Below are 45,264 nucleotides of genomic sequence, written 5' to 3' on the forward strand. Positions count from 1 at the left end.
GACTGCTTCGCTTTACGTCCCACACACCGGCCCCTCCGGCCCGTCCCCTCCCGTGAGTGGAGAAAGTAAAAGCGAGTGGGGGCGGGCCACCGACGTGCGCGTTTCCATGTGATCCACAAGGCGCACCGGACCGCCTACGTGCACCCCCACCGGCCTTCCCCCATCCCTCAACGGGAGGGGACGCGCCGCAGGACGAAGTCCGGAGGAGCGGCACCGCACCCGACAGCCCCGCGCAGCGACCCCGCCCGCCGCAGGCGCAACGGCGAACAACCAACCACGGCGGGACAGCCAAAAACGTGGGCCGCACGCAAAGCGCAGCGGACGGGCAACGGCGAACAACCACCACGGCGGGACAGCCAAAAACGTAGGAAGAAGACCGTTACGCGGCCGAACCGCTGAGTTGTGAGTCGATGATCTTCGACCATTGTTCGACGACCCGGTCGCGGCGGGCCGAGTCATCGGTCAGCAGGTTGGCGAGCCCCAAGCCCCGGGCCATGTCCAGCAGTCCCTGGACCGTCTCCCGGACGCCGGGCACCGCCTCGTCGGCGTCCAGCAAGGTCACGGCCGTGCGGTGGGCCTCCCGGCCGACGCGGGCCTCCAGGGCGGTGACCCGGTCACGCAGCTGGTCCTCGTCGGAGGCGGCCACCCACAGATGCAGCGCGGCGCGGAACAGCGGCCCCGTATAGAGGCCGACCAGCTCCTCGACGATGATCCAGGTGCGGGCGACGGAACCGGCCGGCGGCAGGTTGTGGGCGACGGCCTTGACCGCGCCCTGGCGCTTCTCCGCGACATGTTCGACGGCCGCCGTGAAGAGGTCCTCGCGGGTGCGGAAGTGGTGCTGGGCGGCGCCCCGGGAGACCCCTGCCCGCTCGGCGACCACGGAGACCGTGCTGCCGCTCCAGCCGCGTTCCGCCAGACAGGAGACGGCGGCCTCCAGCAGTTTGAGGCGGGTGGCGCGGCTGCGTTCCTGCTGGGGCTGTTTGGGGCCGCGGGCGGGGGTCAGCGCGCCCATGCCGGGGCCCGCCGTTCCAGGAAAGCGGTCATGCCCTCGCGGGCCTCTGCGGAGCCGAACAGCCGGGCGGACTGTTCGGCGAGCGCCTCGGTGTCGCGGTCGAAGGCGGCCAGCACCTCGGCGGTGACCAGCTTCTTCGACTCGGCCAGGCCCTGTGGGGAGCCCTTGCGCAGCCCGTCCAGTACGGGGGCGAGGCCGGTGTCGACGTCGTCGGCCGCGAGCGTGACCAGGCCGATCCTGGCCGCCTCGGCCGGGCCGAACTTCTCGCCGGTCAGGTAGTAGCGGGCCGCGGCGCGGGGGTCGAGCCGCGGCAGCAGCGGCAGCGAGATGACGGCGGGGGCGAGGCCGAGGCGGGCCTCGGTGAACGCGAAGGTGGTGTCCGGTCCGGCCGCGGAGATGTCGCAGGCGCCGAGCAGGCCGAGGCCGCCGGCGCGGACGTGTCCGGTGACCCGGGCGACGACCGGTTTGGGCAGTTCCACGAGGGCGCGGAGCAGCCGGGCCAGTCCCAGCGGGCCATCCTTCGCCGTGCCCGAGGTGGCCTCGGAGAGGTCCGCGCCCGCGCAGAACGTGCCGCCGGTGTGGGTGAGGACGACGGCGCGGGTGGCGTCGTCGGCCGCGGCGTCCGCGAGCGCCTCGTGCAGTTCGGCGACCAGGCGGGCGGACAGGGCGTTGCGGTTGTGCGGGGAGTCCAGGGTGAGGGTGGTGATGCCGTGTTCGTGGGAACGCGGCACGAGGGGTGTCGCGGGTGCATCGGTCATCGGGCCGTCGAACTCCTTTCCCTGGCGCGCAGTTCGCGCCGCAGGATCTTTCCGGTGGTGGCGCGCGGCACGCTGTCCAGGAACTCCACGCGGCGCACCTTCTTGTACGGGGCGACCTGCCCGGCAACGTACGCGATGACCTCGTCCTCGCTCAGGCGGGCCCCCCGCTGCCGGACCACGAACGCCTTGGGCACCTCGTTGCCGTCCGCATCCACGACACCGATGACCGCCGCGTCGGCGATCGCGTCGTGCCCGAGCAGCAGCGCTTCGAGATCGGCGGGGGCGACCTGGTAGCCCTTGTATTTGATCAACTCCTTGACGCGGTCGACGACATACAGCCAGCCGTCGTCGTCCGCCCGGCCGATGTCGCCGGTGTGCAGCCAGCCGTCGGGGTCGATCATCGCGTCGGTTTCGGCGGGCCGTCCCAGATACCCCTTCATGACCTGCGGGCCGCGGATGAGGATCTCGCCGCTCTCCCCCGGCGCCACGTCCTCGCCGGTCGCCAGGGACACCAGGCGCATCTCGGTGTTGGGGATCAGCTTGCCGACGGCGCCCGGCGGCGGGTTCGGGGCGTCGAGGGGGACGCAATGGGTGCCCGGGGACAGCTCGGTCATCCCGTAGGCCTGGAGCACCGGCGGCAGGCCGAGCCGCCGGGAGCAGGCGGCGGCCAGTTCGGCGTCGAGGGGCGCGGCGGCGGAGACGAGGTAGCGCAGGGTGGAGAGGTCGTAGTCGGCGACCAGGGGGTGTTTGGCGAGGGCGAGGACGATCGGGGGTGCGACGTAGACGGCGGTGATGCGGTGTTCCTCGATCGCGGCGAGGAACTGCCGCAGGTCGAAGCGGGGCAGCACCACGACGGTGGCGCCGTTGCGCAGCGGGGCGTTCATCAGGGCGGTCAGCCCGTAGATGTGGAAGAACGGCAGCACGGCCAGCACCCGGTCGTCGGGGCCGTTGGTGACGAGCGGGGTGAGCTGGGCGAGGTTGGTGGCGATGCTGCGGTGGGTGAGCATCACGCCCTTGGGGGTGCCGGTGGTGCCGGAGGAGTAGGGCAGTACGGCCACGTCCTCGGCCGGGTCGAGGGTGACGGACGGTTCCGGGTCGGTGCAGGCGAGGAGGTCCTGTACGGAGCGGTGGCCCTCGGCCCGGTCGCAGACGAGGATCTCGGCGATCTGGCCGGCCTGCTGTGCGGCGGCGCGTGCGGTGTCCAGCAGCGCCGATACGGTCACGATCCAGCGGGCCCCGGAGTCGGCCAGCTGCTTGGCGAACTCGCCCTCGGTGGCCAGTGGATGGACGGTGGTGACCGCTGCCCCGCAGCGCGAGGCGGCGTAGAACACGACGGGGAAGAGGACGCTGTTCGGGCTGTGCAGGGCCAGGACGTCGCCCTTGCGGACGCCGGTCGCCGCAAGGGCGGCGGCGAGGCGGTGGCTGAAGTGGTCAAGACGGTCGTAGCCGAGGGTGGTGCCGTCGAGGCCGTCGACCAGGGCGGGCCGGTCGCCGTACTCCGCCGCCCGGCCGAGGACGGCCTCGTGGATCGGGAGTTCTACGGGCGCGACGTCGGCGTACTCGCTGTGGAACACGTGGAACACCATGCCTGGGCCTTTCCCTTCGGCGGTGGGTGCGGCGGGGCGGTGCTGGTCCGGCGGGCGGTGCGAGTGGTGCAGGTCCGGCGGCGGTGCGGCCGTCCGTCCGGCCGGCCGGACAGGCGTCGGCCGGCACGGGCAGCATGGCGTGTTCAGTACGACTTGGGGAGCCCCAGCGTCTGGTGCGAGACAAAGTTGAGGATCATCTCGCGGCTGACCGGCGCGATCCTCGCCACCCGGGCGGCGGTGACCATCGAGGCGAGGCCGTACTCCTGGGTGAGGCCGTTGCCGCCGAGGGTGTGGACGGCCTGGTCGACGGCGTGGACCGCGGCCTCGGCCGCCGCGTACTTGGCCATGTTGGCGGCCTCGCCCGCACCCATGTCGTCACCCGCGTCGTAGAGATGGGCCGCCTTCTGCATCATCAACCGGGCCAGTTCCAGCTCGATATGGGCCTGGGCCAGCGGATGGGCGAGGGCCTGGTGGGCGCCGATGGGCTCCTTCCACACCTGGCGGGTACGGGCGTAGTCGAGGGCCCGGCCGAGCGCGTAGCGGCCCATCCCCAGGGCGAACGCGGCGGTCATGATCCGCTCCGGGTTGAGCCCCGCGAAGAGCTGGAGGAGCCCGGCGTCCTCGTCGCCGACCAGCGCGTCGGCGGGCAGCCGGACCTCGTCCAGGGTCAGCTCGAACTGCTTCTCCGGGGCGGCGAGTTCCATCGCTATCGGGCTGCGGCCGAAGCCGGGGGTCTCGCGCGGGACGATGAACAGGCAGGGCTTGAGGCGGCCGGTGCGGTCGTCCTCGGTGCGGCCGACGATCAGGGTGGCGTCGGCGATGTCGACACCCGAGATGAACACCTTGCGGCCGTTGAGGACCCAGTCCCCGCCGTCCTTGCGGGCGGTGGTCGTGATGCGGTGCGAGTTGGAACCGGCGTCCGGTTCGGTGATGCCGAAGGCCATCTTGCGGGAGCCGTCGGCGAGGCCCGGGAGCCAGGCCCGCTTCTGCTCCTCGGTGCCGAACCGGGCGATGACCGTGCCGCAGATGGCGGGCGAGACGACCAGCATCAGCAGCGGACAGCCGGCCGCGCCCAGCTCCTCCAGCACCATGGAGAGTTCGACGATGCCGCCGCCTCCGCCGCCGTACTCCTCGGGGAGGTTGACGCCGAGGTAGCCGAGTTTGGCGGCCTCCGCCCAGAGTTCGTCGGTGTGTGCGCCCTCGGCCACGACGCGGGCGAAGTACTCCCGGCCGTAGCGCTTGCCGAGCGCGGCGACGGCGTCGCGCAGGGCGCGGTGTTCCTCGGTCTCGATCACAGGGTTGCTCATGGCGGTCACGGCTCCTTGTGTGCGGTGGGTGAGGTGCGGGTGGTGCGCGTACGGAGGAGGCCGGCCGGGCCGGGATCAGCCCGCGTCCGCCACGGCCTCCTCGGTCACGGTCTCCTCGGCCGGGGCCGGCTCGGCCACGACGGCCAGCAGGGCCCCCACCTCGACCTGCTGCCCCGGGCCGACGGGCAGTGCGGTGAGGGTGCCGGCGGCCGGTGCGGTGATCTTGTGTTCCATCTTCATCGCCTCCAGCCACAGCAGCGGCTGCCCCGCCGCCACCCGGGCGCCCTCGGTGAGGCCCTCCGCGACCCGGACGACCGTGCCGGGCATCGGCGCCAGCAGCGAGCCGGGCTCCGTACGGGCGGTGGGATCGGGGAAGCGGGGCAGTGCGGTGAACGCGCAGGAGGCGGGTGCGGTGGTGCCCCCGCCGGGCGCGGGGGGCGCGTCGACATGGACGCGGTCGCCGTAGCGGGCGACCGCGAACTGCCGCCGTAGTCCGTCGACTTCGAGCACCACCTCGTCCGGACCGAGAGCGAGCAGCCGTACGCCCGGGAAGCCCTCGGCCGACAGTTCGTCCCGGCCGAGCCGGTAGCGGATCGCGTACTCGGTGCCGGCGCAGGCGTAGGTCTTGACCTGGGGCCCGGAGGGGACGTTGCGGAAGCCGCCGAAGCGGGAGCGGCCGTGTGCGTCGGCGAGGGCCGCGGCGAGCGCGAAGACGCCCGCCCCGTCGGCGGCGGCCTCGGTCAGCGCGGGGAGGTTGCGGTCGTAGAAGCCGGTGTCCAGCGCGCCGGGGTCGGTGAACTCCGGGTGGCGCAGGGACCGTACGAGCAGCTCGCGGTTGGTGACGGGGCCGTGGATACGGGCCCGCTCCAGGGCGCCCGCCAGCTTCCGCACGGCCTCGTCCCGGCTCGGCGCCCAGGCGATGACCTTGGCCAGCATCGGGTCGTAGTGGACGCCGATGGTGTCGCCGTCGGTCACCCCGGAGTCCAGGCGGACGCCGTCGGGCAGCGCCAGCCGGTGCAGGGTGCCGGTCTGCGGCTGCCAGCCGGCCGCCGGGTCCTCCGCGTACAGCCGCGCCTCGACCGCATGGCCGTGCGGCCGCGGCGGTTCGGCGTCCAGGGGGCGGCCCTCGGCGACGGTCAGCTGGAGGGCGACCAGGTCGAGGCCGAAGACCGCCTCGGTGACCGGGTGCTCGACCTGGAGGCGGGTGTTCATCTCCAGGAAGTACGCCCGGCCGTCCGCGGAGACCAGGAACTCCACGGTGCCCGCGCCGCGGTAGCCGATGGCGCGGGCGGCCTGCTCCGCGGCCCGGTGGAGGGTGCCGCGCAGCGCGTCGGAGAGACCGGGGGCCGGGGCCTCCTCGATGACCTTCTGGTGGCGGCGCTGGAGGGAGCAGTCGCGGGTGCCGAGCGTCCAGACCGTCCCGTGGGCGTCGGCGAGGATCTGCACCTCGACATGGCGCCCGCCCACGACGTACGGCTCGACGAACACCTCCCCGTCCCCGAACGCGGAGGCCGCCTCGGCCGCCGCCGCCTTCAACTCCACTTCCAGGGCGGCCAGTTCACTGACCACCCGCATACCGCGGCCGCCCCCGCCCGCCGCCGCCTTCACCAGCAGCGGCAGATCGGCCTCGGTGGCCCGCCCGGGGTCGACGGGGGCCAGCAGCGGCACTCCGGCCCCCGCCATCAGCTCCTTGGCCCGCGTCTTGGACGCCATGGCCTCGATGGCGGCGGGCGGCGGCCCGATCCAGGCCAGGCCCGCTTCGGCCACCGCCGCGGCGAAAGCGGCGTTCTCGGAGAGGAAGCCGTAGCCGGGGTGGACCGCGTCGGCTCCGGCGGCCCGCGCTGCCCGCACCAGCAGATCGCCACGCAGGTAGGTGTCGGCCGGGGCGTCGCCGGGGAGCCGTACGGCGGTGTCCGCCTCGCGGACGTGCGGTGCGCCCGCATCCGCGTCCGAGTGCACGGCGACGGTGGAGATGCCCAGCTCACGGCACGTGCGGAAGACCCGCCGGGCTATTTCGCCGCGGTTGGCGACAAGTACGGAACGGATCACTTCTGCCTCACATCCGGAAGATGCCGAAGCCGCCCCGCGCGCCCTCGACCGGGGCGTTGTGGAGGGCGGACAGGCACAGGCCGAGGACGGTTCGGGTGTCGCGCGGGTCGATGACGCCGTCGTCGTAGAGGCGCCCCGACAGGAACATCGGCAGCGACTCCGACTCGATCTGCTGCTCGACCATGGCGCGCAGCCCGGCGTCCGCCTCGTCGTCGTACGGCTGTCCCTTGGCGGCGGCCGACGCGCGGGCGACGATCGAGAGCACCCCGGCCAGCTGCTGCGGGCCCATGACGGCGGACTTGGCGCTCGGCCAGGCGAACAGGAAACGGGGGTCGAAGGCGCGGCCGCACATGCCGTAGTGCCCGGCGCCGTAGGAGGCGCCCATGAGGACGGACAGGTGCGGGACCTTCGAGTTCGACACCGCGTTGATCATCATCGCGCCGTGTTTGATGATGCCGCCCTGCTCGTACTCCTTGCCGACCATGTAGCCGGTGGTGTTGTGGAGGAAGAGCAGCGGGATGTCGCGCTGGTTGGCCAGCTGGATGAACTGGGCGGCCTTCTGGGACTCCTCGCTGAACAGCACGCCCTGGGCGTTGGCGAGGATGCCGACCGGGTAGCCGTGCAGTTCGGCCCAGCCGGTCGCCAGGCTCGGCCCGTAGAGCGGTTTGAACTCGTCGAAGTCCGAGCCGTCCACGATCCGGGCGATGACCTCGCGCGGGTCGAACGGCGCCTTGAGGTCGCCGGGGACGATGCCGAGCAGTTCGTCCTCGTCGTACTTCGGCGGCGCCGCCGGGGCCGGATCGTCCTGCGCCTTGCGCCAGTTGAGGCGGGCGACCACCCGCCGGGCCTGGCGCAGCGCGTCCGGCTCGTCCACCGCGAAGTAGTCCGCGAGCCCGGAGGTGCGGGCGTGCATCTCGGCGCCGCCCAGCGACTCGTCGTCGCTCTCCTCGCCGGTCGCCATCTTCACCAGCGGCGGCCCGCCCAGGAACACCTTCGCGCGCTCCTTGACCATGATCACGTGGTCGGACATCCCGGGGACGTACGCGCCGCCCGCCGTCGAGTTGCCGAAGACCACGGCGACGGTCGGGATGCCGGCCGCGGACAGCCGGGTGAGGTCCTTGAACAGCGCCCCGCCCGGGATGAAGATCTCCTTCTGGCTGGGCAGATCGGCGCCGCCGGACTCGACGAGCGAGATCACCGGCAGCCGGTTGGCGAACGCGATCTCATTGGCCCGCAGCGCCTTCTTCAGCGTCCAGGGGTTGCTGGCGCCGCCGCGCACCGTCGGGTCGTTGGCGGTGATCAGGCACTCCACGCCCGCGACCGTGCCGATGCCGGTGACCAGCGAGGCACCGACCTGATAGTCGCTGCCCCAGGCCGCGAGCGGCGACAGCTCCAGGAACGGCGTATCGGGGTCGAGGAGCAGCTCGATCCGCTCCCGGGCGAGCAGCTTGCCGCGCCCCCGGTGCCGGGCGACGTACTTCTCCCCGCCGCCCGCGGTCGCCTTCGCATGTTCGGCCTCGACCTCCGCGAGCTTCGCGAGCATCGCCGCACGACGCTCCGCGTACTCGGCACCCGCCGGGTCGAGCCCGGTTGCGAGCACGGTCACCACAACACCTCCGGTATGTCCATGTGCCGCGCGCGCAGCCACTCCCCCACGGCCTTGGCCTGCGGATCGAACCGGGCCTGGGCCGCGACGCCCTCGCCGAGCAGCCCGTCGACGACGAAGTTGAGCGCGCGCAGATTCGGCAGTACGTGCCGGTCGACGGGCAGACCGGCGGTCTCCGGCAGCAGTTGCCTGAACCGCTCGACGGTCAGCTCGTGCGCCAGCCACCGCCAGGCCTGGTCGGTACGGGCCCACACCCCGACGTTCGCCGAGCCGCCCTTGTCGCCGCTGCGGGCGCCGGCGACCCGGCCGAGGGGCCCGCGCCGGGTGGCTCCGGCGGGCAGCGGCTCGGGGAGCGACGGATCGGACAGCCTCTCCAACTCCCTTGTATTGCGAGGCGGTTGACTGCTGACCCGGGTTCCGTCGGCCAGTACGGCCCGATGCGGCACCTCGGCCGCGTCCACCGCCACCGCCTCGAAGACCCCGTAGGGGGTGCCCTTACCGGGCGGCGCGGTGACATGGAAGCCGGGGTAACTGGCCAGCGCCAGTTCGATCGCGGCGCCGCTGACCACCCGCCCCACCGCGTCCTGGTCGGCGTCCCGCACCACCAGCCGCAGCAGTGCGCTCGCCTCCTCCTGGACGTCCGCGTCGCCCCGGTCGGTGCGGGCCAGCGTCCAGCGCACCTCGGCGGGGCGGTTCCCCGCCGCGTCGAAGGCCGCCTCCATCTGCCGGCGGACCAGCACGGCCTTGGCCGTTACCTCCAGCCCGGTCAGGACGAAGGTGACCTCGTTGCGCCAGCCGCCGAGGCGGGTCAGCCCGGTCTTGAGGGTCGGCGGCGGCGCCTCGCCGCGCACCCCGTCGATCCGGACCCGGTCCGGCCCCTCCTCCGTCAGCCGCACGGTGTCCAGCCGCGCCGTCACATCCGGCCCGGCGTAGCGGGCACCGGACGTCTCGTACAGCAGCTGAGCGGTGACCGTGCCGGTGGTGACCGCGCCGCCGGTGCCCGGATGTTTGGTGATCACCGAGCTGCCGTCGGCGGCGATCTCGGCGAGCGGGAAGCCGGGCCGCAGCAGGTCGTGATCACCGAAGAAGGAGTAGTTGCCGCCCGTCGCCTGGGTGCCGCATTCCAGGACATGCCCGGCGACCACCGCCCCGGCCAGCTGGTCCAGATCCTCGGGCCGCCAGCCGAAGTGCGCCTGGGCCGCGCCGCTGACCAGCGCGGCATCGGTGACCCGCCCGGTCACCACCACATCGGCCCCGGCCCGCAGACACGCCGCGATCCCCCCGCCGCCCAGGTAGGCATTGGCGGTCAGCACGCCTTCGCCCCACCCCCCGCGTGCCAGCAGATCATCGCCTTCCACATGCGCCACACGAACGGACACCCCGACCTTGTCCGCCAACTCCCGTACGGCATCGGCGAGTCCGGCCGGATTCAGCCCGCCCGCGTTGGTGACGATCCGCACACCGCGCTCGACGGCCAGCCCTAGCCCGTCCTCCAGCTGCCGCAGAAAGGTCTTGGCGTAGCCGCGGCTGGGGTCCTTCAGACGGTCCCGGCCGAGGATCAGCATGGTCAGCTCGGCGAGATAGTCGCCGGTCAGGACATCCAGGGGGCCGCCGGTGAGCATCTCGCGCAGCGCATCGAAGCGGTCGCCGTAGAAACCGGAGGCGTTGCCGATACGGAGGGTGGCGGGGTCGGATCCTATGGGGCGTGGGGGTGCGGTGCTGTCGATGGGATGTGGGGGTGCGGTGCTTTCGATGGGGTGCGTGCCGCGGAGGGGCGTGGTGCTGTCGATGGGGCGCGTGGCGCGTGCGGGGCTGCCGATCGGGCGTGAGGGCGTGGTGCTGTTGCTGGGGCGCGTGGCGCGTGCGGGGCTGCCGATCGGGCGTGAGGGCGTGGTGCTGTTGCTGGGGCGCGTGGCGCGTGCGGGGCTGCCGTCGCTCACGAGGCGGCGCCCTTCCCCGACTGCTCACGGCCCTTCCCCGGCGGGCCCGCGAAGGCCTGGGCGATCCCCAGCCACCGGTCCGCGTCCGCCCCTTCCGCCCGCAGGGACGGCAGGTCGGCACGGTGCGCCCGCTGGGTCACCAGCAGGCAGAACTCCAGCGCCTCACCGGTCACCCGCTGCGGGGCGTCCGGCGGCCCGTACTCCCACACCGTGCCGTCCGGCGCCCGCAGCTCGACACGGAACTCCTCGTCGGGCGGGGTGAGTTGATGCGTCGCATAGGCGAAGTTGCGGGTCCGCACGCCGATCCGGGCGATATGCCGCAGCCGGGCGGTGGGGAGCCGGACGGCACCCAGCGCATCGGCGACGTCCTGCCCGTGCGCCCAGGTCTCCATCAGCCGCGCGGTGGCCATCGACGCCACGCTCATCGGCGGGCCGTACCAGGGCAGTTTCTCGCCCGTCGGGCGTGCGGCGAGCGCCCGCAGCAGCTCCTCGCGGCCGTCGCGCCACCCGGCGAGCAGTTCGGCGGGCGCCACCTTCGCGCCCGCCTCGGCAGCCTCGTCGACGAAGGTCAGAGGCGAGGCGAGCGCCTCCTGTGCGGCCCGCGTGAACCCCTCCGGGTCGGTGGCCGAGAGCAGCGCCTGCCGGTCGGTCCAGGCCAGATGGGCGATCTGATGGCTGACGGTCCAGCCCTCGGCGGGCGTCGGGGCCGCCCAGCGCTCGGCCGGCAGCCCGGCGACCAGCGCGTCCAGCTCCTCGCTCTCCGCCCTGAGATCCGCCAGTACGGCGCCGGGATCGGACACGCGACACTCCCCTCATCGGCCCCATGTGGCCGACGGCCAGGGCAGGTTGGCAGGTGCTGTGGTGCGGTACGGGTCCGAGAGTGGCAGCGCGGCAAGAAACAATCAAGCACGCCTGCATGATTTTCTGTTCGCCGACGCCTTTGCGACATGGCCGCTGAGGCGATGCCGCGTCGCCGGGGGGCGGGGCGGTCGAGTGCGGCAGGCGATGGCACGCGCATGAGGCAGGCGGCGGCGCGCCCCTGAGGCAGTCGGCGGCGCGCCCTGGAGGAGGGTGCGCCGCCGCTTGGGGGGCGAGGGTGCGGCGCCGTCTACCGGCGAGGGTGCGTTCCCGTCTAGCGATGAGGGTGTGCCGTCACGGCTGCGCGACAGCGGGCGGCGGTGTGGCCGTGGGGAGCAACACGGCTCACCTCACCGCGAGGCCCGCCCTAGGGAACAACACCGCTCACCTCAGCGCGAGCCCGCCCTAGGGAGCAACGCGGCTCACCTCAGCGCAAGGCCCGCCCTAGGGAACAACACCGCTCGCCTCAGTGCGAGCCCGCCGTCGCGCTCCGTACCGCCCCCACACTCGCCACCACGACCAGCCCGATGGCCAGCACCTCTGCCCAGCCCAGTGCCTGGTGCAGTACGAGGAAGCCCGCGGTGGCCGCGGCGGCCGGCTCCAGGCTCATCATCACGGCGAAGCCGGAGGCCGGGAGCTTGCGCAGGGCGAGGAGTTCCAGGGTGTAGGGCATGACGGACGACATCAGGGCGACCGCGGCGCCCAGCCCCAGCGTGACCGGGTCGAGCAGGGCGCTGCCCGCGCTGACGATGCCGAACGGCAGGCTGAGCAGCGCCGCGACGGTCATCGCCAGCGCCAGCCCGTCCGCCTGCGGGAAGCGCTGCCCCGTACGGGCGGAGAGCAGGATGTACGCGGCCCACAGGCCACCGGCCGCCAGCGCGAACGCGGCTCCGGTGAGGTTGAGCCCGTCGAACCCCTCGCGTCCCAGCAGCACCACGCCACCCAGCGCCAGCGCCGCCCACACCAGACTCAGCAGCCTGCGTGAGGTCGCCACCGACAGGATCAGCGGCCCGAGGAACTCCAAGGTGACCGCGGCACCCAGCGGAATGCGGTCGATCGCCTGGTAGAAGAGCGAGTTCATACCGGCCAGCGCGACGCCGAAGGCGAGCACCGTGGCCCAGTCGCCCCGCGAATGGCCCCGCAGTCTGGGACGGCAGACGATCAGCAGCACCAACGAGGCGACGACCAGCCGCAGCGTGACCACGCCCAGCGCACCGGCCCGCGGGAACAGCAGCACCGCCACCGACGAGCCGAATTGCAGCGAGACGATCCCGCCGATGACCAGCGCCACCGACACGATCCGCCCGCGCGCACCCGCCGGCCCGGGGGTCCCGGCCTGGGCCTCGGCCGTCAGTACCTCGGGCGAGGGCGGGACGGGATGCGGAATTCCCCCGTCACCGGCCGGCACGGTCTGGACGGGAGGGGCAGGGATACGGCCATCGGGGCTCTCGGGCGAAGCGTTCACGCCACCACGCTACGGGGCCTTCTTCCGGTCCGTGAAATGCCTTTTCCCCTGTTGTTATGCTCCGCACGCATGAGCATCGAGCTGCGTCATTTCCGCTGCTTTCTCGCCATCGCCGACACCCTGAGCATCACCCGCGCCGCCGAGCGCCTGCATCTGACCCAGCCGGCCGTCTCCCGCACCCTGCGCCAGCTGGAACAGGAAATGGGCATCCACCTCGTCGACCGCTCCACCCACCACCTCGCGCTCACCGCCGACGGCCTCTCCTTCCGCGACCAGGCCGCGATCGCGGTGACCGCCTTCGACCGGGCACTCGGCCACACACACCACACCGCCTGGCCCCTGCGCCTGGGCCACGCCTGGTCGGCCGCCGGTACGGACACCACCGCCCTGCTGCGCCGCTGGCACGAGGAGCACCCGGAAACCCCGCTCGAACTCCTCCGCATCGACGACCGCACGGCCGGCCTCGCCCGCGGCGACGTGGACGCCGCCCTGCTGCGCGGCGAGGTCCGCGCCCCCGGCCTGATCACCGAGCAGCTCACCACCGAGCCCAGGGTCGCCGGCCTCCCCGCCGACGACCCGCTCGCCCACCGCACCACCCTCTCCCTCACCGAGCTGACCGGCCGCACCATCGCCCTCAACACCGTCTCCGGCACCACCACCCTCGACCTGTGGCCCGCCTCGGACCGCCCCTCCTCGACGATCACCATCGGCAACACCGACGACTGGCTCGCCGCCATCACCGGCGGCCGCGCCGTGGGCGTCACCACCTCCGCCACCGCCGAAATGCACCCCCACCCGTCGATGGCCTACGTCCCCCTGACCGACGCCCCGGCCGTCCCCGTGGTCATCGCCTGGCGCGACAGCCCCGGCCACCCCCGTATCCCGGACCTGATCACCCTGGCTCACGAAGTCATGGGGAGAGGCACGGGCGGAGCCCCACCGCGCACCCGCTGAGCAAGCACGTCACCCACTGCGCCCGGGTCCGGTGTGGGATGCAGGTGCCGCCTTCGCTCCATAAGCTCGTAGGAGGAAACGCGCACCGACGGGAGGAGAGGCCCACCCGGTGCCGCTCGGCGTCACACCGGATGCCGGGCCGGTTGCTCAGCGACGCATCGCTCCTGACGCCCTGACGCCCTGACGCCCCTGACGTGGAGTCCTTCATGACCACACCGCGGGACCTGTTGTTCGTTGCCATGGACGTGGAGTCCAGCCGCACGGTGGAGCGCGGTGACCTGTCGCTCGCGCTCGCCGGAGCCGAGCTGATCGACCTCCTGGCGGCGCAAGCCGTCAGCCTGGACGGCGAACGCATCGTGCCGGGCTACCGGCCGTCCGTCGCGGATCGCCTCATGGACGAAGCCGCGTCGTCGCTCGACCAACAGCCGCCCTACGAGTCGGTCGGCGACTGGCTGTGGCGCCGGGGCCGCGGCCTGGCCACGGCCTATCTCGCCGCCCTTGAGGCGGAAGGGCAGCTCACTCAGCCCCGCCGCCGCTGGATGCGCTTCCGGACCGGTGAGTTGACCCTGGCCGATACACCCGCTCGCCGCGAGGCGGCGGACCGCTGGACCTCGGGCGAGCCCGTCCTCGTCTCCCTCGTCACGGCCCTCGGACTCCGCGGCGAGCGGACGGACAACCCTCCGGACGTGGCCGACGAGGCGGTGGCCACCGTGCTCGCCGCCGTCCATGACTCAGTGCGAGAGCTGGGAATCGAACGCCAACGACGGGCCATCGACGAGGAGGCCTTCAGCAACATCTGGCGCGGCCCGGACGGATGACGCCGCACGAACGAACGGCCACGTCCGGTCTGCCCGACGACCGCCCCGGCCGTCTCACGCACTACCGCCCCGGACATGCACAACCGGGCATGCGTAATCCAGCCGCACACGGTGCGGACTGCACGCGATCAGACTGAGCGAGAGGAAACGACCACCGCTCACCCACCATCCGCCGACCCGGTCCTCACCGGCCGACAGCGCCCGCACGGTCTCCTCGTACGGCACGTCCCCCGCGTACGAACCGACGAACAGCCCGGCGTACTGAGCGAGTTGCCCCGCATACCAGTCGGCCCCCTCCTTCGGCTCGTCGAACGTCGTCTCGATCCGTGAAGCCGGCTTCAGCAGCCAGTCCGCGCACTCCAGCGGCATCACCTGGGCGGAGCGGAACTCCGGGTGGTTCGGACGCCGGTGAGCGTCGCCCGGCTTCACGAGGACATCGGCGCTACCGAGCCAGACGTAGGCGTGGTGGTGGAGCCCGGCCATCTCTCTCCCTGGTGCGGCATGGTGCGAACGCGGTGCTTGAACTGCGCCGAACGGGCGGCCCCCACCCAGCCGAGGCACGAGGGCCGCCCGGTCCACGGACTACTGGCGGCCGCACCCTTGGCCGTCGCCACAGCCTCCGTTGGGACTGCCGCCCTGGTTATCGCCCTGCTTGTCGTCCTCGTCGCCGCCGTACTTGACCGGATCGAGGCGGTATCGCATGGTGCTCTCCTCAGGTGCGCTGTCGGCGCGCGGTCGGTCCACGCGCCGTCGTGCACATGCGAGGGCCCCCTTCTGGGCCCGCCCGCTCCGGCCGTGTCCTGCCAGGGAATGACGGCCGGGGCGGGAGTTTTTTCGTGGAGCCGCCGTGGGTGTGACGGAACGCCGTCCTGCCAACGGGCCGCTTCAGCAATCGCGTCGGCTACGGGCCATCCGGAGCCACAGCTCGTTCAAGCCGTAGGCGTGGTGCGGCTCCCCCGCCCCTTCACGGCGTCGGCTGGTGCCTCGCGCGATGCCGGGCGATGAGAACGTTGAAGTCGGTCACCCTGCTGAGATCCCGGGCCGCCGCGGCCTGCCTCCGGCCGCGCTCCAGGTCGTCGCACTCGGGGCACCTATGCGCCGTGGACGCGCTCGCGGAAGTGCTCATTCGGTTGCCTTCACAGGTCCCGTCACTGCTGTGTGTGTGTGGGGGGTGCGGTCATGAGCAGGACGTTAGGGAGCGGGAGAAGACGCCACCACGCAATGTTCTCCGATGTTCTCGAAGAATGGCCGAATGTTCTCGCCTGTTCTCACACGACCGAGTGCAAGCTGTGGTGCGGGGATCCGAGGCCCGGTGATGCTGAAGGCTCGCACCCCCGGCACGAGGGAGACAGCCATGGCACGACGACTGCGTTTCAGGGGCACGGACAGCAAGCACGGCAGTTGTCCCGCTCTGCACGAGGACCTGGAAACGAGCGAGATCATCGTCCAGGGAGCGCCGCTCAGCGACGCCTTAGACGTTGAACAGCTCCAGCACTTCAGCCCGGGGGATTCCGCGGTCGTCGTTCCTCGCGAACTGCTAGTGAACTGGGGTCCGAAGGAGACCGATCGCGTGCCTGAAATCATCGATCAGCAGCAGTTCCGCAAGCTCTTCGAAGCCTTCGAGCATTCGGCATGGCACCTCGAAACCCGCCGCGGCTACGCCTCTGACCAGGAAGACGAGGATTACCGGAAGTTCCTCGATACGGGCACCGTGACGTGGGACCTGGATGGCGCATGGTGCACGAACATCCACGCGCAGACGACGGCCGGCAAGCACATCGGACGGGTGCGCATTGTCGACAACCCCCCGACGAGCGGTCAGCTCTACCTTCTCGGCTACTCACAGTGCAACGCCGCCACAGGCGAGGACGTACGCAATCTGTGGCGCGCCGACGCGGAACGCCTGCGCCTTCCTGCCGAAGATTTCTGGATCTTTGACTCCCGATTGGTCGCCCTGCTGAACTTCGACGACGCTGACGTTCTTCTGAACGTCGAGCTGATCACCGAACCGGCTGAGGTCGTCCGGTACTGCCAGGTGCGTGACGCCCCATGGCATCACGCCATCCCGTATGAGACGTTCGCGGCGGAGGTGTCTGCCGCAGAGTAGTGAGTGTGAACCGGTGAGCACCGACTATCAGCAAGCCCGGATCGCCCTTGGGGCCAGACTCCGAGAACTACGGGAATTCTGTCCGACGGGCAAGCTCACCGGTCCCCAGCTGGCCGCCCGCCTCGGCTGCGTCCACTCCAAGATTTACAAGCTGGAGAACGGAAACCAGACGGCCACCGCCGAAGATGTGCGAGCGTGGGCCGAGGCGACGGGCCATCCGGAGGCTACAGCCGAACTACTCGCTCGCCTGGCGGGTTTCGAATCCCATATCCGTTCGTGGCGTCGGCAATTGGCGTCCGGCCACCTTCCTGTGCAACAGACCTGGAACGCGGAAGTGGCACGGTCCAAGGTCCTTCACATATGGGAGGAGGCCATCATCGCAGGCATGTTGCAGACGGCCGATTATGCGCGCCACGTCTTCATTCGTTACGCGGAGTTCCAGCAATCGAAGCCGGATGCAGACGAAGCGGTGAAAGCAAGGATGAAGCGACAGGAATGGCTTTACGAATCGGGAAAGAAGCTCCACGTCGTGATGTGGGAAGCAGCTCTCCACGCTCTCATCTGCCCACCCTCCGTACTTGCTGCCCAGCTCGACCGACTCTCTGGAGTCATCGGCATGGACAGCATCTCGCTGGGCATCGTTCCCTTCGGGGCGCCGCTGAAGCTCGCCCCGGCCAACGGATTCTGCGTCCTCGACGACCGGTTGGCGATCACTGAGGACTGGCACGCGGAGCTGTGGCTGGACGACGCTCACAACGTCGCGACGTACTTGAAGGTCTGGAACACGCTCCGGGAGTCTGCCGTCTACGGCGTCGAGGCACAGAACGTGATCAACAGAGCACGTCGGTCGCTCTATTGCCCATGACGCCCAATATTGAATTCACAAGGATGCACACCGGCTGCCAGACGACGGGCCCTGCGGAGCCTGGTCGGCGGAGGAACGCGGAGATGCCGACGCGGTGCGGGTCCGGTCCTTCTGACGGAACGAAGGGCCGGACCCGGATCGGACCGTGATGCCTATTCCACCCAGATGTAGAGGGCGTACCGGTTGTTGCCACCCCTAGGGGTGCAGTAGGCCGGGCCGGCGTAGGACGCCACCAGCGAGTAGCAGGCGGACTCGGAGTACGTGCCGTCGTACTTCCAGTGCCCGGCCGCGATCGGCGTCGTGGCGGTCTGGGCGGGCACGGGAGCAGCCTGTGCGGTGGCGGCGCCCGCCAGCACGGTGGCCCCGACAGCTATTCCGGTGAGCAGCAGACGTACGCGCATGGTGTTCTCCTTGGCTCGGATGAATGGGGACGAACTTCCAGAACCTTGCTGAGCTGCGGAGTGGTGAACCGGGACCGGGCGTTGGCGTTTGTGCTGTGCCGCGGGACGTGCTCACCGGGTTCGGCAACGGCTCAGGGGCCTGTTTGACGAGGGCGGCGCTGAGGTTTTGCGCGGAGCGTGCAGGTCCTGCTGCCGCGCCGCCGTCTTACGGAACTGCTAGCTACCAGGCCGGCGTGACCGCGCTTCGTGGTCACGCCACCGGGCTCGTTCTCGCGTCACTCAGCTTTGCCGCAGCCGGCTGAGCGTGGCAAGCACTCCTGCTGTCCCGGACAGTCCGGCGGCGTTTCCCCTGGTCATCAAGCCGGCAAGGGGCGCCGTCCGGTGGGCCGGACAGGCCCCGTTGCCCTTATTCCACCTGTGCGCTAACTCTGAGCGGGTGGATGACGATTCCCTGCACCCCGCCGACTTACGCAGCGCCGAGGAGTTCATGGCGGCGTTGCGGGCGCTCAAGGCCCGTTCCGGACTGACTCTTCGGCAGCTGGAGAGCCGGGCGGCGGACCGCGGCGACGTCCTGCCGCGCAGCACCGTCGCCGACATCCTCCGCAAACAGACCCTGCCACGCCCCGATCTGGTGGCCGCTTTGGTTCGCGCCTGCGGCGAACAGGACCGGTTGGCGGAGTGGACGGGAGCTTGGAAACGCCTGGCCTGCGCGGTCCCCATCGCTGATACGGGCCCGACCGATACCGGCCCGGCCCATGCCGGCCTGACAGACGTCAACGCCAACCCCGCCACCAGCACTGGTACTTGCGCTGGCCCGGACGGCGATACCGACAGCGGCAGCGGCAGCGGCAGCGGCAGCGGCACTGACGTCGACAGTGACGGCGACAGCACCCCGTCCCACGAGCGGCAGATGCCCCCGCCGGTTGCCGGATCCGCCCTCGCGCCTCACGCCGGGCAGGCAGCGAAAGCGGGGCTAGCGAAATCGGGGCTGCGGAGACGGCCCTTGGTCCTGGTGGGCGTTGCGGTGCTGGCGGGTGCCGCCGTGACGGGACTCCTGCTGGCCGGTGTTCTGACGACGTCACAGTCCCGCGCGACCCGCGCGACGGATGCCGCCCGCGCTCGGCTTCCGGAGGTCCTTGCCGTGAGGTCCGCTGGGAGCTGGGCCCGTATCCGCCCCGTGCGGCCGGCCGGGCTGTGCCTGACGGCAGGGCGGGAGCGTTCCGGACGGTACCGTTCCGAGGTGGCGGTCCAGCGGCCGTGTACCGAGCCGGGTCCGCGCACGTTCCTCCAGCCCGCCACCGGCGACCTGACCGCCATCAAGTGGGAACACCCGGTGGAGAAGGTCATGGGATGCCTCACCATCCTCGACAGCGGCCCGGCCCAAGGGCTCGTGGAGCCGCAGGAGAACTGCCAGAGCGACAAGGACGCCCAGCTCTTCCGGATCGAGCGTTTCAGCCCCACCGCCCAGGGCTACCGCCTGCGGCGTGCGCGGACCGACCTGTGCCTGGGCATCCGCGACGGTGCGACCGAAGCCGGAGCCGAGGCCGTCCAAGAACCCTGCGGTGCCGAGCCGGCCCAGCGTTTCCTCGTTGATCTGATTCCGCAGACCAACGGCCCGGACTGAGCCGACCACGTCCGGACGGGCCTCCGAGACACCCACGCCCTATCTGTCGTCGTCGGCGGCGGCATCCGCCGTCCCCGCCGTCCCCGCCGTGGACGGCCCGTCAGCCGGTCCGGATCCTTGAGTGTCGTCCGCGGCTGTCGTGGGCCTCTCGCTGCGCTCACGCGCCAGTTCCTCGGCCAGTCGGTCGGAGTGCAGCCGCATTTCCGCTTCCGCCTTGAGGTCAAAATTCCGCACGTCGCCCCCAGAACCTCACGGCGCCCCTGGATCGGGTAGGGCGCGGAGTTCGAACACGCCCGTTCGCTGCGCTGCCCTTCCGCGCCGACCGCACAGGCCCGCCGGTCGACTTCTCACCTGCTCTGTCAGTTCTGCCAGCTCTACCAGCTCTGCTAGTTCTGCTAGTTCTGTCAGTTCTGCCAGTTCTGCCAGTTCTGTCAGTTCTGTCAGTTCTGTCAGTGTTCCCGCCGCACCTGCCCTCACCCCGCCGACGCCGCCACGGAAGCGGCCTGCGGATGCACGCACTCCCGTCCGTCCAGGCCGGTTACGCACCGGTGCGTGCCCCCCGGCGCGCACCTCGCGGGCGCGCACCGGCCCCGTACAGACTGGTGTGCCTTCCCGCTACGCGCCAAGGGGTCCCGGCTCTCCCGACTCCCCCGGCTCTCCCGACCGCCCCACCTCCCCCGGCTCCCCCAACGCCTCCGCCAGCACCTCCGCCAGATGACGACCCGGCCGGTCGCCCAGCTGGTCGAGCTGGGTGCGGCAGGAGAAGCCGTCCGCGAGGATCTCCGTTTCCTCGGTGGAATCCCTTACGGCGGGCAGGAGTTGGTCCTCGGCGCAGGCCACCGAGACCTCGTAGTGGCCGCGCTCGAAGCCGAAGTTGCCGGCCAGGCCGCAGCAGCCGCCGGTCAGCGGGCCGGTGAGGCCGGCGCGTTCGCGCAGGCGGCGGTCGGCCGCGTCGCCGAGGACCGCGTGCTGGTGGCAGTGGGTCTGGCCGGCGACGGGGCGGTCGATGCGTGGGGGCTGCCAGTCAGGTGCCAGCTCCTCCAGGGCCTGCGCGAAGGTGCGCACCGCATTGGCCAGTTGGGCGGCCCGGGGATCGTCGGCCAGGAGTTCCGGCAGGTCCGTGCGCAGGGCGGCGGCGCAGCTCGGTTCCAGGACGACCAGGGGGTGGCCGTCCCGCAGCAGCGGGCTCAGGATGTCGACCGTGCGGCGCATCACCGCGCGGGCCTGGTCGAGCTGGCCGGTGGAGACATAGGTCAGGCCGCAGCACAGGGGGCGGTGGCGGCGCGGCAGCGGAGGGGCCCCGGCCGGGCGCAGGGGCGCGGTCGGCGGCAGGAGGGGACGCAGTCCGGCGGCTTCCAGGACACGTACGGCGGACCGGCCGACCTCCGGGGAGAGGTGGTTGGTGAAGGTGTCGGGCCAGAGGATGACCGTGCGGCCGGGCGGGGGCTCGTGGGCCGCCTCGGAAGGTGCCCCGTGGGCCGCCTCCGAACGTGCCCCGTCAGCCACCTCCGAACGTGCCCCAACGACCGCCTCCGAAGGCCCCCCGCCGGCCCCCGTCTTCCTGCGGCGCCACCACCAGCGGGTGAAGGTCTCGGTGGCCAGTTCGGGGATCGGGCGCTCGGGCGCGATCCCGCCGAGGCGTTTGCCGACGGCGGCCAGCGGTGTACGGGCGAGGACGTTGAGGGCGGGTGCGGCGGGGGCCGCGGCGTGCAGCCACTGGGGGAGGCGGCCCATCGAGTAGTGCGCGGCGGGGCGCCGCCGGCCCTCGTAGTGGTGGTGCAGGAACTCCGCCTTGTAGGTGGCCATGTCGACCCCTACGGGGCAGTCGCTGCGACAGCCCTTGCAGGACAGGCAGAGGTCGAGGGCGTCACGCACCTCTGGCGACTGCCAGCCGTCCGTGATCACCTCGCCGGCCAGCATCTCGTGCAGCAGACGGGCCCGGCCGCGGGTGGAGTGCTGCTCCTCCCCGGTGGCGCGGAAGGACGGGCACATGACGTCCGTCGAGCCCGGACCGGTCGCGGTATTACGGCACTTGGCGACGCCGACACAACGTCGTACGGCCGCGGAGAAGTCGCCGTTGTCGTGCGGATAGCCGAACTCGACCGGGACCGGGCGCTCGGGCAGCACCTCGAAGCGGAGGTTCTCGTCGAGCCGGGCGGGGCGGACGAGCATGCCGGGGTTGAGCCCGGCGGCCGGGTCCCAGAGCGACTTGAAGCGATCGAAGAGGCCGACGAGCTCCGGGCCGTACATCTTCGGGAGCAGTTCGGCGCGGGCCTGGCCGTCGCCGTGCTCGCCGGAGAGCGAACCGCCGTGCGCCACCACCAGCTCGCCCAGGTCGTAGGAGAACTCCCGGAAGCGTCGGATGCCGGGCGCGGTCAGCAGGTCGAAGTCGATACGGACATGGATGCAGCCGTCGCCGAAGTGCCCGTAGGGGGTGCCCCGCAGGCCGTGCTGGGTCAGCAGGGCGCGGAAGTCCCGCAGATACGGGCCGAGCCGGGCGGGCGGTACGGCGCAGTCCTCCCAGCCGGGCCAGGCCTCCGAGCCGTCGGGCATCCGGGTCGCGGTGCCGGAGGCGTCCTCGCGGATCCGCCACAGGGTGCGCTGGTCGGCCGGGTCCGTGACGAGGGTGTGGTCGGTGGCGCCGTCCGCGGCCGCCGCCCGGCAGAGCGCCTCGGCCCGCGCCGCCGCTTCACCGCGGCTCGCGCCGCCCATCTCCACGAACAGCCAGGCGCCGCCCTTGGGCAGTCCGGCCGCGTCGCCCACCAGGTCGGCGGCCATCCCCTCGACGGTCATCGGGCGGTGCGGCAGCAGGGTGTGGGCGGCCTCGGCCGCCGCGCTCTCGTCGGGGTAGCCGAGGACGGCGAGGGCCCGCGCCTCCGGGGTCTCCACCAGCCGTACGGTCGCCTCGGTCAGTACGCCGAGGGTGCCCTCGCTGCCGGTGAGGGCGCGGGCGAGGTCGGTGCCCGCTTCCGGCAGCAGCGCGTCCAGCGCGTAGCCGGAGATCCGGCGGGGGAGGTCGGGGTAGCCGGTGCGCAGCAGCGCCAACTCCGCGTCGACCAGGGCCTTGACGCCGTCCCGCAGCCGCGGGGGCAGTCCGGTCGGGGCGCCGGTGGGGCCCGTACCGCGGCCGGCCCGCACCTGCTCGCCGCCGTACGTCAGCAGCTCCAGCTCGCGGACGCTGTCGGCGGTGGTGCCCCAGACCACCGAGTGCGAGCCGCAGGAGTTGTTGCCGATCATGCCGCCGAGGGTGCAGCGGCTGTGGGTGGACGGGTCGGGGCCGAAGGTCAGTCCGTGCGCTCCGGCCGCCGCCCGCAGGTCGTCCAGGATGACGCCGGGCTGGACGACGGCGGTACGGGCGGCGGCGTCCAGCGACACGATCCGCCGCATGTGCCGGGTGAAGTCCAGTACCACGCCGACACCGGTCGCCTGCCCGGCGATGCTGGTCCCGCCGCCGCGCGGCACCACCGGCACGCCGTGCTCCCGGCACACCCGCAGCGCCGCCGCGACGTCCTCCGCGTCCTTGGGCGCGACCACCGCTCTGGGCACCCGCCGGTAATTGGACGCGTCCATCGTCATCAGTGCCCGGTCGGCCGCGGCGAACGAGACCTCCCCCCGTACCGCGGCCGCCAACTCCTCCGCCAGGTTCCGCTTCTCCGTCTCCGTACGATCAGCCATGTCTCCAGCCTGCCCACTGGGGCGGGTTCATGGGGCATCGGCAGGCCGGTGAGTTGGGGAGGTTGACGGCTACCGGGCGGGGACAGCGGTGAGCGGGTCAGCCGTGGGCAGTGGTGACGGCTGAACGGTGGGCGGCTACGCCGCGGACGGGGGTGACGACGGCCGGTGAGCGGTTCAGCCGTGGACAGCGGTGCCAACGGCCGGTGAGCGGTCGGCCGCGGCGGCCCCGGACGGGTGGAAGCGGAAGACGTTCTCCGGGTCGTGGTGAGCCTTGAGCCCGGCCAGCCGCCGGTGCTCGTCGGCGTCGTGGACACTGCGCGCCACCTCCGCGGCGTCCGGCCGCTCCCCGTGCGAGCCGAACAGGAAGTTCACGCTGCGGCCGATCCGCCAGGGCGCGACGGCCGCCAGCGCCTCGGCGTGCAGCGCCCGTACGGTCGCGAGGGCGGCGGCGTCGGGCCCCTCGGCGGAAGCCTCACCGGAGCCGGGCCCGTCGGTATCGAGGCCGTCTCCCATACGGGCACCGAGGTCGTCGCCCGTCTCGGCGCCGAGGTCTTCGCCCGCCTCGGCGCCGGGCAGCGGTGACAGCAGCCGCAGCGCGAACCGGGCGTCCCGGTGGCCGACGGAACCGGCCGCCCCCTCCGGCCCGCCCCGCTTCGCCATCGCACCCCCGAGATGGTTGAGCTGGAGTACGCACATCGTCGGCGCGTCCGGCCCGGTCAGCGCGGCCACCCGGAGCAGCGCGGCCGCGTCCAGCCCGCTGAGCAGCGCGTTGTCACCGTCATAGGCGTGCGGATCGCTCGGGTCCCGGTGGATGGTGTGCGAGTCGGCGTACGGCATCTCGCGCAGCTCGTCGCTCACCCGCGGCCCCACCGCCCGCAGCGGCGCCACCAGCCGCTCGCCCTCCTCCGCGCTCCCCGTATAGGCGATCCGGATCTGCGCGAGGTAGCGGCCGCGCAGCGGCTCGGGCAGCTGCGGAAGGTCCGGGTACGCGATCAGCGCGAGCGACGACGTCAGCTCGTCCGGCACGGTCCCGGTCCAGCGCAGATACGCCGCCAGCGCCTCGTCGATCCGCTCGCCGCCGAACACCAGCTGCCCGCCGTACAGCCGGGCCACCGGCACCAGCCCGAACTCCATCGCGGTCACCACCCCGAGGCCGTGGCCGCCGCCGAGCAGCGCCCGGAACAGTTCGGGATCGCTGTCCGCCGTGACGTGCAGCTGCCGCGCGTCGGCGGTGACGAGATCGACGGACCGCACCTGGTCGGCGGCGAAGCCATAGGTACGGGCCAGCACCCCGACACCGCCCCCGAGGGTGTAGGAGATGACGCCGACGCCCGGGGAGGAGCCGTTGAGCGGCGCGAGCCCGTACGGGGCCGCCGCCTCGACGACCTGTCCCCAGACGACGCCCGCCTCGGCCCGCGCGGTACGGGCCGCCGCGTCCACCCGCACCCCGGACATCCGCCGCGTACTGATCAGCAGCCCGCCGTCGGTGGCCGCGGACAGCCCGTGCCCGGTGGCCTGCACGGCGACCGGCAGCCCCTGGGCGCGGGCGAAGCGCACCGCGGCGACGACGTCCCCGGCACACTCCGCCCCGACGATCACGTCCGGCCGGTGCCGGTACGCCAGCTGGAATCCGGACCGCTCGGCGTCATATCCCGCGTCGCCGGGGACGAGGACCGGGCCACGGGTCTGCCGTACGAGCTCGGCGAGGGCGGCGGGGGTGGCAGGGGTGTTGGGAGTGGTGGGAGTTGCGGGCGTGGCGGGAGCCGTCGTGACACCCGTGCGGCCACCGGGGCCACCGGGGCCGTCAGGGCCACCGAGGCCGCCGGGCCGGGCCCCCGGGGCCTGACGCGTGTGACGGGTGTGACGGCTCTGGCGGGTGCGCGGTGTGCGGTCGTTGCTCTCCATACCGCGCACTCTGGCGCGATAACTTGACATCCACCGTCATATATAAATGCGCCTGTGAAAGCGGACCGGCTCCTCTCGATCCTCCTGCTCCTCCAGACCCGCGGCCGGGTGCCGGCCGGGGAGCTCGCCGAGCGCCTGGAGGTCTCCACCCGGACCGTCTACCGCGACATCGAGTCGCTGTCGGCGTCCGGGGTACCGGTCTATGCCGAACGCGGCCGGCACGGCGGGATCGCGCTGCTGCCCGGCTTCCGCACGGACGTCACGGGCCTGACCACCGACGAGGCACGCGCCCTGTTCATCCTGGCCGCGCAGGGCGCACACGCCGCCCTCGGTCTGGACGAGGCGCTCGGCTCGGCGCTGCGCAAGGTGATGGCCGCGCTGCCCGCCCCGCACCGTCCGGCCGCGGAGCTGGCCGGCAGCCGCATCCTGGTCGACCCGGACCGGTGGATGGGCGGCCCCAGCCCCGCCGTGGACCTCGGCATCCTTCATACGGCCGTCTTCACCGACCTCCGGCTCCGTATCCGCTACCGGCACAGCGGCGAGACCCGGCTGCGGACGTACACCGTCGACCCCTACGGGCTCGTGGCCAAGGCCGGCACCTGGTACCTCGTCGCGGACCGGCGCGGCAGACCGCAGCTCTTCCGGGCCGACCGGGTGGCGTCGGCCACCCTCACCGACTTCCCGGTACGCCGCCGCGCGGGGGTGGCGCTCGCGGAGGTCTGGCAGCAGCTGCGACGCCAGGTGGAGGACCGGCCCGCGGACGTACGGGTGACCGCCCGGATCCGCCGCGACCGGCTCGACCTCGCCGTACGGATCCTCGGCGGGGCACTGACCGGCCCGCCCCGTACGGGTGACGGCGAGGACGCCGGAGACGGCGAGGACCCCAGGCACAAGGCAGGCACCGGGGACGGCGAGGACGCCGGGAACGAGGCCGGCACCGGAGACGGCGAGGACCCCAGGCACAAGGCAGGCACCGGGGGCGGCGAGGACCCCAGGCACAAAGCCGTCGCCGGGAACGGCAAGGGAACCGGAAACGACTGGGCCACCCTCGATCTTGCCTACCCGGTCCTCCCCGCCGTCCGTCAACTGCTCCAGTTCGGCGACTCCCTCGAAGTGCTCGACCCGCCCGAGGCCCGCCGGGTGATGGCCGAGGCCGCCGCTTCCCTCACCGCCGTCTACGCGGCAGACACCCCGTCCGCATGACCGGGTGGCACTCCGCCCCGGCCGTCCACCGTACGAGCGGCTGACGTCTCACCCGCTGGACGCGCCGCCGGGCGCCGAAGCGCGACGGATTAGGCTTCCCCCGTGGCTGATATCCAGATTCCCGCTGACATCAAGCCCGCCGACGGACGCTTCGGCGCGGGCCCCTCCAAGGTGCGTACGGAGGCGCTCGGCGCCCTCGCCGCCACCGGTAGCTCCCTTCTCGGCACGTCCCACCGCCAGGCCCCGGTCAAGAACCTGGTCGGCAAGGTGCGCGACGGCGTACGCGACCTCTTCCAGCTCCCCGAGGGCTACGAGGTCGTCCTCGGCAACGGCGGCTCCACCGCCTTCTGGGACATCGCGACGCACGGCCTGATCGAGCGCAAGTCCCAGCACCTCAGCTTCGGCGAGTTCTCCTCGAAGTTCGCCAAGGCCGCCAAGCTCGCGCCGTGGCTTGACGAGCCCACCGTCCTCTCCGCCGACCCGGGCAGCCACCCTGACCCGCAGGCCGAGCAGGGCGTGGACGTCTACGGCTTCACCCACAACGAGACCTCCACCGGCGTCGCCGCCCCCATCAAGCGCGTCGCGGGCGCCGACGAGGGCGCACTGGTACTGGTCGACGCCACCTCCGGCGCCGGCGGCCTGCCCGTGGACATCACCGAGACCGACGTCTACTACTTCGCCCCGCAGAAGTCCTTCGCCTCCGAAGGCGGCCTGTGGCTCGCGGCCTTCTCCCCCGCCGCCCTGGAGCGCGCCCGCGCCCTCCACGCGTCCGGCCGCCACATCCCGGAGTTCTTCTCGCTGCCCACGGCGATCGACAACTCCCTCAAGAACCAGACGTACAACACCCCCGCGCTCTCCACCCTCTTCCTGCTCAACGAGCAACTGGAGTGGATCAACGGCCAGGGCGGCCTGGACTGGGCGGTCCGCCGCACCGCCACCTCCTCGCGCACCCTCTACGGCTGGGCCGAGGACTCCAAGTACGCCACCCCCTTCGTCACCGACCCGGCCAAGCGCTCGCAGGTCATCGGCACCATCGACTTCGACGACAACATCGACGCCGCGGCCGTCGCCAAGGCCCTGCGCGCCAACGGCATCGTCGACACCGAGCCCTACCGCAAGCTCGGCCGCAACCAGCTGCGCGTCGCGATGTTCCCGGCCATCGACCCGACGGACGTCGAGGCCCTCACGGCCTGCATCGACTACGTGATCGGCAAGCTGTAACCGGCTGACGGCACCACGCCTCACGCACCACCCCGGGCCCCGGCGGGCAACCGCCGGGGCCCGTGCCTTGCTTCACTGCCTGCCGACCGGATCCGAGAACATTCACCACCACTGGCACCGCCCGCACCCCCTCGCCTCCTCGCCACGCGTACCGCCCGAACGGACGCATCATGATGTGACGAAACAGGCCGGATGTGCCTGTATGGGAGTCATGACGAATCCCCCGAGCCCCGGCCTCGCCCCCTTCGAGCGGCAAGGGGCGATTCTGCTGACCACGTACAAGCGGGACGGCACGGGCGTCGGCACGCCGATGAACATCGCCGTCGACGGCGACCACGCCTACCTCCGTACGTACAGCAGCGCCTGGAAGGCCAAGCGGATGCGGAACTTCCCCGACGTGGAGATCTGCGCGTCCACCTGGCGGGGCCGCCCCACCGGGCCCACCGTGCCGGCGCGGGTGCGGCTGCTGGACCCGCAAACCCGGGAGTACCGGCGGGCCGAGCGCTCACTGACCCGCAAATACCCCCTGATCCACGGCCTTTTCGTGCCGCTGGCGCACCGGCTGAAGAGGGAGCGGACGCTGCATTACGAGCTGCGGCTGACCGAGGGCGAGGCGGGCGGGACGGGCGGAACGCGGCCGGCGGAGGGTACGGGGCTCGGGACGTAGGCCACGATCGGCGGCCTCTCGTGGCTAGCGGCGCCGCAACAGCCTCCGCAGCGCGACGATCAGCGCCGTGGCGACCGCGAGGACCATCGCCCCCTTGATGAAGCTGGGGTCCAGGTCCGTCCCCGAACCGCCCTTCCCGCCCTGCCCGTTGGCGCCGTCACCGTTCGCCGGGTCGCCCTTCGCCGTGTCCGGCAGCTGCTCGTCGCTCAGGCCGACCGGCTCGACCTCGCTGTCGCTGCCCTCCGAGCCGTACATCAGGGTGCGGCCGTCGGCGGTGAAGGAGACCGATTCGCCCTGCTGTTGGACCGGTACGCCCACGCTGCCGAGGTCCTTGGGGTGGCCGTCCTGCCAGCGGTAGATCCGGGCCCCGAAGTAGCTGCGCATCACCAGACGGGTGCCGTCGGGGGAGAACGCACCGTCGGTCGCCCACAGATCGATCGGCGCGACCTTGCGGAAGACGTTGGCGCCGGCGGTGCTGAGCCGCTGCGGCCCCTCGTAGAGGGCGCCGCCGCCGTCCTGCTTCTTGCTGGCGATATAGACCCGGCCGGTCCGGGGGTGCACCATCAGCGCCTCGGCGTCGCGCGGCCCGTCCGCGTACTTCACATCGAACTGGGTCGCCGTGACGGTGGCGTCGCGCAGCTTCTTCGGCTCGGGGAAGCGGTAGATCCAGACGTGGTTCCACGTCCCGCCGAGGTTGTCGCCGATGTCGCCGACGTAGACGTTGCCATCCGGGCCGATCGAGATCGCCTCGACATCGCGCGGTGTGCCGATGCCGCGCAGGGTGATCCTGGCGACCGTACGGCCGGACCTGCCGTCGACGGCGTAGACGTACGGGCCGTCGTCGCTGTCGTTGTGGGTCCAGTAGATGCCGGGGTGCTTCCGGCTGGCGGCCAGACCGCTGGACTCGGTGATCCGGGGATCGCTGATGGTGAAGCCGTCGGGCTCGTCGGCGGCGGCGGGCACCACGGCCGCCGACCACAGGATTCCCGCGGCACCGGCCGCGCACAGAAGCGAACGCATGGGCACAGACTGCCATCCCGGGACGCGGTGCGGGGCGCGTCCGCCGCCTGGTCACCTGCGCCCGCGCCGCAGCGGTGGCCCCGTCACCGCGCCGCGGGCCGGGGCGTGTCCAGCGTCACGTACCGGGCAGTAGGGGTTCTCGGACATCATGGCCGGATGAGGATCATGTTCGTCGGTGACTCGATGACCATTGGGAGCACCGGCGATTTCACGTGGCGCTACCGGATGTGGCAGCACCTGAACGCGACGTTCGACGGCCCGTACCGCATCGTCGGACCGCGCCACACGCTCCATGACCCCGTCGAGGGCGCCCCCACCTCGTCCGCCTACGCCGACCCCGGCTTCCCCGACGAGGCCCGCCGCCATCTCGCCGGCTGGGGCGAGGGCTGGCTGCACATGGCACCCCTGATCGGTGACATGGTGCGCCGCTACGACGCCGACACCCTGCTCGTGTCGCTCGGCCTGATCGACCTCGGCTTCTACACGAACGCCGAGCAGACCGCCGGGAACGTGCGGGAGTTCGTGGCACAGGCGCGGGAGGCGGCGCCGCACATACGAGCCGTGCTGATGCCGGTGATACCCAACGTCCGGGCGGCGGCGGACACCGCGTTCGGCGCGGAGTGCGAGCGCTTCAACGAGCTGCTGGCCAAGGCCGTCGCCGATCTCTCCACCCCCGGCTCACCGCTGCTGCTCGCCTCCGAGCCGGACGGCTGGGACACCGACCGCGCCACGTATGACGGAACGCATCCGTCGGAGTGGGGGGAGCGGCTGCTGGCGGGGGCGTTCGCCGGGGCGATGCACCAGGCGTGGGGCGTCGGGGCGCCGTACGGGGTGCTGTCGTCCCACTGAGGGTTCTCTACTGGGCGTTTCCGCTGGGGCCGCTGGGGGTTCCGCTGGGGGTTCCGCTGGGGATTCCCGGGGCGCACGGCCCTCGCCGGCGACCACGACCAGCCGAACTCCCGAACTCCCGAACTCCGCCACCCCGTGGGGTCCTTGCTTCGAGGGCACTCGAAGGCGTTGGCTGGACCACCATGAAGTACACGCAGCTCGGACGCACCGGACTCAAGGTCAGCCGACTCGTCCTCGGGACGATGAACTTCGGGCCTCAGACGGACGAGGCCGAAAGCCACACCATCATGGACGCCGCGCACCATGCGGGCATCAACTTCTTCGACACCGCCAATGTCTACGGCTGGGGCGCCAACAAGGGCCGTACCGAGGAGATCGTCGGGTCGTGGTTCGCCAAGGGCGGCGGCCGGCGCGACAAGACCGTGCTGGGCACCAAGCTCTACGCCAACATGGCGCCGAGCGACGACGGGGTCTGGCCCAACCACGACAAGCTCTCCGCGCTCAACATCCGGCGCTCGGTGGACGCGAGCCTCAAGCGGCTGGGCACCGACTACATCGACCTCTACCAGTTCCACCACGTCGACCGGGACACGCCCTGGGACGAGATCTGGCAGGCCATCGACATCCTCGTCCAGCAGGGCAAGATCCTCTACGTCGGCTCGTCCAACCACGCCGGCTGGCACATCGCCCGCGCCAACGAGACGGCCGCCCGCCGCGGTTCGTACGGCCTGGTCAGCGAGCAGTGCCTCTACAACCTCGCCGAGCGGCGCGCCGAGATGGAGGTCATCCCGGCCGCCCAGGGCTACGGCCTGGGCGTCATCCCCTGGTCCCCGCTGCACAGTGGGCTGCTGGGCGGCGCCCTGCGCAAGGAACGCGAGGGCGGCGCGGCCCGCTCGGGCGCCGGCCGCTCCGCGGAAGCCCTCGCCAACTCCGCGATCCGTGCCCAGGTCCAGTCCTACGAGGATCTGCTCGACAAGCACGGCCTGGAGCCCGGCGAGGTCGCCCTGGCCTGGCTCCTGACCCGCCCCGGCGTCACCGGCCCGATCGTCGGCCCCCGCACCGCGGACCAGCTCGCCTCCGCGCTGCGCGCCGTCGAACTGGAGCTGTCGGACGAGCTGCTCGCCTCGCTGGACGAGATCTTCCCCGGCCCCGGCCCGAGCCCGGAGGCCTTCGCCTGGTGAGCGGACCGGGCGCCCGGCGGCCGGCTCCGGCCGGCGCGGGGCGCCCGGCACCGGCCGCGGCAGCTCTCAGCGCAGCGCCGCCGCCACGACCACGACGACGAGCAGTACGGCGAGCAGGCCGGACATGATCCGGTTACGGGTTTTAGGGTCCACCCTCTGAGCGTAACGGGAGCGGGCTCGGAGGTTTCAGCGGCCCGGGGTACGCGGCCCGGGGCCCGGGGTACGCAGCCCGGGGGGACACGGCCTGCGGCCCGGATGCGCACGGCCCACGGCCCCGGGCGGGACACCGCCCTCGGCCCGGGGGGACACGGCCCGCGGCCCGGGGGGACACGGCCCGGGGATCCGGTGGCCACGGGCCCCCGCCCCGCCGTACTCAGTGCCCCAGCGGCCAGGTCCCCACCGTTTCGTACCGGGGCTGCTTGCCCGCCACCCCGGCGACCGGCGGATGGCTGCACACCAGCGAGAGCGCACCGACCGTCCAGGAGACGCCGGCGAAGTCCTTGAGGGCGCTCGCGTACGGGCGGAGGTCCAGGTCGGGGACGCGGTTCCTGGCGAGGGTGAGGTGCGGGGTATACGGGCGGTGCTGCTCGTCCATGGAGATGCCGGTCCGGCGGGCCGCTGCCGAGGCCGCGTCGGCGAGCAGGCGCATGGCGGGGCGGTCGCCGTCCGCCCCGGCCCACACCACCCGGTCCGAGAACCGGCCGCCGCCGGCGATCCGCAGCGCGTAGGGGTCGCGGCGACGGGCGGCACGGGCCAGGCGTTCGTGCAGTTCGGGGACGAGACCGTCGGGTACCTCGCCGTAGAAGGCAAGGGTGTAGTGCCAGCTGTCCCGGCCGGTCCACCGCAGCCGGTCGGCGGCCGGGAGCTTCTTCAACTGCGCCACTTCGGCGGCCAGTTCCTCGAGCGCGGGAGCGGGGGGCAGGACGGCGGCGAAGAGTCTCATGCGGTCAGTGTGGCGCAGGGCATAGGGGGTCCGGCGGACCCCGACGACGTCCGCATCGCCACGCCCATGTCCGCGCCGCCGGAGCCCCGCCCCCTTACGCCTACGCCGCCGGAGCCCGCCCCTTACACCTACGCCGTCGGCGCCCGCCCCGTTACCTCTACGCCGTCGGCGCCCGCCCCGTTACGCCTACGCCGCCGGCGCCAGATCCTTCTCCACCTGCGGAGCCGTTCCGGAGACCCGGGGCACAAAGGCGACGTGCTGATGGCCGCGGCGCAGGTCGATCTTGAGGCGCAGGCCGCCGACCCTGGCGAGGATCAGACCGATGACGGCCGCGGAGACCATGGAGACCACGCCGCCCGCCAGGAAGCCGATCCGGGGGCCGAAGGCATCGGTGATCCAGCCGACCACCGGCGCGCCGAGCGGGGTGCCGCCCACGAAGACCATCATGAACAGGCTCATCACCCGACCGCGCATGAGCGGATCGGTCGCCATCTGGATGCTCGAATTGGCGGTGACGTTGATCGTCAGGCCGACCATGCCGATCGGGGCGAGCAGCGCCGCGAAGACCCAGAACGACGGGGCGAGCGCGGCCGCGATCTCCAGGGCGCCGAAGAGGATCGCCGCGCCGACCAGCAGCCGCAGCCGTGAACTGGCGCGGCGGGCCGCGAGCAGCGCGCCGATCAGCGAACCGGCCGCCATCAGCCCGTTGAACAGGGAGTACGTGGCGGCGCCCTGGTGGTAGACGTGGTAGACGAACGCGGTCAGCCAGATCGGGAAGTTGAAGCCGAAGGTCCCGATGAAGCCGACCAGCACGATGGGCCAGATCAGGTCGGGGCGCCCGGACACATACCGCAGCCCCTCCCGCAGCTGGCCCCTGCTGCGCGGGACGCGGTCGACCTTGTGGAGTTCGGCGGTCCGCATCATCAGCAGGCCGGCGACCGGGGCGATGAAGGAGAGCCCGTTGAGCAGGAACGCCCAGCCGCTGCCGAAGGCGGTGATCAGGACACCGGCGACGGCGGGCCCGATCAGCCGTGCGGACTGGAAGTTGGCGGAGTTGAGGCTGACGGCGTTGCGCAGCTCGTCCTGGCCGACCATCTCGGAGACGAAGGCCTGCCGGGACGGGTTGTCGAGGACGGTGACCAGGCCGAGGACGAAGGCGACCAGGTAGACGTGCCAGACCTGCACATGGCCGCTCAGCGTGAGCACGGCGAGGGCGAGGCCGGTCAGGCCCATGGCGGACTGGGTGAACAGGAGCAGCTTGCGCTTGCCGAAGCGGTCGGCGATGACGCCGCCGTAGAGCCCGAAGAGCAGCATCGGCAGGAACTGGAGCGCGGTGGTGATGCCGACCGCGCCGGAGGAGCCGGTGAGGCTGAGCACCAGCCAGTCCTGGGCGATGCGCTGCATCCAGGTGCCCGTGTTGGAGACCACCTGGCCGGTGGCGAAGAGGCGGTAATTACGTATTCGTAGGGAGCTGAACATGCCCTTGCGCGGTGTGGCGGCGGGGCCTGCGGCGACACCCGGGGCGGTGCCCGGAGTGGTCGCGGTCGCGTCGTCGGAAACCGTGTCTTCTTGGGAGTTCGGTGCGGGGGCGGAGTGTGCTCCGGATCCCGTACTCAAAGTGGGTTCGCCTCCTCGGCCTCGGGTTCTACAACTGTGCGAGTTTCTCCAGCACGGGCGCGGCGGCCCGCACCTTGGCCCACTCGTCCTCGTCCAGCCCGGAGGCCAGCTCGGCGAGCCAGGCGTTGCGCTTGCGGCGGCTCTCTTCGAGCATCGCCTCGGCCTGTTCGGTCTGCGTGACGACCTTCTGGCGGCGGTCGTCGGGGTGCGGTTCGAGCCGGACCAGTCCCTTGGCCTCCAGCATGGCCACGATGCGCGTCATCGACGGCGGCTGCACATGCTCCTTGCGGGCCAGCTCGCCGGGGGTGGCATGGCCGCACCGGGCGAGGGTGCCGAGCACCGACATCTCGGTGGGGCTCAGCGATTCGTCGACCCGCTGGTGCTTGAGTCGGCGCGACAGGCGCATCACGGCGGACCGCAGAGCGTTCACCGCTGCTGCGTCGTCTGGGGGCACCTCCCGGCCGTCAGGCAGGGGGCGGGACAGTTCCGGCATGGTCTTTAGCATAACTCATTACCCTTTCTAAGGAAAGCCAAGGGGTGCCGCCCGTCGGGGTTCACCCATACGAGTGAGGACGCCGTCGAAAGTGACGCGCCTGACCGCGTACGGACGCGACCGTGTCCGTATGGGATCGCGAGTGCTCAGCCTGCGCGTGGACGGGGAGCTGCTGGAGCGCATTCGGCAGCACGCCGCAAAACGCGGAATGAGCGTCCAGGACTATGTGGTCCGGACGCTCATCCGCGAGGACTTCGACGAGCGCTTCCAGTCGTCTCTCGACGAGACGGAGAAGCTGGGGGTGCGCTGGCCCGTTACTTGACCCCGAGCACCTGCTCGATCGGGTCGAGCAGGAAGTAGACCAGGAAGCAGAAGCCGACCGCATTCAGCAGCCAGGGGATCTCCTTGACCCGGCCGGTCGCCGAGCGCAGCAGGATGAAGGCCAGGACGCCGATCCCGATGCCGTTGGTGATGCTGTAGGTGAACGGCATCGAGACCATCGTCAGGAACGCCGGGATGCCGATCGTGGGGTCGCCCCAGTCGATGTCCCGCACGTTCGAGGCCATGATCAGGAAGCCGACGACCACCAGCGCGGGCGTCGCGGCCTGCGAGGGGACGACGGTCGCCAGCGGCGTGAAGATCAGCGCGAGCAGGAAGAGGCCACCGGTCATCAGGTTGGCGAGACCGGTACGCGCGCCCTCGCCGACACCGGCCGTGGACTCCACGAAGCAGGTGTTGGCGGAGGCGGAGCCGAAGCCGCCGCCCGCGACCGCGATGCCGTCGACCATGAGGATCCGGCCCATGTTCGGCAGCTGGCCGGTCTCGTTGTTCAGCAGCCCGGCCTCCTCGCCGACGCCGATGATGGTGCCCATCGCGTCGAAGAAGCCGGAGAGCAGCACGGTGAAGACGAACAGGCAGCCGGTCAGCACGCCGACTTCCTTGAAGCCGCCGAAGAGACTGATCTGACCGATCAGACCGAAGTCCGGGGTGTCGACGATCTTGTCCGGGACGTTCGGCACCGCCAGGCCCCAGGACGCGTCCGGGATCTGCACGAGGGCGTTGATGCCGATGGCGACCACGGCCATGGTGACCATGCCGATCAGGATGGCGCCCCTGACCTTCCGCACGATCAGCACGAACATCAGCACCAGGCCGAGCACGAAGACCAGCACCGGCCAGCCCTTGAGCTGTCCGCCCTGGCCCAGGCTCATCGGGACGGTGGTGTGCGCGGCGTCCGGGTTACGCGTCACGAAGCCGGCGTCGACCAGGCCGATCAGCGAGATGAACAGGCCGATGCCGATGGCGATGGCCCGCCGCAGCCCGTTGGGGATCGCGTCCATCACCCGCTGCCGCAGACCCGAGGCGACCAGGAGCATCAGCACGAGACCGGCGAGCACGACCATGCCCATCGCGTCCGGCCAGCTCATCTTGGGTGCGAGTTGCAGGGAGACCACGGCGTTGATGCCCAGGCCCGCGGCGATCGCGATCGGGACATTGCCGATGAGGCCCATCAGCACCGTGCTCAGACCGGCCATCAGCGCGGTGGCGGTGACCAGCTGGGCGTTGTCGAGGTGGTGGCCGAATTTGTCGACACCGGCACCGAGGATGATCGGGTTCAGCACGATGATGTAGGCCATCGCGAAGAACGTCGCCAGACCGCCGCGGAGTTCGCGGCCGACCGTCGACCCCCGCTCGGAGATCTTGAAGAACCGGTCGAAGCCGTTCTTGGCAGGCATCGGACCCGGGTTCTCGGGGGTGTCGACCGGCGTGGTGGCCGAGGGGGGCATGCGGGACCTCAGTCGGACAGGCCTGGGCAGGCGCGGGGGCCCGAGGGCCCGGAACACGAACAGAAACAGAAAAAACCGGATCAGGTTGGAGGAAAAGACGAGCTAAACCAGCCGTATCCAGAAAGGTTCAGTATGAATAAACAATGCGTTGATCGCTATCTCCGCGCGTAGACCCTTGTGCCGTACGGACCACACCGCCCGCACCGCCCTCTCCGGACCCCCGGCGACCCCCGACAGCCCCCGACGGCCGCCGCCCGCCCCCTGCCCACCGCCGCCCGCAGCTCCCGCACCCCCTCCCCGTAAGCTGACCCCTATGTGGAAGAAGTCCGAACTGCGCGAGGCCCCGGCGCCTCTCGAGGGCCCCGTCGTCGGCACGATCATCGGCGGCACCGTCATCTGGTTCGTGCTCTTCCTCGGCCAGCTCCCCTTCTACGGCTGGTTCGCCGACCACGGCCACACCTGGTGGGTGTGGACCTGTCTGGCCGGCGGCGGCCTCGGCCTGGTGGGCATCTGGTACGTACGGGCCCGGGACGCCGCGATCAAGCGCGCCGAGGCGGGCGACCGGCCCGCCGACCAGCTCTGAGGCATACCGCCCACCACCCGCCCACCCAGCGGGTGAAGTGCGCATTCCGCCCGTAACGTCGGGGGCATGACGGAGCGGGCGAGGGCCGAAGCCGAGCACTCCGGACCGGGCGCCGAGCCGGCCCGACGGACCGCTCAGGAACCGGTCAACCCCGGACTGACCGCCGCCGAGGTCGCGGAACGCGTCGCCCGGGGCGAGGTCAACGACGTCCCCGTACGGTCCTCCCGCTCGGCCACGGAGATCGTCCGCGCCAATGTCCTCACCCGCTTCAACGCCATCATCGGCGTGCTGTTCGTGATCATCCTGATCGTCGGCCCGATCCAGGACGGCCTGTTCGGCTTCGTCATCGTCGCCAACACCGGCATCGGCATCGTCCAGGAGCTGCGCGCCAAGAAGACCCTGGACGCCCTGGCGGTCATCGGCGAGTCGCGGCCCCTCGTCCGGCGCGACGGGGCCGCCGCCGAGATCCCCGCCTCCGACGTGGTCCTCGGCGATGTCCTCGAACTCGGGCCCGGCGACAAGATCATCGTCGATGGCGGGGTACTGGAGAGCGACGGCCTGGAGGTCGACGAGTCGCTGCTGACCGGCGAGGCCGATCCGGTCCTCAAGAAGCCCGGTGACCGGATGATGTCCGGCAGCTTCGTCGTCGCGGGCGGCGGCGCCTTCACCGCGACCAAGGTCGGCCGGCAGGCGTACGCGGCCCAGCTCGCCGAGGAGGCCAGCCGCTTCACCCTGGTCCACTCCGAGCTGCGGAGCGGCATCAGCCGGATCCTCAAGTACGTGACCTGGATGATGATCCCGACCGCGATCGGCCTCATCCTCAGCCATCTGCTCACCCTCGGGCTGCCGGGCGACGAGGCGATCCGCCGGATGGTCGCCGGCATCGTGCCGATGATCCCCGAGGGTCTGGTGCTGCTCACCTCCGTCGCCTTCGCGATCGGTGTCATCCGGCTCGGCCGCCGGCAGTGCCTGGTCCAGGAGCTGCCCGCCATCGAGGGGCTGGCCCGCGTCGATGTGGTGTGCCTGGACAAGACCGGCACCCTCACCGAGGGCGGGATGGACGTCAACGGTCTGCGCGCCCTCGACGGCGACGAGGCGTACGTCAAAGAGGTGCTGGGCGCGCTCGGCGGATGCGATCCGCGGCCCAACGCCTCCCTCCAGGCGATCATCGACGCGTATCCGGCGGACGACGCCTGGCGCTGCACCCGGGCGCTGCCGTTCTCCTCCGCCCGCAAATACAGCGGCGCCGCCCTCAACGGCCCGGACGGCGAGAGCACCACCTGGCTGCTCGGCGCCCCGGACGTCCTGCTGCCGCCCGGCGACCACCGCCTCTCCGAGATCGACGGCCTCAACGCCCAGGGCCTGCGCGTCCTGCTGCTGGCCCGTACCGCACGGGAGCTGGACGACCCCGAGGTCATACGGGGCGTGCGGCCCACCGCGCTGGTCGTCCTGGAGCAGCGGCTGCGCCCGGACGCCCCCGACACCCTGCGCTACTTCGCGGAACAGGGCGTCCGGGCCAAGGTGATCTCCGGCGACAACGCGGTGTCGGTGGGTGCAGTGGCCGGCAAGCTGGGGCTGCCGGGCGCGGACGACCCGGTGGACGCGCGCGAACTGCCCGGCGACCGGGACGCGATGGCGGCGCTGGTCGAAGAGGCCGCGGTCTTCGGCCGGGTCACCCCGCAGCAGAAGCGGGAGATGGTCGCGGCCCTCCAGTCCCGTGGCCACACCGTCGCGATGACCGGCGACGGCGTCAATGACGTACTCGCCCTCAAGGACGCCGACATCGGCGTCGCGATGGGCTCCGGCTCCGAGGCGACCCGCGCCGTCGCCCAGATCGTCCTGCTCAACAACAGCTTCGCCACACTCCCCTCGGTCGTCGCCGAGGGCCGCCGGGTCATCGGCAACATCACCCGTGTCGCCACCCTCTTCCTCACCAAGACCGTCTACTCCGTCCTGCTGGCGATCCTGGTGGCCTGCTGCCAGATCCCCTACCCGTACCTGCCGCGGCACCTGACCCTGCTCTCCACCCTGACCATCGGCATCCCCGCGTTCTTCCTCGCCCTGGCCCCCAACAAGGAGCGCGCCGAACCGCACTTCGTCCGCCGGGTGATGCGCTACGCCGTGCCGTCCGGCCTGATCACGGGCCTCGCCGCCTTCACCACCTACCTGCTCGCCCGCGGCTACTACACCGGCCCGGGCGCCCTGCCGGCCGAGACCAGCGCGGCCACCCTGACGCTCTTCCTCGCCGCGATGTGGGTCCTGGCGATCATCGCCCGCCCCTACACCTGGTGGCGGATCGCCCTGGTCCTGGCGATGGGCCTCGCCTTCCTCGCGGTCCTCGCCACCCCCTGGCTACAGACGTTCTTCGACCTGCGCCTGGTCGGAACGACGATGCCGTGGACGGCCGTCGGCATCGCGGTGGTGGCGGCGGTGCTGCTGGAGGTCGCCTGGCGGTGGGTGGGACGGCGCTTCCCGGCCTGACGAACGGGCCGGGCGCCTGAGCCCGGCCGCCGGGACCGGGCCGACGCCTCAGCCCGACGGACGAGACCGGGACGGGACGGGACGGGATGGGATGAGGAACTGGCCCGTCCGCCTCCCGTCCGCCACATCCGCCCCGGCATCGCGACACCCACCCCGCCTCCCCTAGAGTCCGTGCCCATGACATTCCTCTCGGGAGCCCGCGCATTCGAGCTGCTGGCCCGCTCGCGTCACCACTCCAGCCACTACGGCGGCCACTACGACTCCCACTCCACCGGCGTCTCGTTCGCCGGCGCGTGGTGGATGATCCCGGTCGGCGTCGTGCTCGGGGTCGCCTGGGTATTCGTGAAGCGGCGCCTGCACTCCAGGTGAGCGCCGGCCGCGTCGCGCAGGGTGCGCCATCGGGCTGAGGAGCACCCGCGCTCCCCCACCCGGCGGGCGGTACTCGGGACCGAAGAGAACCTGCCCGGCCGATACCCCGGGCACTTCTGCCGTACTACGCTCCAGCCCCATGACATCCCACGGGGACCTGGCATACAGGGTGCTGGCGAACTCACACCGCCACTACCACCACCACTACGGCGGCCACTACGGCGGCACCGGCGACGGCACCCTCGACTGGTGGGTGTGGCCCCTCCTCGCCCTCTCCGCGATCGTCGTCATCTGGAGCCTCGTCAAGAGATTCCACTCGAACTGACCCCTATGGTGCGCGTCGCGCCCACGTCCCCGCGGTGTACGTCGCGCCCACGCCCCCGCGGTGCGCGTCGCGTTCACGCCCCCGCCGCGGCCAACCGCGCTCCCCGGCTCTCCGCGACGCGCCGCACATCCCGCAGCGCATCGGCCAACCCCCGGGCAAGGAACCGCAGCTCGCGACTGGTGACCTGACGGCCGCCGAGCATGTCCTCCGCGTGACCGAGAATGCCGTCCGCCATGCCGAGCTGTACGCCCTCGATCTCGTCAGCGACCCGGGAGACGTGCCCGCCGCCCTCACCCACGAGATAACAGGGCTTGCCGTCGGGACCCGACCAGGGCAGCAGCCGTACGGGGCCCTGGTGTTCCTCCGTCACGCCGGAAAGTTTCCCGATAGCGTGATTCATGTCGTCGACCTCCACAGGGCTGATGGCCACACCCCCGGACCGTGGCAGCGGTCGCGGGGGCTTTTCGTCCTCACTCAGCATTGCTGACGGAATACGCTGAGTGCACGCCGTACGTGTCACCAAAGTCCGCCCGTGGACAGCGAGTTGAAGGTGTGTTCGAGCAGTGGAGCTGAACAACGAGGACGACGACAGGGCCACCCCGCGCTCGGTACTGGGCCGGCGCTTACGCCGCCTGCGGGAGACCGCGGGCCTTTCCCAACGAGCCCTCGCCGACAAGGTCGGTTACCCGCATACGTACCTCAGCCGGGTGGAGCGCGGGGAGCAGTTGCCGTCGGAAGCGCTGGCCGAGGCCCTGGACGCGCACTTCGCGACGGACGGACTCTTCGTCGAGCTGCTGTCCATGGCACAGGATGCGTCGATTCCCGACTACGGCCGAGCGGTCCTCGAAAGCGAGAGAAAGGCAGCTCGCATTCAGGTCTTCGGCAGCAGCCTGATCCCGGGGCTTTTGCAGACCAAGGATTACGCACGCGCCCTGTTCCGCACATCGCTGGCCGGGGAATCCGTGGAACGGATAGAGGAACATGTCGCCACGCGGATGCGCCGTAAGCGCGTATTCGAAAGGGCGGATTCTCCGCTGTACTGGGCAATCACGGATGAAGCGGCACTCAAGCGCCCTATCGGGGGGACAGAGTGCATGTGCGGGCAAATTCGGCATGTCCTGAAGGTGGCCGAATCGCCTCATGTCGCGCTTCAGGCGCTACCTTTCAGCCAGGGGGAACACCCCATGCTGGGAGGCAGTTTGAGCCTTCTCACCCTTCGCAACGGAGCCACGATCGGATATGTCGAGAGCTTTTTCTCCGGCGAGCAAGTGGAGTCGGCAGGAAAGATTCTTGAACTCACGCACATGTTTGACATCGCTCGCTCCAAGGCGCTGCCGGAGAGCGAAACTCTCGACCTCCTCAGCAGCTACCTGAGAGAGTACGAGGATGAAGACGATTCCTGACGCGTCCGCACTGAGCAGGTGGCGCAAGTCCAGCTACAGCAACGGCCAGGGGGCCGAGTGCATCGAGGTCGCCGACGGGATCCCCGGTGCTGTACCCGTCCGTGACTCCAAGGATCCGCACGGCCCGGCGCTGGTCTTCCCGGCTCACGGCTGGACATCCTTCCTCGCCGCCGTCAAGGGCGGCGAGTTCGGCAACTGAGCCACCGCGCAGCGCACCACGGACGGCCAGCCCCCGCCGAATCATGGCGAAGTGGACAGAAGACGGCCCGTACCAGAGTTGGCTGCGAGGGAGCGTCGACAACTCGTTCATGGTGCCGTGGACACAGCTCATGAAGCGCGTCACCGGCTCCGGGAAGACCGTGCGCCGGGTGCGGGTCGTCACCGAGCCCCATAGCTCCTACATCCAGTGGGAGTACGCGACGGCCCACGTCAACGTAGCGGCCGGCGAGTCCATCCGCTGGCTACCGCGCCACAAGCTGCACGAGGATCTGGTCTTCCCTGTAGCGGGCAACGACTGGTGGCTCTTCGATGACAAGCTCCTGGCCGTGGGGCACTTCGACGACACGGGGAGGGTCCTCGGGTCCGAAGTGACCGATGATCCCGAGACGGTCGCCGCATGCGTCCGCGTGCGGGATCTGCTCTGGGCCTCCGCCGTCCAGCACTCCGAGTACACGCCCTGAGAACCGGTCATGCCGCTCCGCGGCTTGACCGGCGGGCGCCGGCCCCCGTCGCAACGCGGCAGGGGCCGGGCCCATGGCAGCCCTCCGTCAGTCGAACCAACGCGCCCGTGCCAGTTCCTCGCCGCGGTCCGGGTCCTCCAGGAGGGCGGCGACCTCGAAGCGGCGGGGCCATTGGCCTGCTGCCCAGGCGAGGGCTGCTGCCACGCCCTCCAGGGTGGCGGCGTGGAGGGTGCCGTCCGGAGTCCGGCGCCAGTCCAGTTCGGTGGTGTCGTCGGGGCTGTCGCCCACGAGGAGTTCCTCGTGCTCCAGGTACGCCTCGGGGGTGGCGGCGCCGAGCAGTGCCCGTACGGCGTCGGGCACCTCGTGGCGTACGCCCTCGGAGCGGACCTCGGCGTTGAGCACCTCGCTCAGGCGTCGCACCTGGAGCAGTTCCGCCAGCTCGGCGGCGCGGGCGGGGCGTACCGGCAGCAGGGCGCGGCCGGTGGCCAGCGGCACCAGGTCAGGGGCGTCGGCGACCACCGTCTCCGCCGCGTCGACGACCCGGACCTCCCGGTCGAGCACGACCCGCAGTTCGTCGGGCAGGGTCACCTGATCGGGGTCGAGGTCCGCCAGCAGGCCGTAGATCGCGTGCAGTTGTGCGGCGCCGACGGGCAGCTCGGGGTCGGCGAGGCGGGTCAGCAGTTCCGCCGCGCCGCCCGGCTCGTCCAGGAGTGCGGCGACGGACGTGCGCACGCCGAGCGCCCGCAGCACCTGCGCGTCGACCTCGCCCGCGTCCGCGGACTCGTACAGCCCGGCCAGCAGCGGATCGCCGCCCGCCGAGCGCAGACCGGCGGGCCGGCGTCCGTCGAGCACCGGGTGTCCGCGCAGCCACCAGGCGGTGTACGGGCGGACGGATTCGGTGGTGCCGTCGGGGAGCAGCACCCGCACCGGTGCGGTCAGGGCGTCGCGCAGGGGCGGGCGGGAGAGCATCGCCAGCACCTCGGGCCAGGCATCGTCGTCGACCAGGTCGAGGTCGCGCACGGCCACCAGTTCGGTCACCACCGGCGGTACGGGGCTGTCCGGCAGCGCGTCGAGGATGTCCTCGCACCAGACGTCCACCGCGTCCAGCAGGCCGACGTCGTCGGGCTCGGCGAAGTCCCCGTCCCGCGGCTCCATTTCGTCCGGGTCGAGGACGACATCGGTGGCCCGGACGAGCGCGAAGTCGGCCAGGACGCCCACAGCAGTCAGCGGCTGCTCACCCCAGCGTTCGGTCAACTCGCTCTCACAGGCCGCGAGTTCACCCTCCCGGATGACCCGCTCGAAGGCGCTGCCCGGGTACACCAGCTCGCCCGCGGGCGCCAGCTCGCCGTCCTCGTCGGGCAGCGCGAGCGCCCCGAGCCAGGGCTCGTCCCCCGGTGTGAGGTTGGCGTCCCGGACCAGGCCGAGCACCGTCTCCGCCAGTTCCTCGGCGCCCAGCGGAGCTCCCGCCCCGCCGTCGATCTCGTCGGCGAAGACGTCGTAGGCGTCCTCGTCCGCGTCCAGTGAGTTCGCCACGGCCGCACGTACCTGGGGCGTGGTCAGTACGGCACGGGGCTGGGCCGGGGTGGCGCCCAGCTTCTCCAGCAGCGGGTGCACCGCGTCGGGGTGCGCGACCTTCAGTCCGAGCCGGGCGAGCGTACGGTGCCGGGCCGCGGCATCCTCGTCGTCGCCGGGCAACGGCAGCAGCACCTGACGCGGCCCGATCGTGGTCCGTACGCCACCGCCCCCGCCGGGCCCCTGGCCCGCCGTGCCCGCCAGCGGCACCGGCAGCCCGCTGAGCCGGTCCGGGTCGGTGCCGGCCAGCGCGTCATAGAGCCGCCACCACCAGCCGGGCGACCGTTCGACGCCGGCCAGCCGGTCGACCATCTCCCCGAGCGGCACCCGGGCCACACCCAACGCACGCAGCTCAGGACGGCGTTCGAGACCGGCAGGCAGCAGGCTCGGGAAGAGCTCGGCCAGCACCCCGACCGTCGCCGCGCCCGCGCCCTCCACCAGCTCGGCATCCACCGGACGCAGCACGAAGCGGTCCACACCGCTGTCGTCCTCGTCCCACTCGCCCGCCGCCGGCACCTCGGGCTCGGCCGGCCGGTCTCCGGGCGCGCCCGCGCTCGGCAGGAAACGCACCCGCGGCAGCAGCTCCAGCACCTGCCGGCGCAGCTCACCGTCCAGACCGCCCTTGCCCAGCGGCCCCGGCACCAGGTCGAGGGTGCCGACCGACACCGGCTGCCAGTCGCCCAGCAGCCCCGCGTAGGTCGCGGCCGCCCGGTCCACCAGGAAGTCCGTCAGCGGGCCCGGTGCGACATGCCGGCGGGTCGGCTCCAGCGGGAACGAGGCGATCAGCAGCGCGGGCAGCCCCAGCGGCTCGTCCGTCGGCGTCGGCGCATGCACCACCGCCGCCGTCCCCGGACGCGCCGGTGCGCCCTCGTCGTCCACCGGCACCGCCCAGGTCACCGACCAGGCCGGCCGCAGCCGCTCCTCGACGGGCCGGTCCGCCAGCAGCGCCGGGTCCAGCGGACCGCCGTCGCTCGCCACCCGCCACCGGGTGGCACCGCGCTCGCTGTCCTCGATCAGTACGTAGGGGCCGTCCTGGCTCCGCCGCAACTCCCGTACGTGTTCCGGGGTCTCGACCACGACCTCGGACAGCCCCGGCAGGGTCAGCAGCAGCGCCGCGTCGATCCCGTGCAGCAGCCGCTCGGCGAGATCCTGCGCCGCGATGTCCCGCAGCGGCAGCACGACGGCGGTGTCGTAGCCCTCGGGCGCCGTGCCCTCCGCGGGCAGCGGCAGCCGCAGCAGCGGCACATGCCCGTCGCGGCGGCGCAACTCGCCGCCCAGGCCGGGGCTGTGCGCCGCGACCTCCTCCGCCATCCCCCGCGCCTCGGCCAGCGACCAGCGCACCCCGCCGGTACGGCCCACCAGCGCCGGCTCGTCGCTCACGGACAGCACCGCGGCGAAGCCCACACCGAACCGTCCGACCGCCCCGGCCGACACACTGGCCTCACGCTTCGCGGAGGCACGCAGCGTCGACAGCGACTCCACGCCGGTGGCGTCCAGCGGGGCGCCGGTGTTGGACGCGACGAGTACGGCGGGCGCGTCGCCATTGGCCGCATGCAGGGTCAGCCGCAGCCGGCCGGTGACGCCGGCCCGCGCCGCCGCGTCCGCCGCGTTCTGCGCCAGCTCCACGGCGAGCCGGTCGCGGTAGCCGCCGAGCGCGAGGTCCTCCTCGGCGTTGGCATCCTCCCGGAACCGGGCCGGCGAGGTGGCCCAGGCATCCAGCACGCCACGCCGCAGTCGGGCCGTCCCGAACGGGTCTCCGGCTGCGCCTCGCACCCACGACGTAGCTGTCACTGTCCGTCTCCCTAAGCGTGTGTCGGTGGGCCGACGGTATCGCCCCACGTCTGCGGGTGCCCCGCCGTGCCTGTTTCCCGCCTTCGGCGGTCGTTTTCCCCGCCCACGGCGGGAGGTGTGTCCGCCTACGGCGGGAGGCGGTGTTTGGG

General features: G+C 71.8%; 38 protein-coding genes. 18 read left to right on the forward strand and 20 right to left on the reverse strand.

The window, feature by feature from the left end:
- Positions 1-379: 379 nt before the first annotated feature.
- From M8I34_RS36540 to M8I34_RS36580, 9 genes are all read right to left on the reverse strand, one after another.
- Positions 380-1,012, reverse strand: a complete 633-nt coding sequence (locus M8I34_RS36540) for a TetR/AcrR family transcriptional regulator (RefSeq protein WP_244419253.1) — start codon at positions 1,010-1,012, stop codon at positions 380-382.
- Positions 1,000-1,770, reverse strand: a complete 771-nt coding sequence (locus M8I34_RS36545; RefSeq protein WP_250057166.1) for an enoyl-CoA hydratase family protein — start codon at positions 1,768-1,770, stop codon at positions 1,000-1,002. The genes M8I34_RS36540 and M8I34_RS36545 overlap by 13 nt, the downstream gene beginning before the upstream one ends.
- Complete coding sequence (locus tag M8I34_RS36550) at positions 1,767-3,356, reverse strand: 4-coumarate--CoA ligase family protein (RefSeq protein ID WP_250057168.1); 1,590 nt, start codon at positions 3,354-3,356, stop codon at positions 1,767-1,769. The genes M8I34_RS36545 and M8I34_RS36550 overlap by 4 nt, the downstream gene beginning before the upstream one ends.
- A 143-nt stretch (positions 3,357-3,499) precedes the next feature.
- Positions 3,500-4,663, reverse strand: a complete 1,164-nt coding sequence (locus M8I34_RS36555; RefSeq protein ID WP_250057170.1) for an acyl-CoA dehydrogenase family protein — start codon at positions 4,661-4,663, stop codon at positions 3,500-3,502.
- 75 nt (positions 4,664-4,738) lie between these two features.
- Positions 4,739-6,712, reverse strand: a complete 1,974-nt coding sequence (locus tag M8I34_RS36560) for a biotin carboxylase N-terminal domain-containing protein (protein ID WP_250057172.1) — start codon at positions 6,710-6,712, stop codon at positions 4,739-4,741.
- Positions 6,713-6,719: 7 nt separating this feature from the next.
- Positions 6,720-8,318: an acyl-CoA carboxylase subunit beta gene (locus M8I34_RS36565; RefSeq protein WP_250057174.1), complete on the reverse strand. Its 1,599-nt coding sequence runs from the start codon at positions 8,316-8,318 to the stop codon at positions 6,720-6,722.
- Complete coding sequence (locus M8I34_RS36570; RefSeq protein WP_374211034.1) at positions 8,315-10,045, reverse strand: acyclic terpene utilization AtuA family protein; 1,731 nt, start codon at positions 10,043-10,045, stop codon at positions 8,315-8,317. Before M8I34_RS36570 ends, M8I34_RS36565 begins: the two co-directional genes overlap by 4 nt.
- A 209-nt stretch (positions 10,046-10,254) precedes the next feature.
- The gene (locus M8I34_RS36575) at positions 10,255-11,058 is read right to left on the reverse strand and encodes a TIGR03084 family metal-binding protein (protein ID WP_250057176.1); all 804 of its coding nucleotides are present in this window, start codon (positions 11,056-11,058) and stop codon (positions 10,255-10,257) included.
- A 524-nt stretch (positions 11,059-11,582) separates the two neighbouring features.
- Complete coding sequence (locus M8I34_RS36580; RefSeq protein WP_284051213.1) at positions 11,583-12,470, reverse strand: EamA family transporter; 888 nt, start codon at positions 12,468-12,470, stop codon at positions 11,583-11,585.
- A gap of 180 nt (positions 12,471-12,650) precedes the next feature.
- Between M8I34_RS36580 and M8I34_RS36585 the strand changes: the two genes are divergently transcribed.
- Together M8I34_RS36585 and M8I34_RS36590 are read left to right on the forward strand one after the other, a co-directional pair.
- Positions 12,651-13,535 (forward strand): LysR family transcriptional regulator, encoded by an 885-nt coding sequence (locus M8I34_RS36585; RefSeq protein ID WP_250057178.1) that lies wholly within the window; start codon positions 12,651-12,653, stop codon positions 13,533-13,535.
- 206 nt (positions 13,536-13,741) lie between these two features.
- The gene (locus M8I34_RS36590; RefSeq protein WP_250057180.1) at positions 13,742-14,353 is read left to right on the forward strand and encodes a GPP34 family phosphoprotein; all 612 of its coding nucleotides are present in this window, start codon (positions 13,742-13,744) and stop codon (positions 14,351-14,353) included.
- 54 nt (positions 14,354-14,407) lie between these two features.
- Here the strand turns inward: M8I34_RS36590 and M8I34_RS36595 are convergent, their stop codons facing one another.
- Positions 14,408-14,836, reverse strand: a complete 429-nt coding sequence (locus tag M8I34_RS36595) for a hypothetical protein (RefSeq protein ID WP_250057182.1) — start codon at positions 14,834-14,836, stop codon at positions 14,408-14,410.
- A gap of 871 nt (positions 14,837-15,707) precedes the next feature.
- Between M8I34_RS36595 and M8I34_RS36600 the strand changes: the two genes are divergently transcribed.
- Together M8I34_RS36600 and M8I34_RS36605 are read left to right on the forward strand one after the other, a co-directional pair.
- On the forward strand, positions 15,708-16,460 hold the full coding sequence (locus M8I34_RS36600) for a DUF6879 family protein (protein ID WP_250057185.1): 753 nt from the start codon (positions 15,708-15,710) through the stop codon (positions 16,458-16,460).
- A 13-nt stretch (positions 16,461-16,473) separates the two neighbouring features.
- Positions 16,474-17,325 (forward strand): Scr1 family TA system antitoxin-like transcriptional regulator, encoded by an 852-nt coding sequence (locus tag M8I34_RS36605; RefSeq protein ID WP_250057187.1) that lies wholly within the window; start codon positions 16,474-16,476, stop codon positions 17,323-17,325.
- A 152-nt stretch (positions 17,326-17,477) separates the two neighbouring features.
- Here the strand turns inward: M8I34_RS36605 and M8I34_RS36610 are convergent, their stop codons facing one another.
- Complete coding sequence (locus tag M8I34_RS36610) at positions 17,478-17,726, reverse strand: hypothetical protein (RefSeq protein WP_250057189.1); 249 nt, start codon at positions 17,724-17,726, stop codon at positions 17,478-17,480.
- A 436-nt stretch (positions 17,727-18,162) separates the two neighbouring features.
- Here M8I34_RS36610 and M8I34_RS36615 point away from each other — a divergent pair, with 436 nt between their 5' ends.
- Positions 18,163-19,350: a helix-turn-helix domain-containing protein gene (locus M8I34_RS36615; RefSeq protein ID WP_250057191.1), complete on the forward strand. Its 1,188-nt coding sequence runs from the start codon at positions 18,163-18,165 to the stop codon at positions 19,348-19,350.
- A 615-nt stretch (positions 19,351-19,965) separates the two neighbouring features.
- On the opposite strand, the gene M8I34_RS36620 is transcribed toward M8I34_RS36615, so the two are convergent.
- Together M8I34_RS36620 and M8I34_RS36625 are read right to left on the reverse strand one after the other, a co-directional pair.
- Positions 19,966-23,025 (reverse strand): FAD-binding and (Fe-S)-binding domain-containing protein, encoded by a 3,060-nt coding sequence (locus M8I34_RS36620; protein WP_250057193.1) that lies wholly within the window; start codon positions 23,023-23,025, stop codon positions 19,966-19,968.
- A 174-nt stretch (positions 23,026-23,199) separates the two neighbouring features.
- Complete coding sequence (locus M8I34_RS36625) at positions 23,200-24,930, reverse strand: FAD-binding oxidoreductase (protein ID WP_250057195.1); 1,731 nt, start codon at positions 24,928-24,930, stop codon at positions 23,200-23,202.
- 54 nt (positions 24,931-24,984) lie between these two features.
- Between M8I34_RS36625 and M8I34_RS36630 the strand changes: the two genes are divergently transcribed.
- From M8I34_RS36630 to M8I34_RS36640, 3 genes are all read left to right on the forward strand, one after another.
- On the forward strand, positions 24,985-26,133 hold the full coding sequence (locus M8I34_RS36630) for a YafY family protein (RefSeq protein ID WP_250057197.1): 1,149 nt from the start codon (positions 24,985-24,987) through the stop codon (positions 26,131-26,133).
- A gap of 102 nt (positions 26,134-26,235) precedes the next feature.
- Positions 26,236-27,354: a phosphoserine transaminase gene (gene serC, locus M8I34_RS36635; protein WP_250057199.1), complete on the forward strand. Its 1,119-nt coding sequence runs from the start codon at positions 26,236-26,238 to the stop codon at positions 27,352-27,354.
- Between the two features lie 211 nt (positions 27,355-27,565).
- Complete coding sequence (locus tag M8I34_RS36640; RefSeq protein WP_250057201.1) at positions 27,566-28,021, forward strand: PPOX class F420-dependent oxidoreductase; 456 nt, start codon at positions 27,566-27,568, stop codon at positions 28,019-28,021.
- 24 nt (positions 28,022-28,045) lie between these two features.
- Here M8I34_RS36640 and M8I34_RS36645 read toward each other — a convergent pair whose 3' ends face one another.
- The gene (locus M8I34_RS36645) at positions 28,046-29,041 is read right to left on the reverse strand and encodes an esterase-like activity of phytase family protein (RefSeq protein WP_250057203.1); all 996 of its coding nucleotides are present in this window, start codon (positions 29,039-29,041) and stop codon (positions 28,046-28,048) included.
- A gap of 165 nt (positions 29,042-29,206) precedes the next feature.
- Between M8I34_RS36645 and M8I34_RS36650 the strand changes: the two genes are divergently transcribed.
- Both M8I34_RS36650 and M8I34_RS36655 read left to right on the forward strand, forming a co-directional pair.
- On the forward strand, positions 29,207-29,890 hold the full coding sequence (locus M8I34_RS36650) for a GDSL-type esterase/lipase family protein (RefSeq protein ID WP_250057232.1): 684 nt from the start codon (positions 29,207-29,209) through the stop codon (positions 29,888-29,890).
- Between the two features lie 182 nt (positions 29,891-30,072).
- Positions 30,073-31,071 (forward strand): aldo/keto reductase, encoded by a 999-nt coding sequence (locus M8I34_RS36655; protein ID WP_244419270.1) that lies wholly within the window; start codon positions 30,073-30,075, stop codon positions 31,069-31,071.
- A 373-nt stretch (positions 31,072-31,444) separates the two neighbouring features.
- Here M8I34_RS36655 and thpR read toward each other — a convergent pair whose 3' ends face one another.
- The 3 genes from thpR to M8I34_RS36670 all read right to left on the reverse strand — a co-directional run bounded on the left by thpR (position 31,445) and on the right by M8I34_RS36670 (position 34,124).
- Positions 31,445-32,014, reverse strand: coding sequence for an RNA 2',3'-cyclic phosphodiesterase (gene thpR / locus M8I34_RS36660; RefSeq protein ID WP_250057205.1), 570 nt, complete (start codon positions 32,012-32,014; stop codon positions 31,445-31,447).
- Between the two features lie 186 nt (positions 32,015-32,200).
- Positions 32,201-33,631, reverse strand: coding sequence for an MFS transporter (locus tag M8I34_RS36665; protein ID WP_250057207.1), 1,431 nt, complete (start codon positions 33,629-33,631; stop codon positions 32,201-32,203).
- 28 nt (positions 33,632-33,659) lie between these two features.
- Entirely contained in the window at positions 33,660-34,124 is a 465-nt protein-coding gene (locus M8I34_RS36670; protein WP_030086370.1) for a MarR family winged helix-turn-helix transcriptional regulator, read from the reverse strand.
- Positions 34,125-34,254: 130 nt separating this feature from the next.
- On the opposite strand from M8I34_RS36670, the gene M8I34_RS36675 reads away from it, so the two are divergent.
- The gene (locus M8I34_RS36675) at positions 34,255-34,446 is read left to right on the forward strand and encodes a BrnA antitoxin family protein (RefSeq protein ID WP_250057208.1); all 192 of its coding nucleotides are present in this window, start codon (positions 34,255-34,257) and stop codon (positions 34,444-34,446) included.
- Here the strand turns inward: M8I34_RS36675 and M8I34_RS36680 are convergent.
- Positions 34,439-35,911: an NCS2 family permease gene (locus M8I34_RS36680; RefSeq protein WP_250057210.1), complete on the reverse strand. Its 1,473-nt coding sequence runs from the start codon at positions 35,909-35,911 to the stop codon at positions 34,439-34,441. The genes M8I34_RS36675 and M8I34_RS36680 overlap by 8 nt on opposite strands.
- A gap of 313 nt (positions 35,912-36,224) precedes the next feature.
- Here M8I34_RS36680 and M8I34_RS36685 point away from each other — a divergent pair, with 313 nt between their 5' ends.
- From M8I34_RS36685 to M8I34_RS36700, 4 genes are all read left to right on the forward strand, one after another.
- Complete coding sequence (locus M8I34_RS36685) at positions 36,225-36,494, forward strand: DUF2530 domain-containing protein (RefSeq protein ID WP_250057212.1); 270 nt, start codon at positions 36,225-36,227, stop codon at positions 36,492-36,494.
- 66 nt (positions 36,495-36,560) lie between these two features.
- The gene (locus tag M8I34_RS36690; protein ID WP_250057214.1) at positions 36,561-38,975 is read left to right on the forward strand and encodes a cation-translocating P-type ATPase; all 2,415 of its coding nucleotides are present in this window, start codon (positions 36,561-36,563) and stop codon (positions 38,973-38,975) included.
- Between the two features lie 177 nt (positions 38,976-39,152).
- On the forward strand, positions 39,153-39,344 hold the full coding sequence (locus M8I34_RS36695; RefSeq protein WP_250057216.1) for a hypothetical protein: 192 nt from the start codon (positions 39,153-39,155) through the stop codon (positions 39,342-39,344).
- Between the two features lie 139 nt (positions 39,345-39,483).
- Positions 39,484-39,669 (forward strand): hypothetical protein, encoded by a 186-nt coding sequence (locus tag M8I34_RS36700; RefSeq protein WP_250057218.1) that lies wholly within the window; start codon positions 39,484-39,486, stop codon positions 39,667-39,669.
- A 73-nt stretch (positions 39,670-39,742) separates the two neighbouring features.
- Here M8I34_RS36700 and M8I34_RS36705 read toward each other — a convergent pair whose 3' ends face one another.
- Positions 39,743-40,039 (reverse strand): hypothetical protein, encoded by a 297-nt coding sequence (locus M8I34_RS36705; RefSeq protein WP_374211033.1) that lies wholly within the window; start codon positions 40,037-40,039, stop codon positions 39,743-39,745.
- Positions 40,040-40,232: 193 nt separating this feature from the next.
- On the opposite strand from M8I34_RS36705, the gene M8I34_RS36710 reads away from it, so the two are divergent.
- From M8I34_RS36710 to M8I34_RS36720, 3 genes are read left to right on the forward strand one after another with little or no spacing between them, the layout of a single operon-like run.
- A complete protein-coding gene (locus tag M8I34_RS36710) occupies positions 40,233-41,072 on the forward strand; it encodes a helix-turn-helix transcriptional regulator (protein ID WP_250057222.1) in 840 nt (279 codons plus the stop codon).
- The gene (locus tag M8I34_RS36715) at positions 41,056-41,271 is read left to right on the forward strand and encodes a DUF397 domain-containing protein (protein WP_250057224.1); all 216 of its coding nucleotides are present in this window, start codon (positions 41,056-41,058) and stop codon (positions 41,269-41,271) included. The genes M8I34_RS36710 and M8I34_RS36715 overlap by 17 nt, the downstream gene beginning before the upstream one ends.
- A gap of 43 nt (positions 41,272-41,314) precedes the next feature.
- Entirely contained in the window at positions 41,315-41,752 is a 438-nt protein-coding gene (locus M8I34_RS36720; RefSeq protein WP_250057225.1) for a DUF6879 family protein, read from the forward strand.
- 87 nt (positions 41,753-41,839) lie between these two features.
- Here M8I34_RS36720 and M8I34_RS36725 read toward each other — a convergent pair whose 3' ends face one another.
- Positions 41,840-45,115: a sacsin N-terminal ATP-binding-like domain-containing protein gene (locus M8I34_RS36725; protein WP_250057228.1), complete on the reverse strand. Its 3,276-nt coding sequence runs from the start codon at positions 45,113-45,115 to the stop codon at positions 41,840-41,842.
- Positions 45,116-45,264: the final 149 nt, after the last annotated feature.

It is taken from the genome of Streptomyces sp. MCA2, assembly GCF_023544705.1.
Classification (GTDB): domain Bacteria; phylum Actinomycetota; class Actinomycetes; order Streptomycetales; family Streptomycetaceae; genus Streptomyces; species Streptomyces decoyicus.

Excerpts from the sequence above, each read along its gene's own strand:
- M8I34_RS36540 (WP_244419253.1), bottom strand. The coding sequence starts at position 1,012 with ATGGGCGCGCTGACCCCCGCCCGCGGCCCCAAACAGCCCCAGCAGGAA.
- M8I34_RS36545 (WP_250057166.1), bottom strand. The coding sequence starts at position 1,770 with ATGACCGATGCACCCGCGACACCCCTCGTGCCGCGTTCCCACGAACAC.
- M8I34_RS36550 (WP_250057168.1), bottom strand. The coding sequence starts at position 3,356 with ATGGTGTTCCACGTGTTCCACAGCGAGTACGCCGACGTCGCGCCCGTA.
- M8I34_RS36555 (WP_250057170.1), bottom strand. The coding sequence starts at position 4,663 with ATGAGCAACCCTGTGATCGAGACCGAGGAACACCGCGCCCTGCGCGAC.
- M8I34_RS36585 (WP_250057178.1), top strand. The coding sequence starts at position 12,651 with ATGAGCATCGAGCTGCGTCATTTCCGCTGCTTTCTCGCCATCGCCGAC.
- M8I34_RS36590 (WP_250057180.1), top strand. The coding sequence starts at position 13,742 with ATGACCACACCGCGGGACCTGTTGTTCGTTGCCATGGACGTGGAGTCC.
- M8I34_RS36595 (WP_250057182.1), bottom strand. The coding sequence starts at position 14,836 with ATGGCCGGGCTCCACCACCACGCCTACGTCTGGCTCGGTAGCGCCGAT.
- M8I34_RS36600 (WP_250057185.1), top strand. The coding sequence starts at position 15,708 with ATGGCACGACGACTGCGTTTCAGGGGCACGGACAGCAAGCACGGCAGT.
- M8I34_RS36610 (WP_250057189.1), bottom strand. The coding sequence starts at position 17,726 with ATGCGCGTACGTCTGCTGCTCACCGGAATAGCTGTCGGGGCCACCGTG.
- M8I34_RS36620 (WP_250057193.1), bottom strand. The coding sequence starts at position 23,025 with ATGGCTGATCGTACGGAGACGGAGAAGCGGAACCTGGCGGAGGAGTTG.
- M8I34_RS36625 (WP_250057195.1), bottom strand. The coding sequence starts at position 24,930 with ATGGAGAGCAACGACCGCACACCGCGCACCCGCCAGAGCCGTCACACC.
- M8I34_RS36640 (WP_250057201.1), top strand. The coding sequence starts at position 27,566 with ATGACGAATCCCCCGAGCCCCGGCCTCGCCCCCTTCGAGCGGCAAGGG.
- M8I34_RS36645 (WP_250057203.1), bottom strand. The coding sequence starts at position 29,041 with ATGCGTTCGCTTCTGTGCGCGGCCGGTGCCGCGGGAATCCTGTGGTCG.
- M8I34_RS36650 (WP_250057232.1), top strand. The coding sequence starts at position 29,207 with ATGTTCGTCGGTGACTCGATGACCATTGGGAGCACCGGCGATTTCACG.
- M8I34_RS36655 (WP_244419270.1), top strand. The coding sequence starts at position 30,073 with ATGAAGTACACGCAGCTCGGACGCACCGGACTCAAGGTCAGCCGACTC.
- thpR (WP_250057205.1), bottom strand. The coding sequence starts at position 32,014 with ATGAGACTCTTCGCCGCCGTCCTGCCCCCCGCTCCCGCGCTCGAGGAA.
- M8I34_RS36670 (WP_030086370.1), bottom strand. The coding sequence starts at position 34,124 with ATGCCGGAACTGTCCCGCCCCCTGCCTGACGGCCGGGAGGTGCCCCCA.
- M8I34_RS36675 (WP_250057208.1), top strand. The coding sequence starts at position 34,255 with ATGGGATCGCGAGTGCTCAGCCTGCGCGTGGACGGGGAGCTGCTGGAG.
- M8I34_RS36680 (WP_250057210.1), bottom strand. The coding sequence starts at position 35,911 with ATGCCCCCCTCGGCCACCACGCCGGTCGACACCCCCGAGAACCCGGGT.
- M8I34_RS36685 (WP_250057212.1), top strand. The coding sequence starts at position 36,225 with ATGTGGAAGAAGTCCGAACTGCGCGAGGCCCCGGCGCCTCTCGAGGGC.
- M8I34_RS36690 (WP_250057214.1), top strand. The coding sequence starts at position 36,561 with ATGACGGAGCGGGCGAGGGCCGAAGCCGAGCACTCCGGACCGGGCGCC.
- M8I34_RS36695 (WP_250057216.1), top strand. The coding sequence starts at position 39,153 with ATGACATTCCTCTCGGGAGCCCGCGCATTCGAGCTGCTGGCCCGCTCG.
- M8I34_RS36700 (WP_250057218.1), top strand. The coding sequence starts at position 39,484 with ATGACATCCCACGGGGACCTGGCATACAGGGTGCTGGCGAACTCACAC.
- M8I34_RS36715 (WP_250057224.1), top strand. The coding sequence starts at position 41,056 with ATGAAGACGATTCCTGACGCGTCCGCACTGAGCAGGTGGCGCAAGTCC.
- M8I34_RS36720 (WP_250057225.1), top strand. The coding sequence starts at position 41,315 with ATGGCGAAGTGGACAGAAGACGGCCCGTACCAGAGTTGGCTGCGAGGG.